The sequence below is a fragment of the Mesobacillus boroniphilus genome (assembly GCF_018424685.1).
In the GTDB taxonomy this organism is placed as follows: Bacteria; Bacillota; Bacilli; order Bacillales; family Cytobacillaceae; genus Mesobacillus; species Mesobacillus boroniphilus_A.
In genome coordinates, this window is sequence record NZ_QTKX01000001.1 from 1,557,133 (window position 1) to 1,613,972 (window position 56,840).

At 40.4% G+C, this 56,840-nt stretch carries 63 protein-coding genes, 1 pseudogene and 1 other annotated feature (2 of these 65 only partly in view); of the genes and pseudogenes, 14 read left to right on the forward strand and 50 right to left on the reverse strand.

From position 1 onward, the window contains the following. The 4 genes from DYI25_RS07885 to DYI25_RS07895 all read right to left on the reverse strand — a co-directional run. On the reverse strand, window positions 1–1,413 hold the 5' portion of the coding sequence (locus DYI25_RS07885; protein ID WP_213367849.1) for an ATP-dependent DNA helicase. It extends 873 nt beyond the left edge of the window; 1,413 of the gene's 2,286 nt are visible here — the first part of the coding sequence; it begins with the start codon at window positions 1,411–1,413; its stop codon lies beyond the left edge, outside the window. 115 nt (window positions 1,414–1,528) lie between these two features. Then, window positions 1,529–1,657, reverse strand: coding sequence for a hypothetical protein (locus DYI25_RS22585; protein WP_274609494.1), 129 nt, complete (start codon window positions 1,655–1,657; stop codon window positions 1,529–1,531). 275 nt (window positions 1,658–1,932) lie between these two features. After that, window positions 1,933–3,153 carry a helix-turn-helix domain-containing protein gene (locus DYI25_RS07890; protein WP_213367850.1) on the reverse strand — a complete coding sequence of 407 codons (1,221 nt, stop codon included), beginning with the start codon at window positions 3,151–3,153 and terminating at the stop codon, window positions 1,933–1,935. Window positions 3,154–3,332: 179 nt separating this feature from the next. Further along, window positions 3,333–4,613, reverse strand: a complete 1,281-nt coding sequence (locus DYI25_RS07895) for a S8 family peptidase (protein ID WP_213367851.1) — start codon at window positions 4,611–4,613, stop codon at window positions 3,333–3,335. A 786-nt stretch (window positions 4,614–5,399) separates the two neighbouring features. Here DYI25_RS07895 and DYI25_RS07900 point away from each other — a divergent pair. Then, complete coding sequence (locus DYI25_RS07900) at window positions 5,400–6,185, forward strand: GNAT family N-acetyltransferase (RefSeq protein WP_213367852.1); 786 nt, start codon at window positions 5,400–5,402, stop codon at window positions 6,183–6,185. Between the two features lie 37 nt (window positions 6,186–6,222). Here DYI25_RS07900 and ltaE read toward each other — a convergent pair whose 3' ends face one another. Then, a complete protein-coding gene (gene ltaE, locus DYI25_RS07905; RefSeq protein WP_213367853.1) occupies window positions 6,223–7,248 on the reverse strand; it encodes a low-specificity L-threonine aldolase in 1,026 nt (341 codons plus the stop codon). A gap of 133 nt (window positions 7,249–7,381) precedes the next feature. Between ltaE and DYI25_RS07910 the strand changes: the two genes are divergently transcribed. Continuing rightward, window positions 7,382–7,807, forward strand: a complete 426-nt coding sequence (locus DYI25_RS07910; protein WP_213367854.1) for a CBS domain-containing protein — start codon at window positions 7,382–7,384, stop codon at window positions 7,805–7,807. Window positions 7,808–7,850: 43 nt separating this feature from the next. Here the strand turns inward: DYI25_RS07910 and DYI25_RS07915 are convergent, their stop codons facing one another. From DYI25_RS07915 to DYI25_RS07930, 4 genes are all read right to left on the reverse strand, one after another. Further along, window positions 7,851–8,315 carry an STAS domain-containing protein gene (locus DYI25_RS07915; RefSeq protein WP_213367856.1) on the reverse strand — a complete coding sequence of 155 codons (465 nt, stop codon included), beginning with the start codon at window positions 8,313–8,315 and terminating at the stop codon, window positions 7,851–7,853. A 130-nt stretch (window positions 8,316–8,445) separates the two neighbouring features. Further along, window positions 8,446–8,583 carry a hypothetical protein gene (locus tag DYI25_RS07920; protein WP_023614008.1) on the reverse strand — a complete coding sequence of 46 codons (138 nt, stop codon included), beginning with the start codon at window positions 8,581–8,583 and terminating at the stop codon, window positions 8,446–8,448. 704 nt (window positions 8,584–9,287) lie between these two features. After that, complete coding sequence (locus DYI25_RS07925; RefSeq protein WP_213367857.1) at window positions 9,288–9,896, reverse strand: hypothetical protein; 609 nt, start codon at window positions 9,894–9,896, stop codon at window positions 9,288–9,290. A 143-nt stretch (window positions 9,897–10,039) separates the two neighbouring features. Continuing rightward, on the reverse strand, window positions 10,040–10,189 hold the full coding sequence (locus tag DYI25_RS07930) for a hypothetical protein (RefSeq protein WP_213367859.1): 150 nt from the start codon (window positions 10,187–10,189) through the stop codon (window positions 10,040–10,042). A gap of 292 nt (window positions 10,190–10,481) precedes the next feature. Here DYI25_RS07930 and DYI25_RS07935 point away from each other — a divergent pair, with 292 nt between their 5' ends. Beyond that, entirely contained in the window at window positions 10,482–10,619 is a 138-nt protein-coding gene (locus DYI25_RS07935) for a BA3454 family stress response protein (protein ID WP_249745283.1), read from the forward strand. Window positions 10,620–10,685: 66 nt separating this feature from the next. On the opposite strand, the gene gloA2 is transcribed toward DYI25_RS07935, so the two are convergent. The 9 genes from gloA2 to DYI25_RS07980 form a co-directional block, all read right to left on the reverse strand. Then, window positions 10,686–11,072: an SMU1112c/YaeR family gloxylase I-like metalloprotein gene (gene gloA2, locus DYI25_RS07940; protein ID WP_213367861.1), complete on the reverse strand. Its 387-nt coding sequence runs from the start codon at window positions 11,070–11,072 to the stop codon at window positions 10,686–10,688. Between the two features lie 12 nt (window positions 11,073–11,084). Then, window positions 11,085–11,486: an anti-sigma regulatory factor gene (locus DYI25_RS07945; protein ID WP_213367863.1), complete on the reverse strand. Its 402-nt coding sequence runs from the start codon at window positions 11,484–11,486 to the stop codon at window positions 11,085–11,087. 4 nt (window positions 11,487–11,490) lie between these two features. Then, window positions 11,491–11,847, reverse strand: coding sequence for an STAS domain-containing protein (locus DYI25_RS07950; RefSeq protein WP_102263056.1), 357 nt, complete (start codon window positions 11,845–11,847; stop codon window positions 11,491–11,493). Between the two features lie 253 nt (window positions 11,848–12,100). Then, window positions 12,101–13,117, reverse strand: coding sequence for a LysM peptidoglycan-binding domain-containing protein (locus tag DYI25_RS07955; RefSeq protein WP_213367867.1), 1,017 nt, complete (start codon window positions 13,115–13,117; stop codon window positions 12,101–12,103). 395 nt (window positions 13,118–13,512) lie between these two features. Beyond that, window positions 13,513–13,944 carry a hypothetical protein gene (locus DYI25_RS07960; RefSeq protein ID WP_213367868.1) on the reverse strand — a complete coding sequence of 144 codons (432 nt, stop codon included), beginning with the start codon at window positions 13,942–13,944 and terminating at the stop codon, window positions 13,513–13,515. Window positions 13,945–14,053: 109 nt separating this feature from the next. After that, window positions 14,054–14,914, reverse strand: a complete 861-nt coding sequence (locus DYI25_RS07965) for a DUF421 domain-containing protein (RefSeq protein WP_213367869.1) — start codon at window positions 14,912–14,914, stop codon at window positions 14,054–14,056. Between the two features lie 10 nt (window positions 14,915–14,924). Beyond that, complete coding sequence (locus DYI25_RS07970; protein ID WP_213367870.1) at window positions 14,925–15,128, reverse strand: DUF1657 domain-containing protein; 204 nt, start codon at window positions 15,126–15,128, stop codon at window positions 14,925–14,927. A 211-nt stretch (window positions 15,129–15,339) separates the two neighbouring features. Further along, window positions 15,340–15,543 carry a DUF1657 domain-containing protein gene (locus DYI25_RS07975; protein ID WP_023614288.1) on the reverse strand — a complete coding sequence of 68 codons (204 nt, stop codon included), beginning with the start codon at window positions 15,541–15,543 and terminating at the stop codon, window positions 15,340–15,342. A 129-nt stretch (window positions 15,544–15,672) separates the two neighbouring features. Further along, complete coding sequence (locus DYI25_RS07980; RefSeq protein WP_213367871.1) at window positions 15,673–16,143, reverse strand: hypothetical protein; 471 nt, start codon at window positions 16,141–16,143, stop codon at window positions 15,673–15,675. A 271-nt stretch (window positions 16,144–16,414) separates the two neighbouring features. On the opposite strand from DYI25_RS07980, the gene DYI25_RS07985 reads away from it, so the two are divergent. Continuing rightward, on the forward strand, window positions 16,415–17,578 hold the full coding sequence (locus DYI25_RS07985; protein ID WP_213367872.1) for a TIGR04053 family radical SAM/SPASM domain-containing protein: 1,164 nt from the start codon (window positions 16,415–16,417) through the stop codon (window positions 17,576–17,578). 105 nt (window positions 17,579–17,683) lie between these two features. Here the strand turns inward: DYI25_RS07985 and DYI25_RS07990 are convergent, their stop codons facing one another. Then, on the reverse strand, window positions 17,684–17,869 hold the full coding sequence (locus tag DYI25_RS07990) for a hypothetical protein (protein WP_213367873.1): 186 nt from the start codon (window positions 17,867–17,869) through the stop codon (window positions 17,684–17,686). A 155-nt stretch (window positions 17,870–18,024) separates the two neighbouring features. On the opposite strand from DYI25_RS07990, the gene DYI25_RS07995 reads away from it, so the two are divergent. After that, window positions 18,025–18,321 carry a HesB/YadR/YfhF family protein gene (locus DYI25_RS07995; protein WP_213367874.1) on the forward strand — a complete coding sequence of 99 codons (297 nt, stop codon included), beginning with the start codon at window positions 18,025–18,027 and terminating at the stop codon, window positions 18,319–18,321. 38 nt (window positions 18,322–18,359) lie between these two features. Here DYI25_RS07995 and argS read toward each other — a convergent pair whose 3' ends face one another. The 6 genes from argS to DYI25_RS08025 form a co-directional block, all read right to left on the reverse strand. Then, window positions 18,360–20,057: an arginine--tRNA ligase gene (gene argS, locus DYI25_RS08000; RefSeq protein WP_213367875.1), complete on the reverse strand. Its 1,698-nt coding sequence runs from the start codon at window positions 20,055–20,057 to the stop codon at window positions 18,360–18,362. A 39-nt stretch (window positions 20,058–20,096) separates the two neighbouring features. Continuing rightward, window positions 20,097–20,307: a binding site (T-box leader), on the reverse strand. Between the two features lie 89 nt (window positions 20,308–20,396). After that, window positions 20,397–20,870: a GNAT family N-acetyltransferase gene (locus DYI25_RS08005; RefSeq protein ID WP_213367876.1), complete on the reverse strand. Its 474-nt coding sequence runs from the start codon at window positions 20,868–20,870 to the stop codon at window positions 20,397–20,399. A gap of 293 nt (window positions 20,871–21,163) precedes the next feature. Further along, window positions 21,164–22,003 carry a hypothetical protein gene (locus DYI25_RS08010; protein ID WP_213367877.1) on the reverse strand — a complete coding sequence of 280 codons (840 nt, stop codon included), beginning with the start codon at window positions 22,001–22,003 and terminating at the stop codon, window positions 21,164–21,166. 55 nt (window positions 22,004–22,058) lie between these two features. Next, complete coding sequence (locus DYI25_RS08015; protein WP_249745284.1) at window positions 22,059–22,676, reverse strand: RNA polymerase sigma factor; 618 nt, start codon at window positions 22,674–22,676, stop codon at window positions 22,059–22,061. Window positions 22,677–22,724: 48 nt separating this feature from the next. Further along, window positions 22,725–22,994 carry an OsmC family protein gene (locus tag DYI25_RS08020; protein ID WP_213369486.1) on the reverse strand — a complete coding sequence of 90 codons (270 nt, stop codon included), beginning with the start codon at window positions 22,992–22,994 and terminating at the stop codon, window positions 22,725–22,727. Continuing rightward, window positions 22,995–23,195 carry a hypothetical protein gene (locus DYI25_RS08025; RefSeq protein ID WP_213367878.1) on the reverse strand — a complete coding sequence of 67 codons (201 nt, stop codon included), beginning with the start codon at window positions 23,193–23,195 and terminating at the stop codon, window positions 22,995–22,997. A 203-nt stretch (window positions 23,196–23,398) separates the two neighbouring features. Here DYI25_RS08025 and DYI25_RS08030 point away from each other — a divergent pair, with 203 nt between their 5' ends. Beyond that, window positions 23,399–23,536: a hypothetical protein gene (locus DYI25_RS08030; protein WP_213367879.1), complete on the forward strand. Its 138-nt coding sequence runs from the start codon at window positions 23,399–23,401 to the stop codon at window positions 23,534–23,536. 100 nt (window positions 23,537–23,636) lie between these two features. Then, a complete protein-coding gene (locus tag DYI25_RS08035) occupies window positions 23,637–24,074 on the forward strand; it encodes a hypothetical protein (protein ID WP_213367880.1) in 438 nt (145 codons plus the stop codon). A gap of 128 nt (window positions 24,075–24,202) precedes the next feature. Here the strand turns inward: DYI25_RS08035 and DYI25_RS08040 are convergent, their stop codons facing one another. Beyond that, window positions 24,203–24,808 (reverse strand): LysE/ArgO family amino acid transporter, encoded by a 606-nt coding sequence (locus DYI25_RS08040; RefSeq protein WP_213367881.1) that lies wholly within the window; start codon window positions 24,806–24,808, stop codon window positions 24,203–24,205. 179 nt (window positions 24,809–24,987) lie between these two features. On the opposite strand from DYI25_RS08040, the gene DYI25_RS08045 reads away from it, so the two are divergent. Continuing rightward, the gene (locus tag DYI25_RS08045) at window positions 24,988–25,728 is read left to right on the forward strand and encodes a class I SAM-dependent methyltransferase (protein WP_213367882.1); all 741 of its coding nucleotides are present in this window, start codon (window positions 24,988–24,990) and stop codon (window positions 25,726–25,728) included. A gap of 38 nt (window positions 25,729–25,766) precedes the next feature. Here the strand turns inward: DYI25_RS08045 and DYI25_RS08050 are convergent, their stop codons facing one another. From DYI25_RS08050 to DYI25_RS08075, 6 genes are all read right to left on the reverse strand, one after another. After that, window positions 25,767–25,940 (reverse strand): hypothetical protein, encoded by a 174-nt coding sequence (locus DYI25_RS08050; protein WP_213367883.1) that lies wholly within the window; start codon window positions 25,938–25,940, stop codon window positions 25,767–25,769. A 2-nt stretch (window positions 25,941–25,942) separates the two neighbouring features. Further along, a complete protein-coding gene (locus tag DYI25_RS08055) occupies window positions 25,943–26,377 on the reverse strand; it encodes an NUDIX hydrolase (RefSeq protein WP_213367884.1) in 435 nt (144 codons plus the stop codon). Continuing rightward, window positions 26,358–26,738 carry an HIT family protein gene (locus tag DYI25_RS08060; RefSeq protein WP_213367885.1) on the reverse strand — a complete coding sequence of 127 codons (381 nt, stop codon included), beginning with the start codon at window positions 26,736–26,738 and terminating at the stop codon, window positions 26,358–26,360. Before DYI25_RS08060 ends, DYI25_RS08055 begins: the two co-directional genes overlap by 20 nt. A gap of 113 nt (window positions 26,739–26,851) precedes the next feature. Further along, a complete protein-coding gene (locus tag DYI25_RS08065; RefSeq protein WP_249745285.1) occupies window positions 26,852–27,310 on the reverse strand; it encodes an NUDIX hydrolase in 459 nt (152 codons plus the stop codon). 5 nt (window positions 27,311–27,315) lie between these two features. Further along, window positions 27,316–28,032, reverse strand: a complete 717-nt coding sequence (locus tag DYI25_RS08070; protein WP_213367886.1) for a class I SAM-dependent methyltransferase — start codon at window positions 28,030–28,032, stop codon at window positions 27,316–27,318. 189 nt (window positions 28,033–28,221) lie between these two features. Then, complete coding sequence (locus tag DYI25_RS08075) at window positions 28,222–28,818, reverse strand: class I SAM-dependent methyltransferase (RefSeq protein ID WP_213367887.1); 597 nt, start codon at window positions 28,816–28,818, stop codon at window positions 28,222–28,224. A 228-nt stretch (window positions 28,819–29,046) separates the two neighbouring features. On the opposite strand from DYI25_RS08075, the gene DYI25_RS08080 reads away from it, so the two are divergent. Beyond that, entirely contained in the window at window positions 29,047–29,250 is a 204-nt protein-coding gene (locus DYI25_RS08080) for a thioredoxin (protein WP_213367888.1), read from the forward strand. A gap of 127 nt (window positions 29,251–29,377) precedes the next feature. Then, window positions 29,378–29,515, forward strand: a pseudogene (locus DYI25_RS22435) (DUF3231 family protein); the annotation flags it as partial. A 159-nt stretch (window positions 29,516–29,674) separates the two neighbouring features. Here the strand turns inward: DYI25_RS22435 and selB are convergent. From selB to DYI25_RS08115, 7 genes are all read right to left on the reverse strand, one after another. Continuing rightward, window positions 29,675–31,558: a selenocysteine-specific translation elongation factor gene (selB, locus tag DYI25_RS08085; RefSeq protein ID WP_213367889.1), complete on the reverse strand. Its 1,884-nt coding sequence runs from the start codon at window positions 31,556–31,558 to the stop codon at window positions 29,675–29,677. Window positions 31,559–31,750: 192 nt separating this feature from the next. Continuing rightward, window positions 31,751–32,692 carry a formimidoylglutamase gene (hutG, locus tag DYI25_RS08090; protein WP_213367890.1) on the reverse strand — a complete coding sequence of 314 codons (942 nt, stop codon included), beginning with the start codon at window positions 32,690–32,692 and terminating at the stop codon, window positions 31,751–31,753. Then, entirely contained in the window at window positions 32,661–33,965 is a 1,305-nt protein-coding gene (hutI, locus tag DYI25_RS08095; protein ID WP_213369488.1) for an imidazolonepropionase, read from the reverse strand. Before hutI ends, hutG begins: the two co-directional genes overlap by 32 nt. Before the next feature lie 66 nt (window positions 33,966–34,031). After that, on the reverse strand, window positions 34,032–35,693 hold the full coding sequence (gene hutU, locus DYI25_RS08100) for a urocanate hydratase (RefSeq protein ID WP_213367891.1): 1,662 nt from the start codon (window positions 35,691–35,693) through the stop codon (window positions 34,032–34,034). 28 nt (window positions 35,694–35,721) lie between these two features. Further along, window positions 35,722–37,242 carry a histidine ammonia-lyase gene (gene hutH / locus DYI25_RS08105; protein WP_213367892.1) on the reverse strand — a complete coding sequence of 507 codons (1,521 nt, stop codon included), beginning with the start codon at window positions 37,240–37,242 and terminating at the stop codon, window positions 35,722–35,724. A 261-nt stretch (window positions 37,243–37,503) separates the two neighbouring features. Beyond that, complete coding sequence (hutP, locus tag DYI25_RS08110; protein ID WP_213367893.1) at window positions 37,504–37,938, reverse strand: hut operon transcriptional regulator HutP; 435 nt, start codon at window positions 37,936–37,938, stop codon at window positions 37,504–37,506. 160 nt (window positions 37,939–38,098) lie between these two features. Continuing rightward, window positions 38,099–38,683, reverse strand: a complete 585-nt coding sequence (locus DYI25_RS08115) for a branched-chain amino acid aminotransferase (RefSeq protein ID WP_213367894.1) — start codon at window positions 38,681–38,683, stop codon at window positions 38,099–38,101. A 194-nt stretch (window positions 38,684–38,877) separates the two neighbouring features. Between DYI25_RS08115 and DYI25_RS08120 the strand changes: the two genes are divergently transcribed. Both DYI25_RS08120 and DYI25_RS08125 read left to right on the forward strand, forming a co-directional pair. Beyond that, entirely contained in the window at window positions 38,878–39,663 is a 786-nt protein-coding gene (locus tag DYI25_RS08120) for a CotY/CotZ family spore coat protein (RefSeq protein WP_213367895.1), read from the forward strand. A gap of 258 nt (window positions 39,664–39,921) precedes the next feature. Then, a complete protein-coding gene (locus DYI25_RS08125; RefSeq protein WP_213367896.1) occupies window positions 39,922–40,752 on the forward strand; it encodes a CsxC family protein in 831 nt (276 codons plus the stop codon). A 42-nt stretch (window positions 40,753–40,794) separates the two neighbouring features. On the opposite strand, the gene DYI25_RS08130 is transcribed toward DYI25_RS08125, so the two are convergent. The 3 genes from DYI25_RS08130 to DYI25_RS08140 all read right to left on the reverse strand — a co-directional run bounded on the left by DYI25_RS08130 (window position 40,795) and on the right by DYI25_RS08140 (window position 43,980). Next, window positions 40,795–41,904, reverse strand: coding sequence for a hypothetical protein (locus tag DYI25_RS08130; protein WP_213367897.1), 1,110 nt, complete (start codon window positions 41,902–41,904; stop codon window positions 40,795–40,797). Between the two features lie 117 nt (window positions 41,905–42,021). Beyond that, entirely contained in the window at window positions 42,022–42,801 is a 780-nt protein-coding gene (locus tag DYI25_RS08135; protein WP_041965805.1) for a CsxC family protein, read from the reverse strand. 441 nt (window positions 42,802–43,242) lie between these two features. Then, complete coding sequence (locus DYI25_RS08140; RefSeq protein WP_213367898.1) at window positions 43,243–43,980, reverse strand: CsxC family protein; 738 nt, start codon at window positions 43,978–43,980, stop codon at window positions 43,243–43,245. A 203-nt stretch (window positions 43,981–44,183) separates the two neighbouring features. Here DYI25_RS08140 and DYI25_RS08145 point away from each other — a divergent pair, with 203 nt between their 5' ends. Then, entirely contained in the window at window positions 44,184–45,374 is a 1,191-nt protein-coding gene (locus DYI25_RS08145) for a ParM/StbA family protein (RefSeq protein WP_213367899.1), read from the forward strand. A 5-nt stretch (window positions 45,375–45,379) separates the two neighbouring features. After that, window positions 45,380–45,754: a hypothetical protein gene (locus DYI25_RS08150; RefSeq protein ID WP_249745286.1), complete on the forward strand. Its 375-nt coding sequence runs from the start codon at window positions 45,380–45,382 to the stop codon at window positions 45,752–45,754. Between the two features lie 100 nt (window positions 45,755–45,854). On the opposite strand, the gene DYI25_RS08155 is transcribed toward DYI25_RS08150, so the two are convergent. The 8 genes from DYI25_RS08155 to ppdK all read right to left on the reverse strand — a co-directional run. After that, the gene (locus DYI25_RS08155; protein ID WP_213367901.1) at window positions 45,855–46,511 is read right to left on the reverse strand and encodes a hypothetical protein; all 657 of its coding nucleotides are present in this window, start codon (window positions 46,509–46,511) and stop codon (window positions 45,855–45,857) included. Window positions 46,512–46,614: 103 nt separating this feature from the next. Further along, window positions 46,615–47,541, reverse strand: coding sequence for a glutaminase A (gene glsA, locus DYI25_RS08160; RefSeq protein ID WP_213367902.1), 927 nt, complete (start codon window positions 47,539–47,541; stop codon window positions 46,615–46,617). A 253-nt stretch (window positions 47,542–47,794) separates the two neighbouring features. Then, on the reverse strand, window positions 47,795–49,471 hold the full coding sequence (locus DYI25_RS08165) for an ABC1 kinase family protein (RefSeq protein ID WP_213367903.1): 1,677 nt from the start codon (window positions 49,469–49,471) through the stop codon (window positions 47,795–47,797). A gap of 14 nt (window positions 49,472–49,485) precedes the next feature. Next, window positions 49,486–49,869 carry a phasin family protein gene (locus tag DYI25_RS08170; protein ID WP_213367904.1) on the reverse strand — a complete coding sequence of 128 codons (384 nt, stop codon included), beginning with the start codon at window positions 49,867–49,869 and terminating at the stop codon, window positions 49,486–49,488. A 200-nt stretch (window positions 49,870–50,069) separates the two neighbouring features. After that, complete coding sequence (locus DYI25_RS08175) at window positions 50,070–51,335, reverse strand: LysM peptidoglycan-binding domain-containing protein (protein ID WP_213367905.1); 1,266 nt, start codon at window positions 51,333–51,335, stop codon at window positions 50,070–50,072. A 112-nt stretch (window positions 51,336–51,447) separates the two neighbouring features. Then, the gene (locus DYI25_RS08180; protein WP_213367906.1) at window positions 51,448–54,024 is read right to left on the reverse strand and encodes a helicase-related protein; all 2,577 of its coding nucleotides are present in this window, start codon (window positions 54,022–54,024) and stop codon (window positions 51,448–51,450) included. A gap of 168 nt (window positions 54,025–54,192) precedes the next feature. Continuing rightward, window positions 54,193–54,573 (reverse strand): hypothetical protein, encoded by a 381-nt coding sequence (locus DYI25_RS08185; protein WP_023614000.1) that lies wholly within the window; start codon window positions 54,571–54,573, stop codon window positions 54,193–54,195. 177 nt (window positions 54,574–54,750) lie between these two features. After that, window positions 54,751–56,840 carry the 3' portion of a pyruvate, phosphate dikinase gene (ppdK, locus tag DYI25_RS08190; protein WP_213367907.1) on the reverse strand. The gene runs 583 nt beyond the window's last position, so the window shows 2,090 of its 2,673 coding nt (coding positions 584–2,673); the start codon falls outside the window, past its right edge; the stop codon is at window positions 54,751–54,753.

Below are 56,840 nucleotides of genomic sequence, written 5' to 3' on the forward strand. Positions count from 1 at the left end.
CAACTCAGAATCCCCTGGACTCTCTCTTAGCAGTTCTTTTTCAGCATGGTTAATAAATTCCAAGACTAACTGATTGAATTCCTCAAGTGGTTCCTTGAACTCAATCGTTTTAGACGGTTCAGCTTGCTTCCTCAGTTTAATAAAGAAGTCATTTAGCTGCCTGCAAATTCCATGAATATCCTCGTTTCTTCCTTTAAACTCTCTTTTAAGCTGCAAGAATGATGCCTTTTCCAAAGTGGATGAAAACATATCCCTGCCTCTGTCAACCAGGTTGTGGGCTTCGTCAACGAGAAGGACCGTTTCCTTTTTACGATCGTCAAATAAACGCTTTAAAGAAACTTTTGGGTCAAAAATATAATTATAGTCACAAATGACTGTGTCAGCCGCATAAGCAAGGTCCAGTGAGAATTCAAATGGGCAAATTCTGTGTTTGAGAGCGTATTTTTCTATACAAAGCCTGTCTAAAGAGTTTTCATTATGCAAAATATCGAGTACTGCTTCGTTTATTCTGTCATAATAGCCGTCCGCAAACTCACAATGGTCCTTGTTGCAAATCCCTTGTTCTGTAAAACAAACTTTGTCCTTTGCCGTTATGGTCACTACATTCATATGAAGGCCATTTGCAAACAGTTGACTGAAAGCTTCCTCCGCTGTTTGTCTGGTCGTTGTCTTGGCAGTCAAGTAAAAAAGCTTTTGCAGATGGTTTTCGCCAATTGCTTTCACAGACGGAAAAATTGTAGAAATGGTCTTCCCAATACCAGTTGGTGCACTCGCGAAAATAGTCTTATTTTCCTGAATTGTTTTATATACTGAACCAGCAAGCTGCCGTTGCCCTTTACGGTATTGGGCAAAAGGGAATACCAACTCTTTTATACTCTGGTTCCTTTTCATTTCATGCACTACACGCAATTTTGCATAAGGAGCAAATACAGAAACCATGTTCAATATGGCTTCCTTAAGCTCTTCATATGTCCGAGTTCTGCTGAATCTTTTCATTTCACCGGAAGCCTTCTCCACATAAGTAAGCTGGATATCGATACAATCAAGTTCATGGTCCTGCATGTACATATAGCCATAGCATTCAGCCTGCGCCCAGTGTGCAGGATTACTGTCCTCATTGATCATGTCAAGATTTAAAGAGGTTGACTTAATTTCGTCTATGGTAGTGCGTCCATCACTTACAAGAAGCCCATCACAACGTCCTTCAATCATAAAATAAAGACCTTCATACTCTATTTCAGTCTTCAAAAAAACTTCACTTTGATCGTGTTCGTTGTATGTCTTCTGGACTTCCCGATGGATTCGAGAGCCTTCGGTAAAAGATGAAGCTGAGCTGAACCCAGAGACGATACTCCCACTTTTATGTACATACTCAGCCAAAGTTCTCACTGGTATCTTAATTACATTCTTCATCCACTCACCTGGCCCAAAATAATAAATTCTTATATTCAATTATAGTACATACGTTCTATAACAATCAACGAAATAAAAAATCCATCCCAGTGAATCCTGGAATGGATTAATATTTTTACCAGTGGCGTGTATTATCAAGCAAACGATCAATTTCAATTGGGTTCAGTGTATAACTCAAATCATTTTCAGCAATATCTGTTGTCTCTTCCAACAGCTCGTCAATATCCATGCTAAATGTTCCCATACCGAACCTCCTCATTTATTTCAGCTGGACAGTGTATGTCTGGCTTCGTGAAAATAGTTCGTTTATTATATGAGGGCTCTGGGGGTAATTTAACGTGATGAAAATTTTCCCAACTTTTTCGGGTAAAAAAACAAAAAGGCCTTAGCATGGCCTTTTTGCTTCATTTTTTTATACTGGAGGTTGGATTGGCGGCATACCTGCTACTAATACTCCTAAAGCCAATGCACTTGTTGAAAGTAAAGCAATTAACTTCTTTTTCACGTTACATTCCTCCATTAATTAATTTTTTGAATATATTTTACTGCTTGATCGAATCGGCCTATTTTTTGATAGTGATTCGATAGCATTTTGTAAAATCCAATTAATTCCTCACTTTTCCCATCACTTTCTTCCAAATACGGGATTACTTTTGATTCAGAATATGCAAGTGATTTTTCAGGAGACTCAAGGTTCATAAGGTAATAATTTGATAGTATCTTATACTTGCGGTTATCCAACTTCTTGGAGACTTCCTGGACTTCTTCAAAAGCCTCTCTTGCCTTATCAATATTGCCAAGTTCCAAGTTAATTTCACCTATCGAGTACGAGGTGATTAAATAATGTAGATTAATCTGAGTTTGCATTGCTTTACTTTTTTCAAAGAATAGGATGGCATCCTGATAATTATTCAATTTCTTCTGCAAGTAACCCATATTATGATAAATATCAGGTAGCAGTTTGGTTTCTTTTAATAATTCTGCATTCCGGATTAAATGTTTAAAACAATCTTGAGCTTCTTCATAAATTTTAGAGTGTGTATAGTTGATCCCTAATAAGATCATTACGTGCAATATCCGTTTGAAGTTATGGTCCTCCATAAATTCCTCCATGGCTAGCTTGCCATAGTATATAGCATACCCAGTTTCTTCAAGTGAACTTTTAGCCAATGCGCGATGATATAGTAATTCCCCGCTAGAAATTTCGATTTTGGATGCTTTCCCTATTGCATCTAAAATCTCATCCGCTTTTTTACAATTCCCCTTCTTTAATAACCATACAGCACGCAGATAGGAAAATAAAGCCATTTGAGGTTGGGAAAAAATATTCTTTTGCTTATTCAACAGTTCAAATTGCTTACTTGCTTCAAATATCTTACCTTTAAAAATCAAATACCTATATTTAGCAAGCTCATATGTATGTAGATTAGTTGAGAATGGAATAATCCCCTCAAACTCTTTCAACCTTTCCATCACATCATCGGCTTCATCATTTAAATAATAATCGATTTTCTCATTCAACTCAGCCACTAGCAGTTTAATCTGATCTTCATTTTCAGTAATGGATGCAAGGTTAACGCCAAGTCTTTCAAGCAATAGTCCCATAGTTTCTTCATTGGCTTCCTTTGAATTGCTTTCGATCTTGCTTAAATGGGGAACTGAACATATGCCATTTGCCAGTTCCTTTTGTGTCAGACCTTGTTGAATCCTATAAAATTTAATGAGTGGTCCAAACTGCATACGTCACCCTCCGTTTTATTTTAATCTACCATCTTTTCTAACATTTTAAACAGTTCAAAAGAACTATTTTTTAAAAATTCTATATTTTATAAATTATTTCTTCATATATTACAATAAAAAATGAAATAAAGCCACCCGGATCAATCAACCCGGATGGCTGGCACAGATGTCTGTTTGTATTATTTTACACGCGGGAAACCGAAACCAGACGCGTAGTCATCGCCAGTAGCCGCTCCTGTTCCACCTTTGATGTCATATAGCTTCGCTCGTCTTTGGATTTCAGAACGAAGCTGTGAGTTGCTCCAAGACTTATTCGCTGACCATAGTTTAGCTGCAAGGCCGGAAATGTGTGGTGTTGCCATTGATGTGCCGCTCATAGTTGCATAGTTTCCATCTACAGCTGTTGAATAGATACCGCCACCTGGTGCTGAAACTTCAACATCCTTTTCCTGGATATAGTAGTCACCGTCAGTATATGGGTTTCCACGAGAAGAAAAGTCAGATACTTTATGTGTTCCATTTACGAAGGTATTATCCAGTGAAGCAACAGCGATTGCATTTGTTAAACCGCCAGGATATCCAATCGTGTTGGCACTTGGGCCACTGTTACCTGCAGCAGCGACAACTAGTGCCCCTTTGCTGTATGCATAATCGACAGCACTTGCAATCATTGAATCCTTACCGCTTGAACCTAGAGACATCGAGATGACAACTTTGGTTCCTGTACGAACGCCTTCATCTGCTGCATGGCGGATTGCACCTGCGATATCATCTGAATAACCAGAACCATTATCCCCTAATACCTTGTAGCCCCAAAGTTCTGCTTCCGGCGCTACTCCATACACTCCTGCTCCATCGTATCCACCGTTAGCAACCGCAGTTCCGGCAACGTGAGTACCATGTCCCTGGCGATCCGTACAAGAACCATTCACCATCGAAGAATAATATTGAGTAAAGTCCTTACATTGTTCAACATTGTCAGTCAAATCAATATGGTTTCGGTTGATTCCTGTATCGAGGACAGCTACCTTGATTCCATTACCGCCGCTTGTGGATTGGATGTAATTATCATTATAGATCGCTTGAATTCCCCAAGGAGTCTGGTCAGATGGATAAGATGCCTGGGCAGTGTAATCGCCCTTCCCTTTTCCATTGCCATTCCCTTCAACACGGGCATCAATTGAATGAATTCCAACCTGAGAGACTTCGATATTTTTGTTCTTTAACAATGCCTGATATTGCTTGCTGTTTACTTCTGCTGTAAATCCTTGCTTGCCAAAGTTCCATCTCTCGCCATATTGCTCTTTCACTTTTGCTTTTTCTGCACTCGGCCCCTTAATTAAAACTCGATAAGTATCCTGGCTTTCTTGCACTCCCGCTCCAAAAGCCCCTGTCGCAAACATCGAAAAACCCATTGCAATACTAAGTACCGCGGACCCGAGTATTCTCTTTTTCTTCATTCTTTTGCTCCTCTCACCTATTAAAATTTTACAGCTTACCGGCTGCAGAATTAAGTATATTTTAAATTTTCAGCCAATATCAACAGATAAATGAGCCTTTTTGATTGGGAAAAATGATATATAAAAACAAGGATTGGCACTGATTTGGAATCGTTTTACCATTTGCATTACCAATTTAAAAACCTGTCCCTTCCGGAACTTTTATTCTGTAAAACTGTTTTCTTCCTTATATACAATTCTTAATAATGGAGTGAAATCCATGTTGTCTAAATAAAAACTGGTAAATCACCATGCGAATATATTGGGAAACCACTTACTTACATAATACATTTTTGAAAAAAGAGACATTAGACACTGTTCCAATATACCTCTTTTATCGGCAGCAATTTAGAATGAACACTCCAATCATTTATCGAAGTGTTCATTTTAAATTGACTTGTTAAACGCGTTACTCAGATTATTTAAGTACGATACATTTGGGACAGTTTTCGAATTATTAAGATATAAGGCGTTATTCGGCTAAATCCTAATAATACATGGCTGAAGTCCCCTTAACTGTGATTCCTTCATTTGTTTCCCAACCATATTTTCTAAACAGCTGGGTAGCCATTTCAGACCAACTTAACACTGATCATTTTTAAACAAAGAAACATCGCTTTTTTCTCAATATCCATCCAAATTAACTCCTTTCACAGCAGAAATAGTAGTTCCCTTATGTAAAAAAGTCTTGTATTTTTTATGCTTTTAAAATAATATACTTAAAAGCTATGAAAGGGAGAAAATGGCATGATTAGAAAACTTGGAGAAAATGACAACGAAAGGGTCATGGATTTTTTAAAAGATGAAGCTGCCTTGAATTTGTTCATTATTGGTGATATTGAGGCGTTTGGCTACGATTCAGATTTCCAGGAGTTGTGGGGGTTCTATAGAGAAGATCATGATTTAACAGCGGTTTTGCTTCGGTTCCATAACTCTTTCATTCCCTATGCTAAAACCGGCAAGGTTCCCGTTAAAGAGTTTGCGGAAATTATTAAGTCATACGAAGAAAAGGTTTTTTTATCTGGAAAAAGTGATTTGGTTGAAAAATTCGAGAATATACCCGGGCTTGAACTTGGTAAAAAACAAGTGACATATTTCGCTGAGTGTAATACTGATGAGTACTTCGTACATACAGATTATGAAATTAAGACAGCAAATCCTGAAGATGTGGACCGAATCATCGAATTAAGATCTGGAATCGAAGAATTCTATCCAAATCCAAATGCGCGAGAAATCATATTGCAATCTTTAAAAACAGGTACCGGCAGAACCTATTACCTTGAGCAGGAAGGACAAATGGTTGCCTCTGCATCCACGGCTGCAGAAAACTCAATGTCAGCGATGATCGTTGGGGTATGTACACATAAAGACTATCGACGAAAAGGGCTTGCGACCACTGTGATGCAAAAACTCTTCAAAGATGTTATGGATGAAGGAAAGTTGTTATGCCTATTTTATGACAATCCGGAAGCAGGCCGGATATATAAGCGGCTGGGATTCGTAGATATTGGGAAGTGGACCATGTACAGGTAAAAAAATCAAGCTGGATGGTAGCCATCCAGCTTGATTTTTATTGTCTGGCTACCTTGGCAATTGCTTCGATTGCCTCCTGAATTTGATCTTCATTTACATCATAATGGGTTACAAATCTTACAAAAGTTGGGCCGAACGTACCGGAAATGACTCCTTCAGAGCGCAACCTCTCTACAAAAACATCAGAAGTGATGTTCAAGCCTGCTACATCTGCGACGACAATATTTGTTTCTGGCTGTCGGGCAAGCTTCATTCCTGGCACCGATTCGATTGCTTCAGCCAGAATCCTTGCATTCCATTGGTCTTCTCCAAGTCTATCCTTCATCTTGGTCAGACCGATTAAACCAGGTGCAGCAATGACACCTGCCTGCCTCATTCCTCCACCAAGGCGCTTCCTCCATTTTCGGGCTGTCGTGATAAATTCAGCATCACCAGCTATGATTGAGCCTACCGGAGCTCCGAGTCCCTTAGAAAGACATATTTGAACTGTATCTGTGTTTTTAGCGAATTCCTTCACATCGACACCTGCAGCTGCTGCCGCATTGAACAATCTGGCCCCATCGAGATGAACAGGTACATTATTCTTTTGTGCAATACTATAGATCGCTTTCATATTTTCAACCGGAATGACTGCTCCCCCTGCGCGGTTATGAGTATTTTCCAAACAAATCAGCCCTGTTTCCGGATAATGGATATCATCAGTACGAATTGCATTTAAAACATCCTGTGGATCCATTGCTCCCCTGTGCCCTGGAATGGTCCTGGTCTGGACTCCGGCAAGGGCAGCTACAGCACCTGATTCATAATAAAAAATATGAGATTCTTCCTCCAAAAGCAATTCCTGTCCTGGTCGGCAATGTGTGAGAACAGCAATTTGATTTCCCTGTGTCCCGCTCGTAACAAACAAGGCCTCTTCTTTGCCTAGTATTTCGGCTGCTGTTTCTTCCAACTCCCTGACTGTTGGATCCTCTCTATAAACATCATCACCCACATCGGCTGTGTACATTGCTTTTCGCATTTCCTCGGTAGGCTTTGTGACAGTATCGCTTCTTAAATCAATCATTTCTTCCCCCTCATTTCTATGTATAATCATATTTATTGTTATTTTACCAACACCACCTGCAAAAAACTAACAGTTTCTCTTTGAAAGCACTCGGGTATTTCTTTTATATACACTTAAAAAGGAGGAATACAGTATGGAAATTGATAAAGTAATGACTAGAGACGTAGAATATTGCAGTCCTGATACACCTATTCACGAGGTAGCAGCAAAAATGAGGGATCTCGATGTTGGAGTCATGCCAATTTGTGAGGATGCCCAACTAACAGGACTTGCTACGGACAGGGATATTATTCTGAAGGCGGTTGCTGATAACACTTCAATGGAATCCCCCATATCGGAGGTAATGACCACCGATCCAGTGAGAGGCACTGTCCATATGACTGCTGAGGAAGCTGCAAACTTGATGGCAGACGTACAAATTCGCAGGCTTCCAATTGTTGAAGACGGAAAGATGATTGGAATTGTATCATTGGGAGACCTTGCCGTAACTGAAAAGCTGGATGATGAAGCAGGACAAGCTTTAGAGGATATCTCAGTTCCTTCTGAACCTGAAAAATAAATCATTGTAAAACAACCCGCCAGAAAAGTTCTGGCGGGTTGTTTTACTCTGAAATTTTTCTGAACTCGATGCCCTTTTCCTTCATCAAATGTTTTAAAGCTGATTGAAAGGTTGAAAAAGATTGCGCTTCTATTTTTATACCATCAAGAACCATCCGCTTGACTAGTCCAGGATTCATCCCAACAAATAACGTTCTCACACCCATCAATGAGATAGAAGAAGCCAGTTCATGCAGCTCTCTGCCTATTTCTTCAAGACAGATGTTCTCAATTCTTTCTCCACTAATATCAGTTAAATCAATGATTGCCGTTTCTATATCTTTATTATGGATGAAATTAAGCAATTTTTCGCGAATTTTATCGAATCTCTCTGCACGAATTAATCCTGTAATCGGTACCAGTATTGTCTGAGGAACAATAGAAGGTATGATTGGCGCGGACATTTCAGAAATAATTGTCTCATACTCTTGAATTTTTCCCTCTAGCTCCTTGAGCCTATTTGTTTCCAAACCTTACAAAACCCCCTGATGATTCAGAAATTTAACGCTGCTTTTATTATAATACCTTTACAGGAATTTTTTGTATAGCAAAAACCTGCTTCCAGTACAGAAGCAGGAGATAAAAGTTAATTACTTTCTGTTAATTTATAACATTAATTAAATGCATAATATCTTCATAAATTTGCTCTTGATATTCATCATCACAACATCTTTTGTAATCATCAATCAAACGTCCAAGTTCTTTTAGAAAGATTAATTTTTCCTCTTCATTGATCATGGCAAAATTCTCCTTAACAGGACAAAAGTCATGTGTGTGGTTAAATTTATCATAATTATTTCCTTAAAACAACCATAATTTTTCCAGACTGTATTATTATATTTTGTAATTGTGGAGAAACTATTCACAGTGCAGTTCAATAGTTTTGTTTGTATCTGAGAAAGGAGCAACCATGTTACGTAATATATTCAGGCTGTGTATGATGCTAATATCATGGTCCACATTATTGTTGTATCCCAAACGTGCATTCAAACGTTTTCTTCCTGTCACGATCTTTGTTACAGGTTTAGTATCCATATTATTGGTGTTATCCCACCCATATAAACTATGGAAAGTATCCGGAGGTACCGGAACCCGAATTTTCAATGACCTTAGTTTCACTCTAGGTCCTTTTTTTGTGACAAACCTCTGGGTGTTCCGTCTAGCCTACGGGAGCCTTTGGCAGTACTTAGGAATAAATCTGGTGATTGATTACCTCTTAGCATTTCCTGTTACTAACCTTTTCAAGAAAATAAACATTTATCAGTTAGAGCGACTAAAACCACTATATTTTTTCAGTATTATTTATTCATATGCTATTTTCGCCTACGGCTTCCATTATTATTATCAAAAGACCAAACGTTAATTGCTAATAATTATTATTCGTCCATTTAGAATGACATCACATAAAAAACCCTTTCATCAACTGATGGAAGGGTTTTCGTCTATTCTTCATCTACTGTTATATTTTCCATAACCAGTTCGACCCCTTTTGCATTTTCGATATAATCGATTACAGGGTCTATTTCATTCCGAAGTTTTGGAGTTAAAGACAATTCGATTTTTTTATCTTCATAAGTGAAAATCACTTTATCAGGCGTTAGTGTACCGCCCTCTTTTTTGTTAATTTGTTTCATCTCAGTAATTTCATCCCATGAGTATTCCGTTTGTTCTAATTTCCAGAGCTCATCATAATACAAGCCATTCTTGTCCATATAATAATAATTATCAATGCTTAAGTAGCCGCCTGCAGCCATGATTAGCAATGTGAAAGTCGAGGCAATAAAAACATTGAAACTTCTCTTTCTGGATTCATCAGTTTTGAAAAGATAAATAGCTATGATGATCAATAACACAGGTATAATTAAAAACACCGCAACCATTGTAATATAGGATGACATCGGGCTGTCAAAAAACCAGTGCGAGCGGTCAAGGTAAAATGAATGGTGAATGAAAGTTACGATAAAAATCCCTATTGGTACGGATGCGAAGAGCAGGATAACAGCGATTGTTATCAGCAAGCTCCCGGCACGGTCAGCATTATGTGCACTCAAAATATTGTTCCCCTTTTCTAATTCTCTATATTTCCATAATATATATTCAACTAAAAGTAAAAAATCCCCTGCTTGAATTGGAAACTTTCTTCCTAAGATATGTAAAAAAAACAAGCCGGAATGACCTCCAGCTTGTTTTGTCCTTATTTTCTTAAGTTTTCCTGATCTTCCAATCTATTTTGCTGGTCGGGAACTCTCCCTTGATCCTTGAATTCATCTACCTTTTTATCTTCGCCTAATTTCTCTCGTTCGTATTCAACAAGACTTTGTGAGTTTTTTTTCGAATTTCCCATGATGCGTTTCCCTCCTTAGCATTAGTATTCATGCTATTCCCTATAAGAAATATGGCAAAACCCCTAGCCTTGAGGAGTTTGATGTTTGAGGTACCTTTTCCTGCAGCACCATCCATTAAAGCGAGCTTTATCCCCACTTGATTGACTTATCCTTTAACCACTCAAGACCCTTACCTGCAAAACTAAATAAGATTCTAGCAGTCCATGATGTTTACATTTACCGGTAAGATGGTAATTAGATTAACATGGGAGTTTTAACAACAACATGTAAAACAAGAAGAAAGGAAAATGTATGATGAGAGAAATTACAGTAACAGTAGACTTAAAGGGAAAAAATTATTTAACCAATGTCATTGCTGACCGTGAAACTTCTGAGGAAGAAATCTTGAAGATGGCACGAAAGCAAGTTCAGGAGCAATGGCTCTTTTAAATAGTGAAAAGGATGTTCAGCTATTGTCGCTGAACATCCTTTTTTATTTTACTTGTTGTATCTTAGTTACTCTTCATACAATTCAATTGGCAAGCCATCGGGATCGGAGAAGAATGTAAATTGCTTGTGAGTCAGTGGGTCGATTCTGATTTGCTCCACTTCCACTCCTTGTGTTTCAAGATAATTTGCATAAGAGGAAATATTTTTTACAGTGAAAGCGAGATGCCTGAGACCAGCTGCCTCAGGGTAACTAGGGCGTGAGGGAACGTCTGGGAAAGAAAAAAGTTCAATTTGACAATGGCTTCCAACAGCTAAGTCCAATTTATATGAGCGTCGTTCTTCTCTATATACCTCTGAGATCACCTTCAAGCCGAGAACTTTTGTATAAAACTCTTTTGACTTTTTATAATCTGTACAGATAATGGCGACGTGATGTAATTTGGCTAACTCCATGCAAATCCCCTTTTATCTTGCCCATTTGGTAATCGTAATCTTTGTACCAGTTCCCGGCATTGAGTCAATATCAAAACTATCCATTAATCTTTTAACTCCTGGAAGTCCTGCACCAAGACCGCCTGAAGTAGAAAAACCATCCTGCAAGACCATCCTTATATCTTTTATGCCTGGACCATTGTCAGCAGCAGAAATTTGAATCCCTCTTCTTCCGTTATCTTCTAAGACGTCAATAGTAACCTGGCCGCTTCCGGCATATAAATAAATGTTTCTTGCGAGCTCAGAAATTGCTGTCGTTATCCTTGCCTGGTCAACGCCACCAAATTGGAGTTCTTTCGAAATTTCTCTCCCTTTCTGACGGGCAAGCACTATATCAAATTCATTATTAATATTAATAATAATCGGTTCTGTCATTTGGCTAACCCTCTAACAATTGGCTTAATATCGAAATTCCTTGTTCAAGATCCAGTGCAGTATGGACATTTTCCAATGTTATGCCAAGCTCTATTAAAGTAATGGCGACTGCAGGCTGGATACCTGTAAGTACGGCTTTCGTGCCCATTAGGCTTGTCATTACTATCACGTCGCCCAATACTTTCGCAATGAACGAATCAATCATATCGACAGAAGTCAAATCGATTACAACACCTTTTGCTCCAGTATCTTTAATTTTATTCAACAAGTCCTCTTGAAAAGTCAGTACCGTCTGGTCATCAAGTTCTACTTGAATTGAAACTAATAAATAATCCTTTAATTTTAATATAGGAATTCTCACTTTACATGCCTCCAAATCATTAAACTCACCAGAATTCACTATGTACAAATAATTTTTATTCATAATGGGCTACATTCAAAAACTTGCACGTTAGCAAATAAGATTTTAATTGGATTATACGCTATATATAAAGTGGTTTACAAATTAAAAGCTGCGCTTTACATATGTTAAGCTCAATAGTTACATAAAATAAAAAACCTCCTATAAGGAGGTTTTAGATCTTAAATAGCTGGGTATAGGTTTAAAAATAAGATTAAAATGTTGTTTTTGCTCCTAGGTAACGTGGCTTCCAATATGAGTTATTCATATCACTGATTTCTACTCCTCTAGAAGAACCAGCATGAATAAACTTGCCGCTACCTAGATAAATGCCTGCATGGGATGGACCTGGCTTATACGTTTCAAAGAACACTAGATCCCCTACACGTGGTGATGAAACAGGTTTTGTAGCATCCCAAATCGACGCGACCGTTCTCGGGATTGAAATTCCAACTTTGCTATAAACATAGTTTAAATATCCTGAGCAATCAAAGCCTGCTGGTGTGCTTCCAGCCCAAACATATGGTACACCAATATACTTCTTGGATTCAGCGATCAATGAGTTTACCTTTGAAGTAGAACTATACGTTGCCATCACTGGTGTGCTTGCTGTTGAAACATTAGTGGCTACGACTGTAGAAGCTGAACTGGATAGCGTTAATACCTGACCAGGGAAAATAAGATCCGACGAAAGATTATTAATAGATTTCAATTGTGATAGCGATAAATTATGGCGAGCAGCAATCGTTGACAAATTGTCACCGCTACGGACTGTGTAGGTGCTGGGTGAGCTGGATGTTGCTGTTGTTGCAGTTGTAGCAACAGTCCCAGATACTTTTAATCTTTGTCCTGGATAGATAACATCAGATTTAAGTCCGTTCAATGATTTAAGTCCGCTAATGGACATCCCATATGATTTTGAAATTCCCCATAAAGTATCGCCTGACTTCACAACATAAGTAGCAGAAGATGTGCTGACGCTTGCATTCGCAGCTGTCGTGTGACTGTGAGGTGCAAGAACTGATAGTTTCTGATTTACATAGATGGTTGTGCTTGATAGATTATTCCACTTTTGAATATCGTTTATAGCAACATTATATATATTTGAAAGTTTCCATAAAGAATCTCCAGATTGAACTGAGTGTAATTTATCATGAGCACTTGCTGATCCATTGAATGATGTAAATAAAATCCCGGCTGTTGCAGCCACCGTCAAAAGCTGTTTTTTCATGTTAGAGCAACTCCTTTGATTTCGATTACAAGATTAATAGTAGAGTTTCCCAAACTAGTTTTGAATCTATAAATATTGGTTTGTGAGGAATTGTTTTCCTCTGGAAAAAATACCGTTTACATGCCAGTTGATCGCTAAAAGCTATATTTACAGGGATTGCAGGCTCTTTTTTCCTTTTTTAGAGGACATTTTGTTACACGACTGAAATATAAGCTTAATCTTGTTGTAATTTTAATAGTCTATGTCCGTTTACCCAGGTATTTTTGATAGCAAGGGAAAAAGGAACTAATTAATTGAACAAACAATGATTTTTAAAGTTTTCTAAGGTAAAATTAATTTCTACAAAAACAAAAAATCCCGCTGAATCACAGCGGGATTTTTTGTTTTGCACATTATTAAAGGTTCCGTTTAATTAATTGATTAGCTAAATTATCTACCTGTTGGCTATTTCCTGTTTCTTTGGCAGCTGAAGCAATTTGGTTGATCATCTGGTTGCTTTCTGGGTTTGTCGAGGTAGTCGATTGGATACCTGTTGTTTTGTTTGTCTTATTTGTATCTAATCCAGATGTGATTTCTTTTGCAAATTCTGTAATCCCTGCAGCAACTGGCTTATTAAAAGCTGTTCCAGCATTAGAATTTTGGAAAAGCTGCCTCATCCCATCTCCCATTCGATTTCGAAACATGAACGCTGCTGCAGCACTTGCCACAACTCCCATAATCGAATACGTCATGGAACGGTTTCTTTTACGTCTGTATCCGAACATTTTCATCATGTTTTGAGGAATATTCGATCTCATCAACGAAGAAATCCATGCAGATCTATTCATTCGGCAGCACCCCTTTTTGAATTGGAGGAATTCTGAAAAACCTCCTCCATCAATTAGTATTTGATTTCTGCTAATCGATATTCCGGAAAAAGATTACATAAGCAGCTATTTACTCTCTCAAAAATGGCTGCACTTTATTGATGGCTTCTTTCAATTTTTTAGCGTTTTTATTATACATTTCCTTAGTACTCGAAGACTCTGTCGCTAGAGCGAACAATTCAAGGTCTGCCTGGCATTTATTAAGCATTGCCAACAATAGTTTCCTCGGTTTAGGTGTCGGGACTTGAATTTGGTCATCGTATGTATCAATAAATAACTTTCCATAAGAATCTACTTGGCCTATAAAAACATTATCAAGCGTCACACCGAGATTGGCCAGTTCAATATCCAGCCATCCTTTGTTTTTACCAGCAGATGATAATTGGTCATGCAATACATTTCCATCCATTATGACAGTATAGGTTTCCTTTTCAGCAGCTACCGGCAAGTTTATATCCTTCGCAGTTAGAGGGAGTAATTCTTTTTTCAGCAATACACTCAAATCACCTTTTGGCTCTAGAACAGCAAACTCGACATCTGCTGTTTTGAAAACATTTTTCTGTCTTAACAAAGAATTCAATTCATCGATTGTATATTTTTCCTTTTTTAAGTTATCTTCCATCACTTTTCCATCTTTTATAATTACTGTTGCCTTTCCTTCAAAAAAATCTCGGAACTTCTTGCTTTTAATTCCTAAGAGGTCATGCAAATATGTAAAGGTCCCGAATATTCCAATGGCCAATACTCCATGAAAAAAATTTCCATCAAGGCCCATTATTACTTCACCAGCAATACTTCCTATGGTAATACCCGATACATATTCAAAAAAAGATAGCTCCGCCAATTGCTTCTTTCCGCCAATTTTCGTGATTGTAAATAATGTCACTGCAAACAACACAGATGATATAATAATGTGCGTCCAATCGTTCATTTTTTCACCTCTAGCTTTTATATTGTGGCTCTTCTATTTCAAGCTGAGTTTTCCTATTTTGCAGGTCAGTTTTAATTTCTCCAACGACCAGCATCGTTTCATGAAAAATTTTGCTTGCTTCAGGGATATTGGTATTCAATGCCATAGAAGATAACTGTGCTTCAATTCCTTTAATTGTTGATAGAACCTGATTAACGTCTGATGCTATTGTCAATTTGTTTCACCCCTATAAAAGAAAAGCGCAAGCGCTTTGTCAGCCCCGACAAGCGTTGGAGGTTCGCCCAGTGAAGTCGTTCTTTGACTTCAATGGGCGGACCGAAACGTTTCGAGGGACTAGGCGCTGGAGCTGGACAATTCTCAAATTTGAATTTTATACTTTCTTATCCTTAAAGGAAAAGGGCGGGTTCCCCCTGCCCTCTCATTTTTTACTGTTTGTATTGTGGTTCTTCTTGTTCAATTTCCTGTAAACGTGGTTGAATGCTATCTATAACTGCCTGAGTTTGTTGAGCAGCTGTCTGATAAAGTTGCTTAGCTTGTTGATTATCAGTTCCAAGTGCAAAAGTTTCCAAACTTGCCTGAGCACTTTTTAGACCAGCGATTGTTTGTTTTACTTGCGCCCCTACTGTCATCATAGTCCCTTCTTTCTCAGAATTTTTGGTACTGTATTAGTATGACTAGGCTGAAAAAGAATATGCCAGGCTAAAAAAATATCCAAAATAAAAAGCCATTAGCATGCTTTTCTGCAAGCCAATGGCTGGTTATTGCGAATCATCGTGTACCATAATTCTTGTGTTATATAATACGTAGCCGTTTTCCCATCTTGCGCGGATTTCCAGTGCATAATCACCAGAAGCTACATTCAGATCTTCAAGGTTTAAAGGGTATCCTTTTAGTCCTTTATAAGCGAGCCTTCCCGTATCCATCTCCCATAAATAACATTTCACAGAATCAGGTAATTGTTCAAATAAAAACTTAATGTTGTCACCAGTTTCAACAAAAATCGGAGGAGTCTCTCTGACAAGTACATCAGGATCGGTATTAGTATCTGCCGCAGCAGTCCTTCCCCATTTCCTTAAGGAATAAGTTACAGGCTTAACCTCCACAGTATGTTTGGCTACAACCACTTCTAAATCAGGAGGGTTAGGTTTATAACGGCTATAAGTGCTCCAGCTGATCATACACAATAAAATCAAGAATGACATGGTTATCCATAGAACAGACTTCTTCACTGATATCCCCCATTCCCGAACACTAATTGCTCCCCAAAAATTAGACGGTGGGACCAGTGATAAGTTTCAAATTTTTCAGTTAATTTTATTAGAAGCGGAATGTTTTTGGCTTAATTCAACACATCGTGTTCCGAGATTAAAATTTTATCTTTACTTGTTAAAGTTTTTCCTGCTTACATACCATTTTTGATTTTATGTAACATTCATTACATGCGTATAAAACCTCTTATTTTATAATGAATAAATAAATGATAAAAAGTTGGTGATGAATATGCATGGAGTTGGAGATACTCATCCTGCAGGTGGCCATCCTGCTGTGATTGATTTTAATGAAAATCCTTATATCGTTATCTGGGAAGTTACAAGGGCTTGCCAGCTTAAATGTTTGCATTGCAGGGCAGATGCGCAGAATATGCCTGACCCAATGGAATTGAAACCTGAAGAAGGTAAAAAACTGATTGACCAAATTTATGATATGGGTAATCCCATGCTTGTATTTACTGGTGGAGACTGCATGATGCGAAAGGATCTTTTTGACCTTGCTGACTATGCGGTTAAAAAAGGTATGAGGGTTTCTATGACTCCAAGCGCCACAGAAAATGTGACTAAAGAAAAAATGCAAAGGGCTAAGGAAGTCGGACTTTCAAGATGGGCTTTCAGCCTTGATGGGCCTACTCCAGAAATCCATGACCATTTTCGGGGCACCACTGGATCATTTGACCTTACAATTGAAAAAGTGAAATACCTGAATGATTTAAACATGCCTTTGCAGCTTAATACTGTTATTTCCCGCTACAATTACGACCATCTTGAACAAATGGCAGAATTAATGAAAGAACTCAAGGTGGTGATGTGGTACATCTTCTTACTGGTACCTACAGGTCGAGGACAGTTGGATGCCTGCCTTACTCCAGCTGAGCATGAAAAGGTGTTCAGGTGGCTTTATGAGTTAAGCAAATCCGCACCGTACGATATTAAAACTACTGCCGCTCAGCATTACAGACGTGTAGTATTTCAACAAAAGGCTCGAGAAAATAGGGTTAATAAAGAAGAAGGGATCCGTTATGAGGATACCTTGACTAAAGATATGGCTTCTATGATTGATGGCTTAAAACGAGCACCTAAAGGAGTAAATGACGGAAACGGATTTTTATTCATTTCCCATACTGGTGATGTCATGCCTTCAGGACTGCTGCCACTTGTTGGCGGGAATGTTCGGGAAAAGCCTTTGGCTGAAATATATCGAAACTCCCCTATTTTCAAAGACTTGCGAAATCCTGACAAATATAAGGGTAAGTGCGGAGTATGCGAATTCCGTTTTGTCTGCGGGGGTTCACGCTCCAGAACCTACGCAGTGACGGGAGATTATATGGGTAGTGAACCATTCTGTGTCTATATTCCAGAAGCAATACGGAAAAAGGGTATAACAGTTTAAAATTCTTCAGCTCCCGTTTTGGGAGCTGTTTTTTATTTTATAAGAAGGTTTTTTTGCACTAAGATCATTGTCTAGCTCCAGCGCCTAGCCCTTCGAGGTGCTTGTCTAGCTGCGGCTCCTAACTCCTCGAGACGCTTGTCTAGGGTCGCCTCCTAGAAACTCCGAAATTTCAACTCCACTGGCAGAAGCAAAAAGCGTTTCTTTGTCGGAGTCTCCAGTTTCTGCGTTTCTGGGCAGTCGGCTATACATTTCAGTTGAGGTCCGCCCAGTGAAGTCAAAGAGCGACTTCACTGGGCGGACCTCCATCGCTTGTCGCGGCTGAACGAGGCGCTTGCGCTTTTTGTTTTTTTTGACACTTTCATGACATCTCCAAAACTGTGACATAAAGCACGGCAACCAGTACCTTTCAGGTTTTACAATAAAACTAACGAAAGGATGGTGCTAAGATGACAATTAAGATTGATCAAAACGCATACAAATGGTTTGAAAAGGAATTTGATTCACCAAAACCGTTTCACATCCGCCTTTACCCTCTATATGCCGGGTTTGGCGACAAGAATAAGGGCTATAGCCTGGCATTCTCGCTTGAAGCACCCGATATTGCCGCCGAACAGCAAGAGATTGATGGAATTACCTTTTATGTCGAAGCAAACGATACATGGTTTTTTGATGAAACAGATGTAGAATTAAAGTACAGCGACTCCGCTGGTGAAATATTCGCCAATTATATAGAACACAATTGAAACTAATTAGAGTCCCTGATATAATCCAGGGACTCTTTCTACATTTCTTTTGGAGCTTTGATGCCAAGCATTCTAAGTCCTTCTTCAAGGACAATACTAACAGCATGGACCAATTGGAGTCGTGCATTCTTTTCTGTATCATCTCCAAGAATCCGGACTTCTCCGTAGTATTTATTAAAGGCCTTGGACAGATTAAGGACATATTTAGCAATTTGTGATGGATCATTTCTCTCGATCGCTCTCTCGATTATATACGGGAATGATTGAAGCTCAGTTATTACTGGCCATTCAGCAACAGCTGCCAGATTGTCGTCCCCATTCGTATCTTCAAATCCCCCCTTTTTCAACAACGATTGTGCCCGGGCATTTGTATATTGAACATAAGGTCCTGTTTCGCCTTCGACCTTTAACATCTCTTCCAGGACGAATTCGATATCGTTCATACGGAAATTCTTAAGATCATGAAAAACAATTGCTCCGGTACCGACCATTTTCGCAATATCAGTTTTATTAGCCAAAGAAGGATTTTTTTCTTCTATATTCTTTTCCGCCAACTGAATGGAATCTTTTAGAACACCTTCAAGCAGAACTACCTTGCCTTTTCTTGTGGACATTTTCTTGCCGTCCTTTAACATCATGCCAAACGGAACATGAGTAATACCATCCGCCCAAGGTAAGTCCATTTTTGTAAGCACTGCTTTTAACTGTTTAAAGTGAAGGGTTTGCTCATTACCAACTACATATATAGATTTCACAAAAGAATACTCTTCGAACCTGTACAATGCTGCAGCTAAATCTCGTGTAGCGTACAAGGTTGCGCCATCCGACTTTTTTATAAGACATGGTGGAAGTTCTGTGTCATCCAATTTAACTACTTGTGCACCATCAGAATCTTCAAGCAGCCCCCTTTCTCTTAGCATTTCAACGATTGGTTCCATTTTGTCATTATAAAAAGCTTCTCCAGCATATGAATCAAATTCAATCCCCATAAGGTCATATATCTTCTTAAACTCCTTCAATGATTCATCCTTGAACCATTTCCAAAGCTTAAGTGCTTCAGCATCCCCATTTTCCAGACGCCTGAACCAGTCGCGACCCTCTTGTTCAAGCTCTAGTTGACTTTCTGCGGCTTCATGAAATGTTATATAGAGCGCAAGCAGCTCCTGTATCGGGTTCTCCTTCACTTTTTCCTCTTTGCCCCAAAGTTTATACGCCGTGATGAGTTTGCCAAACTGAGTTCCCCAGTCTCCTAGATGGTTGATTTTCACTGTCTTGTATCCGCATTTTTCATATAAAAGGGATAGTGAATTCCCTATAACAGTTGACCGCAGATGGCCCATGGAAAAGGGTTTCGCGATATTGGGAGATGAAAGATCAATTGTCACAGTCTGATTTTCACCAATATCAAGGTCACCATAATGATTCTTCTTTTGCCGAATTTCATATAAAAGGTCTTTGGCAACTTCTGTCTTATTTAAAAACGCATTTATATACGCGCCGACTGGTTCGAAACGTTCTATTGATCCAACAGCTCGGCTTTGCAATCGTGCACTTATCTCTTTGGCAATTTCAACTGGTGGCTTTCTCATGGTTTTTGCCAGTTGGAAGCACGGAAAAGCTAAGTCTCCCTGGTGCAAGAATTTCGGCTTCTCGATTAACCGCTCTATTTCATAAGAAGAAAGAACCCCATCTATCTCAGCGGCAAGCAATTCTGAATACAGTTTTACATAATCCATTAAATAACCCCCTAAAAAATAAAAAACTCCCGTCTCTATATAAGAGACGAGAGTTTTCCCGCGGTACCACTCCAATTGTTCCAAAGTTCGGAACCTTCTTTCATTGATAACGGGTAAATCCCGGCCAGCCATACTCCATTCAGGCAGGCATCTCAAAAGTGCGCTTCATTATTCTCCTGCACCAGGCTTCCACCGTCCCTGGCTCGCTGTAGCAAGCTAGAATAATTACTCTCTTCATCATCGATTAGATATTTTTACCATTATAAACAACGACCAAGTTATTTTGCAATCATTAATTTTGGGAATCTATCGATATTACAAAGATAAGTTTTCAAAAATCTACTTAACGTTTAATCCTGTGACGAATTCTTGGATTGAACGATTGTGATCATCAAACATTTCAATATAATTACCGCCAGTATAATCGCCAATCACTTTCCGCCAAAAGTTTCTCGCCGGCTCATTTTTCTCTACCTGGGTAATACTCCATTTTCCAGGGAATTGGTCGAACAGCTTGATGGCCGCAATCTTGCCAAATCCCCTACGGTAGAATTTCCTCATGATAAAAAACTCAAGAATGACATTGGGATTTCCGCTTTCGACCATAGCAAAACCTGCAAGTTCCCCATCATGAATTATAAAAAAAGCATGTAAATCAGCTTCATTCAAATACGGCTTCAAATCAAACGGAGCAAAGCTGCCATTCTCTTCAAGCTTGATATCCTGAAAAACGGTAAACTCATAAATATAAAATTGAATTAAATTTTGAAGAATTACTTCATCCTCTTGTTTCACTCGCACTAAATCAATCACATGGATTCTCCTTCTATACAACAAGGTTTTATAATTAGGCTCTTTTCTCAAACTTTGTTGCTATTGACTACAAAATAGGAGTGAATGAACTATTTTTCTTCTCAAAGCAGCCCTTTTTATGAGAAAAGAGCATGCAAACAAAATACCGAACCGCAAAATAGCATTATATTGCGTTAAAATCGGCATTAGGATTTTAACAACAATCCTACGAAAACAGCCTATAATTAATAATTCTTTCCTTTATAAAGAAAACCCTTTTTATATCAAAAAAGAGAAGTTAATTATAGAATCCTTTATTCCTCTCTGTTTGGATAAGAATATATATAAATAATTTCTTGTCCAATGATTGAGATATTAACGATTTCCAATCCATCATTCGATTCAAAAGTATGTGACGAACCGCCATCGTTAATTTGCTTCCATCCTCCTGTCGATTTAATCTTATCCAAATAATCGCTATAGTTTTGGGAATGGCTCCCTTGTTCCCATACGTATTTTTCTGTGTTCCCGGTAAGTTCTACTGGTTTTAAGCCAACTGGATAAGGAAGATTTCCGTAACCATGGGTAACATAAAGCTGCTGATCATGACGATATGGTTTCGGTTTAAAGAAATCTAAAGATGAAATGATCTGGAAGATTTCCGCGTATTCAAGCTTTGGATAGTCAAAACTGAAATGAATGGTCTCCTGGCCTGCCTCCACGAAGAAATGGTATCGGAGGCTCACATCCATCATTTTAACGTGTTCGATATACAAAGTTGTTGGATATGGAAAGTTGTCCATTTCCTTTGCCATATTCATAGCCCTGGTATTGATGATTTTATCTTTCTCTCCATCAGTGACAAACCCAGCCATTCCGACTTGTTCAGGGTTGCCTTCTTCAAAAAAAGCAAAATCCCCCTCTTTCTTTTCGCTATATACACTTTCTAAATCCCATTTAAAGCTCAAATCATTTATCGTATGTGACTGACCTATCCGTTCGGTATATTGATAATGCTTTTGCAACTGGATCAGCAAACCTGCGGAAATGAATAAAAAGAGTGCGGTAAGCACAATGTTTTTCCACTCAATAATTCTATATTTCTCTTTTTGTCCAGCTTGTGTACCGATCGATGACTTGATTTTATTTCTCATCCTATTTTTTTCCTCTTCTCCCGGAGTGACTGACCTAAGGAGATCCCAATTTTTATCAGAGTCTCTTCTCAAAATATCCGCCCCCTTCCTCATCATTCTTTTTTTTCAATGCAGCTAACCCTCTAGATAATGTTTTTCTGATTTTTGATTCAGACCATCCCAGGATTTCAGCAATTTCCTTTGTAGAACACTCTTCAATTTTTTTCAAAGTAATCACAAGTCTGTAGTTTGGTTTAAGCTGCTGGATTGCTTCCAATGTTCTCTCTATCGTATCTTTGTTTTCAATATACTGTTCAATGTTAAAAGGTGACTGGATCTCTGGGTCTTTGGAAAATAATGAAAAAACCCTCTTTCTTCTTCTCTTGCGTATTTCATCTATTACGAGATACTTTGCTATACTAAAAAGCCAGGTATTCACGTTCGTTCTATTTTCGAATTTCTCAAAGGATTTAAAGGCACGCAAAAAAGTGTCATGTACCAAGTCCTCGCAGCATTGACGGTCTCCCATCATGTAAAAAATAAACCGGTAAATATCTTTATAATATATCTCATACCATTCCATTACCTGTTGTTCTTTAATATTATCCTTAATTTCCCCCACCTCATTTCCGCTATCTATACGATTAGTCGAAGCAGTTTGAAAAGTGTGACACATATTTTCTCCTTTTTCCATTATAAGTAAAAATGAGCCCACATCTTTTTAAGATGTGGGCTCATTTCACTAGTATTCTTCAATCTCCCAAGTATGTGTGAACTGGATACAGCCTTTTAATGTTTGTGCAACTGGACATCCTTGTTCGAAAACATTTAATGCTCTTTCGGCAGCTTCACTTTTACCGGCCGGGACCTTAAGTTCATAGTGGCAGCTGATTTTCGTTATTTTCAATACTCCTTCTGGTGCTTCAATTGTACCTTGCACCTTTGCCAGAACTTTATCGGGGGAAGTTGGTATTTTACGCGCCTCCAGCGCGCCAGATAGGGTTCCTACCAGTCAGCCGCCTGCTGCGGAAACAATATGGTCAAGCGTTGATGGATATTCTACTTCTGGATTCACACCATAGAACTGCTTTACACCACCATGGACGCCAAAAAGCAATGGCTCACTAAACCCATCAATATAAGCCTCTCTGATTTTGTTTGGAGTATCTTTTTGGAACACTGTTATCTTCGTTAAGGCGATTGGCTCAGACAATTAAACGATCCCTCCTTGGTTTTCTAACTCCACCATATAAGAAACCGTATTATTTTTCAAACAATTTCCTATTGTTTTGATAAAAGGGCAGCCCGTCTTTATTCTTCTATGATATACAAGCTGATGCTCGTCCGACTTTTTTACATAATATGTTGTTGTAAGGTTCGGATCTTACCTATCTTCTTTAAGGAAGGGGTGAAGAGATGTTAATCACTTCGATTGTTGTTCTTTTGTTGGCGCTTGCTTTAGTCGTTGCGATTTTGTTGGGTCAGGATGCTTTAGCTGATGTCCTATACACTTGCATCGGCGAAGTAATTGCTGTAGAAAACGGAGCTGCTTAATCTCTTTGAAAGATTTGTGACCTGAAGTTCCTTACAGTCTCCCTGGCTATACCGGTAATAGCCGGGGAGATCTTAATAAATGATAGAAAGGGTGTATTTTATGAATGATAAGGAAATAAAGCCGCATATTGACCGCTTAAAAAAAGATCCCTCATTGAGTGAAATACTTAATTTTACCGAGGCAATTATTAAGAAATTACCAGAAGATACAAAGGAGAATGTAACAGAGAATAATATCCCAGCTGTGAAAAATCAATTAAATGCAGATACCCTTAACTCCCTGGTGAAGTCTGCACAAAGTTTTGTAAATCCAACTACTTTATCATTACTCTCCAGGGCCCTAAATCAGTCAGAGATTAAAGATGAAAATCCTGAATCCCCCAACTTAAGACTTGAGATCGAACATCTTTCAGCTGAACTGAGCGAAGTAAAAGAGGAATTGAATCAAATAAAAATCCAGTTAGCAGAACAGAGTCAGCGTTTTGAAGATCTGGAGACAAATGTACAAATCTTAAACGCCGGAGGAGACGGTGAGTAAAAATAGAGTCCTTCATTTTCAACTTTGGAGGACTCTATTTTTCAAGGTAAATGTACGGAGTGGAACGCCCTTAAAAGGAATTCTCTATCAGGAACCTGCAGCAGCTCATTGGATAACACCTTTCTCTTTTAAAAAGTCAATGCCAGATAGATGGCGGTACCCCACATAATCGTAGCGGAAACTTTATTTAAGATACTGTGAAGACCATTCGATTTCCCTAACCTCCCCATCTGATGGCCAACGAAGGCAAGAGCAAAAAACCAAATCCAGGATGTTAAAATACAGGCCAGCGCAAAAGTGATTTTCGCCAAACCTGCATAGTTAAGCGAACTCGTTCCTATCACTCCGATTGTATCCATGATCGCATGGGGATTAAGTAAGGAAACCGAAGCTGCGAATGTTATTTGTTTTTTACGGGAAAAGGCCTCCTGTACTGCCGATACTTCAGAAGGCTTACTCTTCCAAGTTAAATAACCCATGTAGATTAAAAATACGATCCCGGCTGATATAAGCAATGTGTTTAGCCAGGCAAGCTGAAGGACGATAACCGATATTCCCAGAACAGCCAAAGTGATTAAGAGTGTATCACTTATCGAAGCTGTCAGAATAACAGGCAATGCTTTCCTATATTGCTTGTGTATTGATCCTTGATTGAAGACAAATACGTTTTGGACTCCTAACGGAAGGATCAGCCCGAAAGCGATGATGAATCCATGAATAACTGCAGCCAGCATAAACTTTCTACCCTTTCATCTAACCCATCTTGTTTTTCAAAAATACCATTAATCAAATTCTTCTAAAAAGCTTTCAAGTGCTTTTTCAATTCATTAATAATCCCAAACCACAAATTTTATTAAAGGAAAATTCTAGATGATAGAGAAATATATCTTATTATGTTTTGGAGGTATTAAGTTTGAACAATGATACTATATTGATCAATAAAAAGAGCTGGGACGAGGTCGCTCCCCGGTTTTATGGAAGAACAGCATTGCCAGAGTATGGTCCCTTCGCTCCTGAAGAAACAGAGCTTAAACTGTTTGGGAGCGTAAGAGGCAAAAAAGTTCTCGATATCGGCTGCGGAAGCGGCCACTCTTTGAAGTACATGAACGATAATGGGGCTGCAGAATTGTGGGGGTTAGATCTTTCCCACTCACAAATTTCAGCGGCAGGGGAATTGTTAAAAGATACAAATGTGAAGTTATTCCAATCACCTATGGAATTAAATCCTGGTTTGCCTCAAACCTACTTTGATGTTGTATATTCGATTTTCTCCCTTGGTTGGACAACAAACCTAGAACAAACGCTTAAGAATGTTCATGAATATTTGAAGCCTGGAGGAGTTTTTATATTTAGCTGGGAGCATCCACTCTTCAGCCGGATTCAAAACACAGATGATGGCCTGTTGTTTAATAAATCGTATCATGAGGAAGGCCCTTATGATCATCAGGCATGGAACCACCCCGCCATCATGCAGCAGTATAAAGTGAGTACATACATCAATTCACTAGTCGATACAGGTTTTAAGATTATAAAAATGGTGGAAGAAGCGAGAATCACTGACGAATTAATAAGCAGGGATCATAACAGATGGTATAACTGGTCAAAAGTACAGTCAGTACCAACTACTATTATTTTCAAATGCGAAAAACATTAGCAGAATAAAAAAGGACTTAGTAATAAGTCCTTTTTCAATTAATCTTTGATCACTTTCTGTGCGATAAAAGATACTGCTATCGTAATAATAAAAGCAAAAATCCCTAAGTAAATCCCATTTTCCCAATCGAACATATTCCTTGCGAACGTTATGAGTGTAGCGACAAAAAAGCCTATGAATAGTGCCTGGCGAAAGTTGAATTTATTTTTCAACTTTAATCCCTCAACTTTAATAAACTTACATATTCTAATATTGCCAAATCGACCTGGTCAATGTGTATAATATCCTTTAAATCCCAAAGTCTTATCGCAATCGTTTCCTCATTTTGTTGGAATGGGTGTAATGTACAAACTGTCGCGTAAAATATCGGATTGAACTTCTCAATATTCTTAAGAAGATTCCTCACCCTCGCCAATCCAATAAATATAAGATTCTCAACGAACTGTCCCGTTTCTTCATGCAGTTCTCTTTGCGCGCAATCCCGAGGTGTTTCACCCTTCTCCCTCATGCTATTGTATCCAAGGAGGTAACTCCCATTTTTCTCAACTATTGCATAAGAGCCTGCCAGTGGGTGATACTGGTCGATTTCCATTTCATTCATTTCGATCAACTCTATTAATTCAAAGCCATTATTTTGCTTGGTGATCATGAAGCAATCGCCCTTGTTCGTCACGTACCTTCGCACCGAAATGGACATGCCAGTGCATATGCTTGTTGCTCTGATAGTTTCCAATGTTAGTAGAGATCGTACATGCTCCATAATCCTTTTCGAGCTTAGAGGCAACCTGCTTCACTACCTGAAGAACATCGCTCAAAATCTCCGCTTCCTCATTAGATACTGTTAGAAATGATAAAATATGTTTTTTGGGAATGACAATAAAATGTACCTCATAATATGGACGGGTGTGATAAAAAGCGAGGCAATGCTCAGTTTCCACCACTATTTCAACTTGCGTCTTGCCTGACAAAACTTCATCACAATAAAAATCTTCCCATTTTTGTTCAGTCATAAGAACACTCCTGTAAAGCAACTTTTGTTATCTGTTTTCACCTCGGGCGGATTCCTAATGAAGCTTTTTCAATTCTGTACTCATTTGAGATAATAAAGCTTTTCTCTTCTTATCTAGGAATCTAAGCCCTTTTTATGAAGATAAGGTTTTATATATTTCATATAACTTGGCTGCAGATTTTTAGGCAATAGTTCTAAACTAAAAAATTTCAAATCAAGTGACTCACACTCATCAACTTCAAGGCTTCCCTGATAATCATTTGTTGAAAAAACGGTGGTTACGGAATAAAGTTCATCCCCGTTCGCCACTTTTAAATAGTATTCAGCACCCGAAAATACACCTTCAAGTGTTAATTCTCCTACAGTAAGTCCGGTTTCTTCTTTAACTTCTCTTCTGGCGGTTTCTTCAAGGCTTTCTCCCAATTCCATCAATCCCCCTGGAAGGCCCCAGCCTCCATCGCTCCTAAGCTGCAGAAGCAATTCATCTTTTCTGTTAAAAATCATGACAACCGCACCAGGCAAGATAAGCGGCCTGTGACCGACCAGTTTTCTCAGTTCTGTAATATATCCCAAGGTTTTCACTCCATCGCGTCTTTTTTAAATAAAGCAGCCAGTAGGGCGGATGATCCAAATAGTGAATCTTCAGGAGAATTGTCCCTCATTGTCCGGATGTCTACAGCATTAAATTCATGAAATATATCCATTAGTTTTTCTTTCGTATACCCCAAACCGCCTTTCATGCTTTTTCCTCTGTAGACTTCCCAATCCGATATATCTGATCCTCCAAGCTCCCCTCCCTCGACAAAGCAGGTAAGTGCAAAATTGCCTCCGGGTTTTAAAGCTCTCTTAACAAGGTCAATGTAATTCATTCTTCTGTGCGGGGGAATATGATGAAAGCATCCGGAATCATAGACAAGATCGTATGTACCTTCTTCAATTTCCAAATCAAAAATATTGCTTTTAATAAAATTCACTTGTACCCTGTGTTCTTTTGCCCTTTCTTCAGCCCATACCAGCCCTTCTTCTGACTGGTCGACTACATCAACATGAAAGCTGTTCCTGGACAAATAGATTGCATTCCTACCAGGTCCGCAGCCTAATTCCAACGCTTTTCCCGCGTTAAGTCTCTTCTTTTCGATATATTCCACTAAATTCTCATCGGGATGATTTTCAAAAAAAGGAACTTTTCTTTCTCGATCAGAATAAAAATTATCCCAACTAAATTCACTTTCTTCTTTCAAAAGATGATCTAACATTCTTAATAAATCCTCGTAGCTATTTATTGTTTCTTTCATAAAACCCCCTCCTAAAAAACCTCTATCGTTTAGCCTCTCACCGGTGATATCAGATGCATTTGGCGTTTGTTGCCGTTTTGCTTGATCCTTTATTTCACTGTGTAAATAATTCGGCAAATCATTGGAAAATCCTTGTAAAAATAGAAAAAAGCGACCTTCTTTTCAGAAGATTCGCTATTATAAAAAGCTTTATTTTTTCAAAATAACCTGAATCACATGACCAACCCCGGTATGCAATTGACCTTCAATTCTTTCCTGTTCCCCATAGAAGAAGTGGATTATTTTAAATCCTTTCAGCCATTGTAATAGGTCTGCCGGATCGTATAGCATATCAACTGTTTTGGGCCCGCCTGTTCCATATCTGACCTGATTCTCTGAATATACTTCCATCATAACTATGCCACCAGGTTTTACTGCCGATACTAATTTATCAAATACAGTTTTTTGATCTTGTTTAGCAAAATGACCGAAAACCATGATCGCTGCGTCGAATTCCGCAACTGGTACTGGATCATGGATTAAATCCTTTTGTTTTGTCCTGATGTCCACACCATACCGTTCAGCAAGTGCTTCAGTTTTTTTCAAACCATTCAGTGCATAGTCATAGGCTGTAACCTCATGACCTTGTCTAGCAAGGTATACAGCATTCCTGCCTTCTCCTTCAGCGAAACATACAACCTTCTTCCCCTTTTCCAGCCTGATTGCCTGATTTTTTATAAAAAGGTTTGGTTCCTCACCATATACATACTGGTCAGTACCAAAACGTTCATGCCAAGGATTTCCCATTCAATCACTCCTCCATATTATTATACCCATTACCCTTTTTTGGTATGATTAAAGAACATAAGGCTATTCTATTTTTAAATGGGGATAAGGAGGTATATTTAAATGAAAGAATTAACGACAATGGAGGAAGTTAAAAGCTTGATCAGTGACAATGAATTAAGCTTTATTTATGTATTAACCGATAGTTGAAGCGTCTGCCATGGTCTGCTCCCTCAGGTTGAGGAAGTGATGAAAGATTTCCCTAAAATCGAAACCGGTTTAGTCAATGCTGGAAAGGTTGAAGAAATCGCTGGATTCCTGATGGCATTCACTGTTCCCGTTCTTGTCCTCTACGCAGATGGGCGTGAATATTTAAGGGAGGCCAGGATTGTGCAGGTTGAAAAGTTAAGGGATGATCTCAACAAAATTTACGAAGGTTTTTTCGGGGAATGATGAAGAGCTTGGAATTACCTAGCTCTTTGTCATTCCGGCAAGCTTAAGCAATTTTCATATATCAATTTCCCGTCAGATGAATGTTACAGAAGGCTCAGTAGATGCCAGCACCATGATTGGACAAGCCATCAGATAAGATATAGGCGTAATGTATGGCCAGTTCCATATGGCTAAAGCACAATTCGGAGCTAAGATGCTGAAATTGAATAAAACAAAGGGATGGCTCGTTCCTCCTCCATTGCAAGTTAAACACACAGAGGGTTAAATAATATTGTTATGTAAACTTAATCAAAATAAAAACAGCAGGTCCGAGGATCTGCTGTTTTTTGAATGAAACATTTTTTGCTTTATATCCTACTTAACCCACCTCTAAAATGCTTCAAGAACATGTTCAGAGCAATAATCAAGGCGAGAACATTTAAGACTATTTCCTCCATACCCTCTTGTTCTCGACTCTTCTTGTATATCCTAGTGAATCAAGACGCTCGAGGAAAGGAATCATGTATTTCCGCGATAACTCCACCGCTTCCTTGGCCTGAGGCACTTCGAACTCATCTCCTGTATGCTTTCTTAGCCTCTCTACAGCATCAGCAAAATGAGCGCCATACCAGGCATATTGATCATCAAGAAGAACGATTTTCCCCTGATCTTCGAGGAAGCGTTTCAACTCAACCGCAATGGAGTCCGGAATGCCCGCATTTTTTAAATAATCATTCAGATAAGCAACCTTCAAGCCATCTTCTTTAAGTTCGTTAAGCATATTTTCTGTCCGCTTCACCCAGTTTTTCGGAACATGAGGAACAAAGCTGGCCAGGGAAATATACTGTTCTTTCCTGGAAAATAAGCCATTGTTGATGCCGTTATCGATAATAAATTCAAGCAGGGTTTTAGAGAACGTTTTTTGCAGTGATTGAAGCAGTTCGGCTTTATTCTTGCCAGTTCGCATAGAGTTTTCTTGATGGTAATCCTCTAACCGGTCCTTGATATCTTCTTCAATGACTTCGACTACTGATACAAGAGCGTATTCCTTATTCGAAATCTTGACGAATTGTTCATCATTCAAGTTGGTCAAAATCGATCCTTCATCAAGAGCAGTTCGTTTTATAAGTTCTTCGACAGATAAACTTTTTGCTTCATATAAAGCGGCATTGATTCGTTCAATTGGTGTCCCTGCCTTCTTTTTCTCAAGCTCTTGGATTGTCTGCTGTCCAAATCGATATTTATTTCCACGCGGATCTATTACCCATCCGCCGCCAATCGTTTCCTGCGGACTTGGCCGGCGGACGATAAACCGGTCCCCACGCTTCGTGACGATTTTTTCATCAAGACGGAGCTGACAAAGTATTTCCCCGTTGTCCTCTTTTAGTTCATTCCTGTCAAAAAAGACAATCCGGCCCATTACTTCTGCGGTACCGATATGGCACTTAATTGGCGTTCTTTGTTTTACCAAATGCTCAAGGTCCTCAACAACCCTGATAGCGACATCAATCGTATTCGTTACGATAAAATGTTCAGAAGAGACAAGGACTTCCCCTCTTTCAAGATCATCTTTTGAGACACCCGATAGATTGATGGCTGCTCTCTGCCCTGCGTAAGCCGACTTTGCTGGCTGATGATGCACCTGCAGCTGACGTGCTCTCACTTCAACTCCGGACGGCAAGACTTTTAAAAGCTGGCCCTCTTCAACTGTCCCTTCATAGACGGTACCTCTGACTACGGTACCTTGTCCTTTAACCGTAAATACCTGGTCAATCGGCAGCCGGAAAGCCCCCTTAGCATCACGCATTTCTTGCTCTTTCAGCGTTTCAATGATCAATTCTTTTAATTCATGGATGCCTTTTTTAGATAGACTATCGACCATCATAAAAGGGGCATTCTCAAAGACTGACCCTTCAAGCTCACTTAAAATATCGTCCTTCACAAGTTCTATGAATTCCTCTTCCACCCTGTCGATCTTTGTGATCGCAATAATACCAGAACGGATTCCGAGGAACCCTAGTATATCCAGATGTTCCCTTGTTTGTGGCATGACACCTTCATCCGCAGCAACTACCAGTACTACAAGGTCAATTCCAGCAACGCCGGCAATCATCTGGCGGATGAACCGCTCATGTCCAGGCACATCCACGACGGAAATTTGCAGCTCTTCATCCTCATATAATGGCGCAAAGCCAAGTTCAATTGAAATTTGCCGTTCTTTTTCTTCTTTCAGGCGATCAGTATCCACGTTCGTCAACGCCCTGGTCAGCGATGTTTTCCCGTGGTCAATATGACCTGCCATCCCAATGGTAAAATACCTTTTGCTCAAATGCTTACACCTTCTTTTGATATGTATAAAATAACTCTAACTTTAAAAGCTAAATAGTTCAAGCAACGAAAATTAGACAATTACATTTCTGCAAATTCTTGCTAAAAGCAGTAAATATTTTGGCCACTCTTGCCTTAATAAAAATCAGCCTGCAGACAAATAGAACGGTCTGCAGGCTGTTTAATTTGAGTATCAGTTGTACATAAAACGAAGCATGGAGGCAGCTGCCAGCCTGCTTGTCAAATCCCGGAAGTCTTTCGAAGGATCTATTTCTACGATATCCATCGCCTTAACTTTTTCATGGGAAGCGGCAGCAGAGATACTTGCAAGTAATTCCCTGCTGGTAATCCCACCGGGGCCAATTGCCGGGCACCCGGGCGCGAAAGCCTGATCAACGACGTCCATATCAACAGATAAGTAAATTACATCTACTAATTCAGATAGTCTTTCCAGTTCCTTTTTAATGATAGGAATGATCCCTGTATTCTCTATATCTTCCATTGTATAGACAGAAATCCCTTTTTCTTTTGTATAATCGTGATATTCCTTCGCATTCGCATAATCACGAATCCCAACCTGTACAAGATTTCCACCCTTTAAGTGACCACCCTCAATAAGACTTCGGAATGGTGTGCCATTTGTCCGTCCTCCATCATAAAGATTCCTTACATCATGGTGTGCATCCCATTGAATAACCCCTACTTCTCCGTAATGCTCCTTGAAAGCGCGTATGGAAGGAAAGCTGACACCATGGTCTCCGCCAAGCATGATATACCTTTGACAAGCGTTATTTTCGAGCATTTCCCTAACACTAACATGGAGTCTCTCAATGGATTCCTCTAAATCAGTTGGATGTGTTTGCACATCACCGAAGTCAATGATGCTAATATTCTTGTAATCTTTCTCTTTTTCTCCAGAAAAAGTTGAAAATGAGCTCAAGTTTGCCCTTATTGTCTTCGGCGCATCTGAAGCCTGTGATAAAGAAATGGAGGTTTTAGAAAACGGAAGGCCGATTAAGCCGATATCGCCTTTCGCTCCTTCTGAATAAGGTATCAGACATTCATTGACCTTTGTGACGAATCGATCCTTGAAAACCGCTTGTTTACCTGGCTGAAGATAACTGAATTTCACCATAAGCGGTCCTTTCCCAAAGCTTTTCACCTGAATGGTAAACACTTTGTGCGTGATTCACACCAAAGTGGTATGGGATGTATTTATAGTTAGGCACATCCCAGATGACGAAATCAGCTGAACGTCCTTCTTCTAATATCCCTGCCTGAGATGCTTTTCCGATTGCATGGGCGGCATTGACCGTGACTGCATTCCAGATTTCTTCCGCAGACATTTTCAGCTTCAATGCAGCCAGTGACATAATCATCTGCAGGTTTTCAGTAACACAGCTTCCCGGGTTGAAATCTGTCGCCAGAGCGACTGCCGCCCCATCATCAATCATCTTTCTCGCACGGGCGAAATGGTCCTTCCCCAGGTAAAATGTCGTTCCCGGCAGTAGAACAGCTACTGTATTTCCTTCGCAAAGCTGTCTTATTCCTTCATCAGAGGCGGCAACCAGATGGTCTGCACTTGCTGCCCCTAATGACACAGCAAGTTCTGTACCGCCAAGCGGATCAATTTCATCCGCATGAATCTTTAAGCCAAATCCCTTTTCCTTTGCTTGCTGCAAAAACTTCCTTGACTGTTCAATTGTAAAAACACCTGTTTCACAAAAAATATCCACGTATTCAGCAAGTTCTGCTTCCTTGATATCATCAAACAGCCGGGCCATTTCTTCCAGGAACTCATCCTCTTTCCCTTTAAAGTCGGGTGGAACAGCGTGGGCCCCAAGAAATGTCGATACGACAGAAACGGGGTACTTTTCCTTTAATTTTTTGATTACCCTTAGCTGCTTGAGCTCTGTTTCAGCATCCAGGCCATATCCACTTTTAGCTTCCAAGGTCGTAACTCCGTAAGAAATCATTCTTTCAAGATGGAATGAAGCTTTTTGTAACAATTGTTCCTCTGTTGCTTTTTTAGTGGACCCTACCGTCGATAAAATTCCTCCTCCCTGAGCCAGGATTTCTAAATACGGTACTCCAGCTTGCTTCAATAATAGTTCATGTTCACGAGATCCCCCAAAAACCAGATGAGTATGAGGATCAACGAGGCCAGGAGAAACAACCTTTCCCTGGGCGTCAATTCTTTCTGTAGCCTTATGTGATCCAGCTTCAGCATTAGAACCCAGCCAGGCAATTTTCCCATCCAAGATTCCTATTGCTGCGTTTTCACTTATGTTCAGTTCTTTCATTTCCTGCCCTTTCAGTGGCTTATCCGAGCTTTTGGGCAAAATAAGCTGGCCAATATTGTGAACAATTAAATCGTATGTCAATCTTCTCCACCCTTTCTTTTTCATCGAATAAGTTGTTACAGAACGGGCAATGTTTGGTTTCGACCACTCCAAACACTGCCTCTTTACTATTTAGGGTAGCATAGGGATATCGACGCCTTTTTCTTTCGCTGTTTCAATCGCTTTGTCATAACCTGCATCTGCGTGTCGGGCTACACCCATTCCTGGATCTGTAGTCAGTACTCTTCTAAGTCTTTCTTCAGCAAGGTCTGTGCCATCAGCCACTACGACCATTCCAGCGTGAAGGGAATATCCCATGCCTACGCCGCCGCCATGGTGGACAGAGATCCAAGAGCCACCAGCTGCGACGTTGACTAGTGCATTGAGGATCGCCCAGTCACCGACTGCGTCGCTGCCGTCTTTCATTGCTTCTGTTTCACGATTTGGAGAAGCAACGGACCCACTATCTAAATGATCGCGTCCAATTACGATCGGCGCTTTCAATTCACCTTTTCGAACGAGTTCATTGATTGCCAATCCCATTTTCACTCGCTCACCATAGCCAAGCCAGCAAATCCGTGAAGGCAGACCCTGGAATTCCACCTTTTCCTGGGCCAGGTCAATCCAGCGCTGAAGGGCTTCATTTTCCGGGAATAGCTCCTTAATCAGTTCATCTGTCCGGTGGATATCAGCCGGGTCCCCTGACAAAGCAGCCCAGCGGAAAGGTCCTTTTCCTTCACAGAACAGAGGACGAATATAGGCAGGTACAAATCCCGGAAAGTCGAAAGCATGCTCCTCTCCATGATCCTTAGCCACCTGGCGGATGTTGTTTCCATAATCAAAAGTGACGGCTCCTCTCCGCTGGAATTCAAGCATGGATGCGACATGCTTAGCCATTGAGAAAGAAGATTGTTTCACATATTCTTCAGGGTTTTCTACACGCAGTTTCGAAGCTTCATCCAAAGTTAACCCAAAAGGGATATAGCCATTCAATGGGTCATGTGCAGAAGTCTGGTCCGTGACAATATCCACTTTGAAGTTTCTGGACAGCAATTCGAGGTGGACTTCTGCTGCATTGCCTACAAGTCCGATTGAAAGTGCTGTGCCTTTGTGTTTAGCTTCCTTTGCCCACTCGATTGCCTCTTCGATTGAATGGGTCATCTTGTCGCAATAACGGGTATCAAGACGCTTTTGGATACGTTCAGGGTCCACTTCAACCGCAATACACACTCCGCCGTTCATCGTGACAGCCAATGGCTGTGCCCCTCCCATTCCTCCAAGACCTGCAGTCAAAGTAATTGTGTTTTTCAGAGTACCGCCAAAATGCTGTCTCGCAACCTCCGCGAATGTTTCGTATGTGCCCTGGAGAATTCCCTGAGAACCAATGTAAATCCAGCTTCCAGCAGTCATTTGGCCGTACATCATCAAGCCTTTTTTATCAAGTTCATGAAAATGGTCCCAATTCGCCCATTTAGGAACTAATACGGAGTTGGAGATTAATACTCTTGGTGCAGCCTTGTGAGTTTTAAATACAGCGACAGGCTTACCAGATTGGACCAGCATCGTCTCATCATTTTCCAGCCTGCGCAGCGTTTCAACAATTGCGTCGAATGCTTCCCAATTTCGTGCCGCCTTCCCTATTCCGCCGTATACAACCAGTTCCTCCGGCTTTTCAGCGACCTCTGGATCAAGATTGTTATAAAGCATCCTTAGTGCCGCTTCTTGCTCCCAGCCTTTACATTCAAGTTCAAGACCTTTTTTTGCTTTAATATTGCGTTTTGCTTCAATTGCCATCGTTTCCACACTCCTCAATTTTTAATTTTCAAACCAGGCTCTCTTGCTTTTTTATAGCTGTCCATTGCCGATTATTTTTTTTTAGCCAATCTGAAAGTCTTTCAATATCTTCTGAAAAAATTCGATCTTCAGTGATGGAAGGTACTATTTTTCTGGCATCCTCGTAGAAAGCCCTCGTTTTAGGGGACATTTTTTCAACACCACGATATTGGACTGCCTGTAGGGCACAAATACACTCAATCGCTAGTACACGTCTGACATTTTGAATGATATTGTGAGCATGCCGAGCAGCGATCGTTCCCATGCTCACATGATCCTCCTGATTGGCAGAGGATGGGATGGAATCTACGCTTGCAGGATGAGCGAGAGTCTTGTTTTCAGAAACTAGTGAAGCAGCACTATACTGCATGATCATCGCACCAGACTGAAGTCCCGGTTGCGGACTTAAGAATGGGGGCAGGTCATTTAATTGCGGATTTACCAGTCTTTCAATCCTTCTTTCAGAGATACTGGCAAATTCAGCAACAGCTATTTTCATAAAGTCCATCGCAATCGCAATCGGCTGGCCGTGGAAATTACCACCCGAAATGACGGTGTCTCCCCCGTCAAAAATGAGCGGATTATCTGTTGCTGCATTCATTTCGATCTCCAGCTTTTCTTTTACATAATCGAGCGCCTGCCATGAGGCACCGTGTACCTGAGGAATACATCTTAATGAATAAGCGTCCTGCACCCTTTTCTCGCCTTGTCGAGTCGTCAGCTTGCTGCCAGCCAGTAAACCCCTCATTCGCTCCGCTACATCCATTTGCTGCTGGTAGCCGCGAGCTTGATGAATCGCTGGGTGGAATGCGTCAATGACCCCTTCCAATCCTTCCATTGTAAGGGCAGCAATCCATTCTGATTGATGTGCCAGATCGTTTGCTTCAATCCAGTTGACCACACCCATTGCCGTCATTGCCTGGGTTCCATTAATAAGGGCAAGACCTTCTTTTGCCTGCAATACAATTGGCTCAAGACCTTCTTTTTTATATGCCTCTTCTGTTACACAAACCCTTCCCTCATAAAACACTTTGCCCTCACCCAACAGTACTAGTGCCAGATGGGATAGTGGCGCTAAATCACCCGAAGCACCAAGTGAGCCTTGCTGCGGGACAACCGGGTGGATCCGCAGGTTGAGCAATTCCTTCAATCTTTCAGCGATTACTGGCCTGATTCCCGAGAACCCTTTAATCAACGCATTAAGTCTTAGTAAGATCATCGCCCGTGAAACGACCTCCGGAAACGGTTCTCCTACACCACATGCATGTGACCTGATCAGGTTTAACTGTAATGCATTGACATCCTGTTCATTAATAATGACATCACTGAATTTGCCGAATCCTGTATTGATTCCATAAATTGTACGCTTGTCGGCAACGATTTTCTCTACTGCTTCCCTGCTTTCAGCAACCTTCTTCATACTATCGGGACTGATAGCGACTACCTCGTCTAGGTAGCAAACCTGCCTGATTTGCTCCAAAGTTAACGTTTCTCCTGTTAAAACAACCATTCTCCTAACCTCCTGATCGCTCGATATAAGAAATGCGCAAGCGCCTTGGTAAGCACCGACTAGCGCTGGAGGGCCGACCAGTGAAGTCGTTTTTTGACTTCATTGGGCGGACCGAAGCGACTCGAGGGGCTAGGCGCTGAAGCTGGACATTTCTCGAAGTGAAATTTAAACTTTTTCATCTCAAAATAAAAAGGAGGCGACAATGGCATACTTAAACCATCATCGCCTCCTACTGACTAGTGGACTATAGGCAATGCAACTTTATATGTGATTGATTCCTAAACCGACCGTTTCGTGTTCAGACCCTTTTACAGGAGCGCCAATCGTTCCATAAAAAGCGACGGCAATCCATTCTCCTTCTTCTTCATCGGAAAAGGGTGTTCCACGGACGACGGCAAAACGAAGGCCGACAGTGCGGCTCATCTCGCCGATGGACAGATGACCTCGTGTGACCCCTTCCATACCTTCCATGATCGCATGGTATAGTGCATGAGTTTCACGGTACAAATTTGGATGGATGAGACCATGGCGTTTGGCAGCAGTTTCCACTGCTGAAATAACTTTTTGCATGTTCATTGATCCTACTTTGCCAAGGCAATAGCTTACATCTTTTAAAGTATCTTGAAAAAAAGCCATTTCTTCTTCCGTAAAAGATGCCAGCAGGATCGCTGTTTTACCAATCGCAACTTTACTCATGATTGACCCCGTTTTCTGAATTTTAACTATTGACTAATAACTTATATTAATTTTATGTTTCCTTGGTGGCAATGTCAACCGATATGGCAAATTTTAGTATTCTAATATAGTAGTATGATACCATGCTAAAGCATTGAAAAAGCGCCCAAAAGGCGCTTGATTATTGCTTATTTTCAACTGACTCAGCCAGCCCGAACAGAAACCCGTAGATTAGAGAATAAGCCTCTCCAATAGATAAATCTTCCTTGTATCCATCCAGTACATTCAATGCGAAATTCAGGCTCCATATACCTTCATTGGCATCGAACATCAAATCATATCTTGCCCCTTCACCATGGAGGTTTTCCTGAAGGTACTTCTTGATGCCAGATTCAAATTTCTTTTGAAGCTTTAATCCCAGCATAACATCATAAGTTCCAAACACATCATCTTTTTCAAGACTGACCGCATCAACTCCGATCAGGTCAAACCACCTGGATTCCAAATACATGAATTCATTTTTCCGATCTTTAAAATAACCTATTGGCTGATTCAGAAACTCGGATGATTCTTCATCGAGGAACTCTTCAGTTTCCTTGTTGCCTCTTTCAATATAAGCTTCCGCAAAACGAGCATTAGGCTCTAATTCTTTTGTTTGGACTCCATGAAGCAGCCCTTGACGTTCTGCATATTGCTTTTCTTCAGTATGTAATTCAACAGTATCCTTTTGTGATGTTATATACTTCTCCATCTGGTTTTTCAACATATTTATGGCCTCCATATTTATTTAACTGCTATTTATATTGAATGGTAAATTTGTAAATAGCAAATATCTTTATCAGTTTTCCCAAAACTTTATTAAGAATTTCGCCAGTATAGTCACATCCCCATACAAATCACTGCTTTTCCCCATATCCTGTTAGTACATCACCACTCTATAAGAAAGGAGAGGCGCGTTTTATGAATTATTATTACAAAGATGATCATCGACCAGACGATGATTACGCTCATAAGAAGGAAAAATCTAAGCACCGGGATAGAGATAAGCACAAAGATTGGGATGATCACAAAGATTGGGACGATCACAAAGATTGGGACGATCGCAAAGATCGGGACCATCGCAAAGATCGGGACCATCGCAAAGATCGGGACCATCGCAAAGATTGGGACGATCGCAAAGATTGGGATGACCACAAGGATTGGAAAAAGCATAAAGACTGGGACGATGATTTTCATGACTGCGGCTGTAAAAAAGGGCACCATGATGACAAACATTCCGACAAGTGTATATGCAAAAAGGTCAGGGACATAAATGAAGCACAGCACAAGGTAAATCAAAGAAAAGATGGATGTGATGTAAGCTGCGACCGGTCGATCAAAGAGCTGCTTAATCCATGCAATAAATCAAAGTTAGATACAATACCGTTCAAATTATTATGCGGCTGCAGCAAAGGAGACTGCGAAACATTTGTTGGTACAGGTGTTGTAAAAATCGATGGCTGCTTTTTTGATATCAAGTCTAGTTTTTTCCGGGTAGTTGACTTTGTGAAAGGATCTGACTGCTGCGCAATTCTTGAGCTGCTCTGTCCGGAACGATGTGAAGGAAAGCATCACGGTATCGAGGGATTCACAAGGACTGGAGCTTGTTTCGAAGTTGATTTAAAGGATTTTGTTGGCATTACTTGCTTCCCTCCTGTAAAAGCGAAGAAGATGGATCCTAAGAAGATGTTATGCTCTCGACGCTAAAGCGAGGATATACTAGTGGATTTTCAATATTGTTCTTCAACCCCACATCAAGTGGGGTTCCTTTATTTGTCTATTAATCACATTTATCCCTAATTCTCTCAACATTTTCACTACTAATAAAAAAATATGTGATTGCCCTGTATCATTCGTCTATTCCTTTGCCGTTGTACTGGCATATATAAATAGTAAGTCAAAAGAAAGAAACAAAACAATCTGTTTCTTACTGCTTTTGATTATAATAAAAAAGGAGTGAAAAAAATGAAGAGAAATACAGGTTGCAACTCGAACCATGGCTGCCCGCCACAGCTTTCTTGTGATAAAGCAAAAACGATTCGGGTAGATTGCGATAGTGATTCCTTCCATCCATATGGCAACAAACTCAAATTCCCAGTCGCCGACATCGATGTAGCTCTGGCCGAAGTAGAACTACAAGTTGAAGTTGAATCTGACATCGAGCTCCCAACTGCAGCACGTGAAATCAAGCATATGCGCAGAAACGTTTCCTTGACTCAATGCAAGGCGATCCGCTCTGCAATGGATTACAAAAAGGTAAAACTCTATATATCTGGTGTGGTTCATAAAAATATCCAGTATGTAGAACAATGCAGTGGCTTGCTGAAGGACCACAGTGTAGATGTACCATTTACTTGCAGTGAAGCAGTCCATGTCTTCAACTATCCTGATTACGAACATCTAAGCCAGAAGAACACGGTCTATGAAAGAAGATTCATTGATAAAAAAGGCCACGGAGCTGACGAGTGCACCTCTGGAGCATTTACGTATGAATACTATAATGAGCCAATTGAATGCAAACTTCTTGCTTCTTTCGTCAACGACCTAGACCTTTTCAAGGATTTTGACAACTGGGGCAGATTCAGCCGCATCACTGAAAAGATGGAGGTTGGTTTATTCTTCAAATTGCTTCAGAAGCAGCAGGTTGACTTAGACCATTCCCATAGACACAAAGATAAAGAAGAGTCATCTTCATCATCGTCATCATCCTCTTGGGAAGAGGACTATAAAATGGAGCACGAGCCAAAAAACATGAAGCACAGAATGGATGCATTAATGAAACGCCATGAAGGCTAACACCAAAGCAAGGGTGTCTCACCTGAGGCACCCTGTTTTCCTTTATAGCGAAAGCAGCTTTTGTAAATCCAGGCATTGTTTTTGAAATAGCTCTATTTTCATCCTTGCTGTACCCTGGATCATTACTCTGTCGTTTCGGATGAATTGTTCATTCCACACACAATGCAAACTCGATAGACTGAAATTCACTTTTTCTACTAAACTCTCACTATATTCACGGGTATATCCTTCTTCCATACCAAGATTTGAAGTGAATAAATATTCCTTGCTGTCTTTGGCAGAAAGTTCGGGCTGATGAATCCATTTTACCGGGATGATTTTTTTCCATGGGATGTGTAACTTAAGTGAATGCATCGTCCCTGTATCGTCAGTACTTACATAATCAATATTTAGTAGAAGTGTTCCTTTGGTGAATAAGTTGGCTGATGGCAGCAATACCTCAGCATCAATCGAATGAAGCGAGCACTCTACATTAGAAACCGTGGAAATTGGCCTTGAGAGACTGAATGTATCAAAGATGTCAATTTCGAGATCAACATCTGCCAGATGTAAAGGAAGCCTCACCTTCGTCATTTCTATCTTAGTTTTTTTTCCACTGTATGCGGCTGTAGCTAATTTCATAGGTACCGAGGAAGATTCAGATGATTCATATTGATAATCCACTGATTCATCATGGTTTTCATCATAATGAAGCTCATCACCGTATTCGTCTATGGCTAATAATTGGTTGACAGATTCCTCTTCATCATGGAAACTGCTGGACTCCTCAAACATTATTTCACTAGACGATTCCTCGTAGCCTTCTTGAATTTCCTCCTCTACATGATCCTCTATGCCACCTACGACTTCAATCAGCTCACTTGATTCTTCCTCAACCTCATCTGTTGTAAATTGTCTTCTTGAAGCAGAAGACTTTTCTTCGACACTTTTAATAACAGGAGGCGCGAGGATCAATGGCTTGCCTGAACTCTTTCCTTTTGGCCGGAACCTGCTTTCATTGAAATTTCCGCCTAGATCTTTATCGATTTCCTCAAAAACTTTTTCCATTTCTGAGTCACGTTCGGATACTCTTCGATCTACAGAATTATTTCTCCAATTCCCCTGGAATAGATGCATTTCATGAAACGTTCTATTTGTGTTTTCCATCTTCAATGGAATGGTCTGCTTTTATTGCAACCTATTCCTACCCTCCTTTCTTTATAGGGGTAAAAACATAAAGGGGCATATACTATTGGTGCCTAGTATAATACCCCGCCTTTTATCTAATATTTATTCTGATTCGTCATAGCAATCTGGATCATTTGTTGCTGATGAAACGCGGATTTGTTGATTTTGAAGTACGCGGACTGTGAAATCAATGACCATTTTTTCTTCGATTGTCTGGAAATATCCTTCATCGATCGGTGAAGATGTAGGAAGCGGCTGTCGGTCAATCGCTTCATCCCATTCAATGATTTGGCTAGATACTAATTCACAGAAAGGCAGCTCGTTATAGTGCTGTGAGCTTTCCTGATGAAATTGGCTCAAGTCGCTTGTCAGCAATTCATCTTTCTCCGGAAATCCTGTTGACAATGGTTTTGACACGAAAAAGTCAAATTCCTTTCGGTTGTTTACTTGAGGCAATACAGGCTTTGAAAGGAAGTCCTTCACTTCTGTTACTACCTGGAACGGAATGTCAACTGTATATGAGTGAAGATCAGAAGCTACGGATGATGAAGATGAAGCTTCAATTTCCTGACTCGGACTTGCATATTGGATATTCTTCCTTACAAACCCTTTGATAAACAATTTATTTGTCGGCAAAAGCAGTCTGCATTGAGTCAATTTTATTCTCTTTTTGATATCCTTAATTTCTAGTACTGGTTCTGGAAAATTGATCATCGTATCCAGATTCACGTGCAAGGTCAGTTCCGCAAGAACGACAGGAACTTTGGTAACCAACTTCCCCAGACTTACATGTGGATGGTGGTGCCGAGGTGAGCATTCAAAATGATCAGTTGAAGGCTTACACTCAAAATCAGGCTTTTTATTTTTATCTAATTCAAACATACATGGCTCCTCCTTATAACTCCTTAGAGTGAAGATGCTTTATCCTATGCACTTTGATTAGATGGGTCTAGGCATATGCCCTTATGCATTTGCAAAAATCAAGGCAAGTACCCAATATGAACCCTTGATTTTCTATGAGATGTACTGGCCAAAAGCAACACAAAAAAATTTTTTCCGTTTTATTTGCTTCTATTGTGATGACAACATGACTGTGACTTGAATATGTATGGAGGAAGAACAAAAAGCACAAGGGTCTCGAGGGAATTGGTGTTGGAGCTGGTTTAAGAATACTACAAGTAGTTATTCATAACTAAATCATTTTATATTTTCCTGGTTAACAAAAATAAAATGGCGAAGACACTGTCTTCGCCATAAGTTTATCCTCGAGAACCTCCATAGCATCTTGAGGAATTGGCCGCTTAAATGCAGTCGCTAAAACCATTAAATTGTAACTTGTTGATTCTGATAAACTCTTACACGGAATTGCAAGAAAGTTTTTTCAACGATATTATGGAATGTTCCTTCTTCGAATGGCCCGTGGTTAGGTAATGGATAACGGTCAATTGCTTCATCCCACTGTACAATACTGCTGGATACTAGTTCACAGAAAGGTATCTGATTATAGAATTGGGTGCTTACTTGATGGAACTGGGAAAGGTCGCTTGATAGCAATTGATCTTTTTCAGGGAATCCGTGACCCAAGTCCTGCGCTCTGAAGAAGTCAAATTCTTCACGGGTATTAGGAGTCGGAAGTACTGGATCGGTTAGAAAATCAGTAACAATAGTTACACATTCGAATGGAACATCTACAGTAAGCGAACGCATTTCAGATGCTACACAGTCGCTTTTAGCATGCGGGCAAGGTGTTGCATATTGGATATTCTTCCGGATGAATCCCTTGATAAATAAAGGAATTCCTGTATCGGGATTTGAGCTAGGACCTAATAGCAATCTGCATTGGACGATTTTCACCCGTTTTTTAATATCCTTGATTTCCAGCACTGGATCAGGGAAATGGATATCCGCTACAAGATGGTCCGTAACTGTAATATCAGCCAGAGTAACAGGAAGGTTTGCTGAAGGTGCTAATCCTGGTGTAGGCACATTCATGCATTCATTACTGGATGCAGACTTATTTACATTTACGCATCCGCGTTTACCTTTATGGTCATTAGTCATTCTATTTCCTCCTTTTTAATTTCTTGTACAATTTATCCTATTCCTGCTAGATTTTTTGGACTAGATGAATGAATCAGCACAAATGCGGATTTTTTCAGTTTTTTAAGATTTCCACGTCTTTTTAATTCCTTACTTCCATTGAAATTAGGTACTTGCACAATTGAACATGCCTTTTGCATAGGATTCAAAAGGAGGAGGATAAAATGAACAATTATAATTATTTTGCAGTCGACATAGGCAACAGCTGGTATAAAGTTCTAGCCTCTGATCATGGAGAGCTAAGGGAATACCAAATGCCAAACGCCATCGCATTGTATGATGATGAGTTTTACGAAAAGCCCTATGACGAGGAAGATATTGACCTTGAGGAGAATTTGATTGTAGAGATAAAAAGCCCGGCGATCACAAACAAAAGAGAAATTTTTTATGCTGGAAAAGCGGCTGCAAAGCAAAGAAATGTCAGCCTGACAGCAAGCAATAATCAAAAAGCTGACGAAGACCGCACATATATCCTTCTATTTGCCGCAGCTGCCTACCATGCTTCTATAATAAATCCAAATGACATCGAATTAACCTATTGTATAGACCAATTAGCTGTATCTCTTCCAACCACGCAATATAAGGAGAGGAAAGAATTACTCAAGCAGCGCTTGATTGGTAACCATACCATTACACTCCATAAGGTACCGGGAATTCTGGAGCCGAAAGAACTGATTGTCAAGCTTGAAATCAAGGATGTGATTGTAGGCGCGGAAGGAGCCTGTGCCTATTTAGGATTGATTCGGGATGTTGATACACTGACAATTAAAGACCATAACCTAGTGAAGGATTCCAAGAAAGGAATCATCATTGGCGACCTGGGCGGTGATTCAGTAGATTTCGTTGGAATCAAGAACAGTAAGCCTGTAGCCTCAGTTGAAGGCGACCATTTTGGAATCAATTTGTTCTTGGATACTATCATAAAAAAAGTCAGCAAGAATGAATTATACACTTTCGACTCAAGGTCAGAGCTTGAAGAAAAACTTTTTGCAGGCCAATCAGAGTGGTATGTCGAACCTTTTGCCGGTGTCAGGAAAGATATTAGCAAGTATGTGATCCCTCAATTGAGGATCATGGCTATAAAATATCTTGAGCACTTTGACCGTGCCAGGAGCAGTTCCAGCGAAATTAAGGGGGCGTCCCGCTACATCGCAGTTGGTGGTGCAGCAAAACTTGCCCAGAATCAAATCCAGGAAGCTGCCGTAAGATGGGCTGATAAAGGGCGCCCAATTGAGCTGACTTTTCCAGAAAACCTGGAAAAACTGAACGTCTTCGGACTCATGATTTTAGCCAAAATGAATCAACTAAAAAAACAACATGAGAATACCGAGGAACTAATTTCCATTGAAGGATGATCGGTATGTCAAACACCTATACGGATTATGTAAATAAGATCGCGATAACTGTCCCTGAACGATATATTGATGTTAAGACTGGAGAGTCGTACTCGGTTTCACCAAAAATAGTGGACCAAATCGAATATCATGCCGATAACAGTTCACTGAGCCATCTTGTTCTATCCGCTCTTCATCATTACCTAAATCCCAAGCCCGTATTGAGTGGAGGCTCTGCTGAAATCCTTCAGCAGCTTGCTGACATTCGAGCGATGCTTGAAAATGGAACCTTCCATATCCAGCCACTAGTAAAGGAAAAAACCATTAAAGAACAAACAGATGCCGCAAAATTACTCAATATGAAGGAAGTCGAAGATATCCTTGAAGCGTTCGGGGGCTAGTCATATGAACAAAATTAAGGACGGTACTAATGTACACGTCCTTCACTTTTGTATTTTGGTCTTTTGAATCAATCTATCTTCATAGGTAAAATCAGTTTCTTTATTTAAGTACGTCTGAAATAATTGAGAGTAGTTTTGGGTAGTGACGGATGAAGAATTCATGGTCTGTGGTTACGGCTTTATTATAGAAATCAATCATTTGAAAGGCCGCTTGTTTTTTGTAGAGAGCCGGGATGTGGAAAAAATCTATGATTGGGGAATAGGTCCCATCCCCTGCAGGAAGAAGATATCCTAAAAGCAAATCGCTTTCCTCGGGCTGATGGTACATTTCATTATATACTCCGACTAACCTCAGCTTCATGCGAATGACATCATTAACAACTAGCACTCTTTCTCCAAGGATTTCATCAATGTAATAAACACCTGGCACTGCATTTTTCCATTCACTGATTAGAGTGTGCAATTTGGGTTTCATTCTGCTCTTATATCGGGGCGACTCCAGATATAACTCAAAAATAGTCTTGTTTTCATGGCTCACGCTGAAGCGGTGGGAAAACACAGCCCAGGAAATAAAGTGAGGAACCAGTACGGAGGCAATTTCTTCAGGAATCTGTTCTGTTTCTATAAAGTCACCAACTAACCCAAGCAAATATTCACCATAATAATCACTACTGAAATTGAATATTTCTCCAATTTCATCAAATGCAAGATCTTTTATTTTTTCCTGAATTGAGACTATTTTATGATCTACGGTCATTTTTCTCTCCTTTCGGTTTTGATGGGATCACCTCCTTATCATATCAAGAATACATATACACACACGGGTAATATTTGTCTGGAATTTACAAATTTAAACTTCATTAAAACATGCTCATATTATACTTTGCAGACATTCTTTCAAGTAGCTTAATCCCACCAATGCTGTTCCCTTTCTCATCAAGGGCTGGCCCTAAAATGCCAATTCCAAATCTGTTTGGAACTGACCCCATGATCCCGCCTGATACACCACTCTTCGCAGGAATTCCGACCCTGACAGCGAACTCTCCCGACGCATTGTACATTCCACAGGTAACCATGAAGGTTTTACATAGACGAGCCACATGGGCAGGAATCAATCGGCGGTTCGTGACCGGCTCCAAACCATCCATTGCGAACACACAACCAATGCGCGCAAGATCCAGGCAATCCATTTCAATCGCACATTGCTTCGTATACACCTTTAACAACTCTTCTACATCCTCATCAATAACCCCATGCTGCCTCAAAAAATAGCATAATGCCCTGTTCAAATCAGAAGTTTCATATTCAGACTTAGCAACTTCCTGTGAATACCCAATTGAAGAATTGCCTGCCAGTTCCTGGATGAATGAGAGAATTCGGTCAAATCGTTCATCCGAATCATTCCCTTTGATCATATGAGTAACTGCTAGGGCGCCTGCGTTAATCATTGGATTCAACGGTTTCGAAGGACTGAATTCCAGCTTAACAATTGAATTGAACGGATCACCTGTTGGCTCATAACCCACTTTGTCAAAAACAGCTTCTTCCCCGTAGTCTATCAGGGCGAGTGCAAGTGTCAGTACTTTTGAAACGCTTTGCAAAGTCAGCTTCTGCTGAATGTCTCCTGCCGAAACACAACTTCCATCATCATGAAAAATAGCGACGGACAACTCTTCAGGATTCGCTTTAGCCAATGCAGGAATGTAGTCTGCAACCTTTCCTCCATCAGTGTACTTTTTTGCTTCATGTACCAGTTCATTCAATTCATCAGTAGTTCTGCAAGGCATAATAAAACTCCTCCGAATAAATAATATCTTAACAATTTCCAACTCACATACATCATAGCCATCTTTTCCATAGAAAAAGGGCAATGATTTGAACATTGCCTAATTTTATTGAAATGCTGTTTTCGCATGATTGCGCTTATCGAACATGTCTAGCATCTGAATTTTTAAAGGCATCGTGGATCTTTTCGATGAGACTTTTGAAAAGGAAACGCATTAAGCTGTGAAAGAAACAAAGTTTACGTAAAGAGACTAATTAAAAGCGTCCTGACTTTAATATAGAATAAATAATCCATAAAAACATCCCGAATGCAATGATAAACCCTACTTCAATTGCAGGTACGCTTGTCAGTATAGTATTATTTCCAAATGTTGCGCCGACAATCAGACCCAGTACAACAATACTGAAGGCAAGCAGTGTTAAACTGAAGGAAACCTGATTGCTGATCCGGTCGAATTTATGAAGGATTCGGTTGATTTCCGATAAACTGATCTCAAATTTCAAATCCCCTTTGGAAGCTTGATTTAAAACCTTATCAACCTGATTCGGAATATTGGTAAACGTATCTGATAAGTCCTCCGCTTTATTCCAAAGCCTTTTTCCCATTTTAATCGGATCGTACCGCTCCCTCATAACCTGTTCCCCATAAGGCTTAGCAAACTCAATCATATCAAAGCTTGAATCAATACCAGAAATGATGCCTTCAATCGTAATCAACGCTTTCCCCATCATCGTCATTTCCTTAGGCAGGATGATTCGATGTTCCTGTGCAGCGGTAAATAACTCCTTAACCGTCAAGCCTAAACTCAATCCATCTTTTGATGAACTTTCAACCGTTTTCCTGATTCCATCTACTCGATCATAAAAATGCTGTTCATCAATATCTGAAGGAACATTGGCCATACTGAAGATAGACCGGACGATTCGCTGGGTATCCTTCTGCATGATTCCCATCATCATTGAAGCAGAATCATATCTTAGGCTAGCTGAAAGCCGCCCTACTTGACCAAAATCTATGAATATAAGCTGTTGCGCTTCTGGATTATAAAGAATGTTGCCGGGGTGCGGATCACCATGAAAAAAACCTTCTTTTAGAATTTGGGTTATAAATGCACTTACTAATAGATCAGCAATCCTTCGTTTTTCCTCATTTTCAATAACAATAGTATTCAATTCGTTGAGCTTGATACCCTCAACCTTTTCCATGGTTAGAATCTGGGGAGTCGAGTATTCATGAAAGACAACCGGAACCTTTATGGATTCACAATCTTCAAACTGCATTTGAACCATATCCGTATTACGGGCTTCTTCAGTATAATCCAATTCCCTTCTGATTGATTCAGACAGTTCTTCAACCATATCAGTGATATTGTAATATTGTGCCCAGTCATAACGCTGTTCGATTAGTCTCGCAATATCTCTTAAAATTTCAAGGTCTGTATGGACTGTCTGCTTGATACCCGGCCGCTGGACCTTCACCATTACAGATTCCCCTGTTGACAGTATTGCTTCATGGACCTGTCCAATCGACGCTGCTGCTACGTAATCTTCGTCAAAAAAGCGGAATACATCCTCAACAGGCCTGCCAAACTCATGGTGAAGCTTCTCCTTTATTTCATTTACAGGAACAGGAGGGACTTGATCTTGCAACAGTTCCAATTCCTTTACAATCTCTTCAGGAAGCATATCACTCCTAATACTGAGGAGCTGGCCAAGCTTTATAAAAGCTGGCCCCAATTCCTCCAGCATACACCTTATACGGTAACCCGCTTCCTTTGTGTTTCCACTTTTAACATCTGCAGTGATCCGATCCTTCAATGAAAGGACATGGAACAGCCCCACCTCTTCAAGCACATAACCAAATCCATATTTCACAAATAATGAAGCTATCTCTCTGTATCTATTTAAACGTCTCAATCGGTCTGTCAACATTCCATCACCCGCTGCTAGTCAATGTCTTTTGAAAATCCCGGCGGAACATTTTCCATTCCGTTTTCAACCTGGTCAATCTCTTGATTTAATCCGCCGTTTCGAAGCTGTGAAATTTCTTCCTTCAATAAAACAAGTTGCGCCTGGACAGTGTCTAACTCTTCCCTTTTAACGAAACCCAGGTCAGTCAGCTGGGTTCTCGCCATCTCCTTGAATTCCCTATTCCATTCCCCGGTCTTCGATTCACCCTTTTTGAAAAAATCGTCAAAGATGGTGTCTGCTTCAGCCTGGGTCATATTCCCTTTCTCAACCAACTTCATAATGGTTTCATCAACCTTCTCCTTACCGGCAATAGCAGCTCCAAGCCCAAGCAAAAAGCCGCTCTTTATAAAATTATTCATCTAACGAACCTCCTCTATATAAATCAAGTTACTTATTAGTACCCCAAAATAGTGTGCAATCACCTTATTAAATAAAAAAAGCACCTGTTTCTATTTAAAAACAGGTGCTTGTGCCTTACTGGATAATGTACCACAATCTCTTAAGGCCATTGCGCAACTCAAATAAAATCTTACTAGTTTTGGCCAATGAATGAATAAATTCAAAGTTTAATCACATCCACTTTATCCAAATAAGCCCAATTTTGAGGAGCTTTCAAACTAAGCTGCCAATAGGTTGCGCCATAAAGCTGATATAAATCGATCAATCTGTATTTTTCAATATAGCTCCGAATGTCTTCAAACCACACGATATGCTCTTCGGTGCCTTTCCAATACCTGAACCAGGGTGACCTGGCTGCTGAATCATACTGGATGACCGAACCAGCAGAAATAGCAAGATTTTGTGCGTCCAGGACGGAGAGCGCACGATACTGATTGGTCAAAACGACTTTATCATGACCATAAAGCGGGAGACCGATTTGCAATTTCCCACGAGGTATCAATGTCAATGAATACCTGACAACGAGTGCGATCCACCATAAAGGAGAAACAGGATCAGGCGGGCCTCCCGGATACCCGTAATCGATGGTCATAACGGCCACAATGTCAGCAATTTCCGCAATCGTTTTATAGTCATACGCTCCAATTATCGGATTTGTCGGGAGATCTTCTGTCTTTGCATGAACGTTCACATGTAATATGAGATACCCCATTGCCGCCTTCAGTTCACAGAGGAATGTGTTGAAATCTTCCCTTTGCGCCGGCGGAATAAATTCCAGGTCGACACTTATGCCGCCATAGCCTCTCTGGTTCGCTAAATTCACAAGACTGGCAACAAGGTTCCTGCGGTAGGTCGGAGATGCCAATACATTGCCTGCGAGTTCTTTACTAAAACCGGATGCAGCAGTGTTTTGGATCAATAATAATGGGATGACATTCAATTCTTTGCTTTTTCGGACGATAGGGGCATCATCCCCCCACACATAGGCATATCCTTCTTCTGTAAAAGAAAATGCCGCAACAGCAATAAAAGTAAGCTTAGGGGCCATTTTTTCTAAATCGGCCAGAATGGTTTGAGAGGCGCCTGGTACGATGAATCCAAGTGTTGAAAACTGCGGTCTAACAGATGAAGGAATATTGATGTTCTGACCAATATACAAACTGTTTGGATCAAGCCCCGGATTCGCATTTACGATGCTGCTGACACTCGTCCTGAACTGTAAAGAAATCCTCCATAGTGTATCGCCAGCCTTGATTTTATAATAACGCGTAATTGGCTGCTGATCTGGAATATAGAGTGCAAGCCCAGGAATGATTAAGCTCGTGGAAGGAAGTCCGTTGACATCAACAATACTTTGGATCGAGACACCATATGTCCTGGCGATTGCCCAAAGGTTCTCTCCTGACCTAACTACGTGGACAGCCATCTGATCACACCTTTTTATTTTTTCCTTCTATAATCATATGGCGATTCACTTGTTATATACTACTGTCATCCAAAAGAAGCAGGTCTTCTAATGAAGCCCTGCTTACAACTGACTATTTCCAACCATCCCTGTAGTCCGCCCGTTTCCTGTTTCTTGCTGAATAGCAGGAATCACAGATTTGATATGGGGAATCTACATGGATTCCCTTTCCACAATGCCTGCATTTCTTTTTATAATTTTTGACTTCCGATTTTAAAAACTCATGAACATCGTCACTTAATCCTGTACGAATCCTTTCCCAATAAACAGCCTCAGTTTTTCTGCCAAGCTTATATAAAAACAACAAATGCAGGCCAATTGCTTTATAAGAAAGCTCCAGTTCCTCCAGGGAGGCCGTTTTGACAGGCGGCTCCGGCAGTTCTGCATCTGCGACGATTGCTCTGATTGTTTCAAGCCATTGTTCAATAAGGGCAGGTTCTCTTGATGAAAAAGGCAGGTGAAGAAATCCATACAGCTCCATCATCGGCAGCCTCGCTTCAATTTCAGTATCCCTGATATATTCATAAAGCTCCCTTTCTTCTGACAGCGAAGCTTTATTCGTCCCTTTAGGGCTCTCGAACTTATCCCATAATTCAAAGAAAACAGCAAGTGAACGGTGATATTTTTGAAACCTTTCAAAAATACCAGAAGTTGGAGCAATGGAAAATGTCTCAACAGGGTTGTCCTCTTTTTCAAGAAGCTTTGTCATTAAACTAATATCTGAGGTGAATGCAACTCGACCGACGTTGTAAATCCCTTTTCTGCCGGCACGGCCCGCTATTTGCTTTATCTCCTGGGAAGTAAGCCTCCTTCTCCTTGTTCCATCGAATTTTTCATTTTCCAAAAAGACGATTCTCCTGATTGGCAAATTCAGACCCATGCCAATAGCGTCGGTAGCTACTACCACACTTGTTTCTCCTTTGATGAAACGGTCGATTTGTTTTTTCCTTGTTTCTGGAGGCATGCTTCCATAAATCATGCTTACCTGGCGACCGCTGTTCTGTAGTCTCGATGCATTCTCAAGCACTTGTTTTCGCGAGAAGCAAACAAGTGCATCGCCTTTCTTGGTATCTTTCAGGCTGAACTCTTTATTCTCTACCTGGAGAGGAATATCACGAGTGTATTCATATATTTCCGCCACCCCATCATCCAGCAGGTCCATCATCATTTCCTTGATATTCTTGCTGCCGATGATGTGGACTTCCTCTGCATTTGCTTTTGTAATGGCTTTAAACCAGGAAAACCCTCTATCCTTATCAGCAATCATCTGTGATTCATCTATGACGACCACTTCATAAAATTCCTTTTCGTGGAACATTTCTACTGTGCACGATATATGGTTTGCTCCTTCCACAGGCTTTTCTTCCTCGCCTGTTTTAAGCGAGCAAGGAACGCCCTCTGCATTTAGCTTTTCATAAACCTCAAGAGCCAGCAGACGAAGCGGAGCCAGATACAAACCAGTTCTTGCTTCCTTCATTCTTTCCAGAGAGTGGTGGGTTTTCCCTGTATTTGTTTCACCTATGTGCAGAATATATCTAACATTTCTTCTCAGTGAAGGATTGTATTCTCTGCCGAAAATGTCCTCAAGCATGCGAGCTTCTTCTTCCCTTTTCCGTTCAAGCTCGGCCAGCTCCTCTGCCTTTCTGCGTTCCCTCTCTGCAAGGTCTCTTTCATAGATTGCATGATGCGCCCGTTCTTCAAACTCTAATTCAGCTAGAGCCAATAGGTCTGTTACGTACTCTTCCTGAAGCTTGAAAAGAAAACCATCTAAATAAACATCAGCCAAGTCGTTAATGATTCTTTTTGTCTCGGCGACTGAAAGCTTGTCCTCGAAAACTTCCTCATATTCGCTGAGAATTTGCTGGTCAAGATGTTTCATTACCTCCTCAGCTGCTATTCGTGTAAAATACTTTAAAACACTGTTCTCAAAATGATACTGGTAGGTCTCATATTCAAAATAAAAACGACCCCAGCTAGCTGTTTGATGGATCTGTCCCGTCAATTCATCAAAAAAGTCAGCCATCGTCCTGTAATCATCAGGGTTGAAAGAGCCAATATTGGTCAATCTTTCTTCTAGCATGTATGTGTCGATATCCTTGTACTTCTGATTTCCATTTAAAATTTTCTTTAATTCCTTTGCCATCTCATGCCGGATTTTTAGATATGCTGACTCCTGGAAGTCACTTAAAACCGTGTGGCCAACCTGGTAAATCTTTTCCTTTATGCCTGCCTTCTTCTCCAGCAACCGTTCCTCTTCAGCTTTTTTGAGGAACATCTTTCTCGCACGAGTATACTGTGCTTCCCAGTTGTGCTCATCGATTACAGACTTGATCCACTCCATTGTATTGAAAGGTTTATAGTCTCTCATTTCATTCCTGAAAAGCTTATTAATTAACTTTCTATCGACACCTTCTACAACAAATCCCCGCTCACTCAAAAAAGCCTTTTTATCACGCTTTGAGAAATCATTAGTAGCCTTGGTCAGCCACACATTCAGCCAGATCTGGCTGATATAAGTACTTCTTTTATCTAGATACTCCTTGAAATCAGGAAGAGTTTCCAATTCACCAAGAAAATTCTCGATATCATCCATTATCTTAGTTTTTGTGTTCTCCACTGACTGCTGATGGATCAATTCAATTTGTTTCATATATGAACCCCTTAAAATCTGTATAATATAAGCTTTAAGACAAGCCCCAAATAGAATATTGGCTTAAAGCTGCTAAAGTTACAAAAAGAACCTAAATAAAAGGCCGCACAACGAGATGTGCGTGCCCTTCCATTTAGTATTCTTCATAAAATCAGTGGAACGGCTTGACTATGCGTTCTTCACCTTTAACTTTTTCATGACTTTGGTTAGAACCTTTTTGTCGTCCTTTGTTACACTTTTAGGTTTAATCGGTGATACTGGTTTAATTTTATCGATGTTATCGACACTTAGGATTTCAAGGTAAAACGGAGTAGTTTGCCGATTACCCTTCAGATATCCCTTTAAAATTTTCATTTTTTCAGAGGTACCTGTAAAAGCACCTTGATAATCCCATTCTATTTCATTTTTATATCTTGAATCCATTTTTTCTTTTAAAGCAAATGCTTCAGATAATGCATCCTCCGGCGTCATAAAATAGGATTGTGTTCTCCTTAACCCCTTTTTTTTGCTGCCATCGCCCGCTTTTGCCTGATAAAGTTTTACTAACATTTCCCTCATCCTCTCTGGTTTGGTCTCACGCCTTCTCATGGTAAGTGGAAACACCAGAAGACCCGAGGAATTACGTATATAGATAGTATACCCTTTTTTCCATCAGTTACCTATTAATAAGGAAATAAATGAAACAAAAACAAAGGAGCGTGTTTCTGTACACGCTCCTTTTCAGGATTATTTGGCAATAACAGCCTCTTTTTCATTGTTTCTCTCATGACGGATCGTTGCCTGTGCAGCAGCCAGCCTGGCAAGCGGCACACGGTATGGAGAACAACTTACGTAGTCAAGTCCCGCATTGTAGCAGAATTCGATCGAACTCTTTTCACCGCCGTGCTCTCCGCAAATACCAGTCTTTAGGCCAGGCTTAGTCTGGCGGCCAAGTTCCACACCTGTCTCAACCAACTTACCCACTCCCTCACGATCAAGGACTGCAAATGGATTTTCAGTAAGGACTTTTTGTTCGATATACGCCTGAAGGAACTTCCCTTCAGCATCGTCGCGGCTGTAACCGAATGTTGTCTGTGTCAGGTCATTCGTACCAAATGAGAAGAAGTCAGCTTCCTCGGCGATTTGGTCTGCAGTCAATGCAGCACGCGGTATTTCAATCATTGTTCCAACAGTATATTCAAAATCTTTTCCAGTTTCTTCTTTAATGCTTTGCGCAGCTGCGTTTACCAGCTCACGCATTTCCTTCAACTCATTGACATGACCGACTAGCGGAATCATGATTTCAGGCTGTGCATCGATACCCTTATCAGCCAAGTTCGCTACAGCATAGAAAATCGCTCTTGCCTGCATTTCATAGATTTCCGGATGAATCATACCAAGGCGGCAGCCACGGTGGCCAAGCATCGGATTGAATTCGTCCAATTGCCGTACCTTCTTAAGCAATGCTTCCTTTTCCTTAAGCTCTTTCGATTCTGGGTCCAGGATTTGCAATTTCGTAATCTCAACAATAAGTTCTTCTTTATCAGGCAAGAACTCATGTAAAGGCGGATCCAGCAAACGAATTGTTACAGGCAGGCCCTGCATCACTTCAAGGATTCCTTCAAAATCCCCCTGTTGCATCGGCAGTAGTTCATCAAGTGCTGCGTTTCGTTCATCGTATGTTTCAGCAAGGATCATTTTCTGGACAATAGGCACCCTTGCTGCGTCCATAAACATATGTTCAGTACGGCATAGACCAATACCGCCTGCACCAAATTCCAGTGCCTTGGCTGAATCCTCAGGATTATCTGCGTTGGCACGGACTCCAATTTTACGCTCTTCATCAGCCCATGCGAGCAATAGCTGGAACTCTTCTGAAAGCTCAGGTTCGATCATCGGGATTTCACCAAGCATGATTTCACCAGTTCCACCGTCAATTGTAATGATATCACTATGTTTTACTACCACTTCACCAACACGGAATTGTTTTTCATGCAAATCAATTTTCATTGCTTCGCAGCCACATATACATGCTTTCCCCATTCCCCGCGCTACTACAGCGGCGTGGCTTGTCATACCACCACGACTCGTAACGACAGCCTGTGCCGCAATGATTCCATGGATATCATCTGGAGTTGTTTCTGGTCGGACAAGAATGACCTTTTGGCCATCATTTGCAAGCTGTTCTGCCTCATCCGCATCAAACACTACTTTCCCGGTAGCGGCACCTGGTGAAGCAGGCAGTCCTTTTGCCAGCTGATTGCGCTCGAAATTCTCATCAATTCGGCGGTGCAGAAGCTGATCCAGTTGTTCTGGATCCACGCGAAGCAGAGCGGTCTTCTTATCAATGATCCCTTCCTTGACCAGTTCCGTGGCAATGCGGATTGCTGCTTGAGCAGTACGTTTCCCAGTTCGAGTTTGAAGGATGAACAACTCTCCGCGCTCTACTGTGAATTCAATATCCTGCATATCCTCGTAATGCTGTTCAAGACGATTGCAAGTATCAACGAATTGCTGATAAACGGCAGGCATTTCATCCTTTAATGTCTGGATTGGCTGTGGTGTCCGGATGCCTGCAACGACATCTTCTCCCTGGGCATTGATTAAGTATTCGCCGTACAATATACTCTCTCCAGTGGATGGGTCACGAGTAAATGCTACACCAGTACCGGAATCATTGCCCATATTCCCGAAAACCATGCTCTGGATATTGACAGCAGTTCCCAGGTGTGAAGGAATTTTATTCAAACGGCGGTAAACAATCGCACGCTGGTTATTCCAGGAATCAAATACAGCGTTGATGGAAAGGAATAACTGTTCCTTAGGATCCTGTGGGA

What these genes read in the sequence shown, in the direction of transcription:
- DYI25_RS22585 (WP_274609494.1), bottom strand. Translation starts at nt 1,657, where the DNA reads ATGGGAACATTTAGCATGGATATTGACGAGCTGTTGGAAGAGACAACA.
- DYI25_RS07890 (WP_213367850.1), bottom strand. Translation starts at nt 3,153, where the DNA reads ATGCAGTTTGGACCACTCATTAAATTTTATAGGATTCAACAAGGTCTG.
- DYI25_RS07895 (WP_213367851.1), bottom strand. Translation starts at nt 4,613, where the DNA reads ATGAAGAAAAAGAGAATACTCGGGTCCGCGGTACTTAGTATTGCAATG.
- DYI25_RS07900 (WP_213367852.1), top strand. Translation starts at nt 5,400, where the DNA reads ATGATTAGAAAACTTGGAGAAAATGACAACGAAAGGGTCATGGATTTT.
- ltaE (WP_213367853.1), bottom strand. Translation starts at nt 7,248, where the DNA reads ATGATTGATTTAAGAAGCGATACTGTCACAAAGCCTACCGAGGAAATG.
- DYI25_RS07910 (WP_213367854.1), top strand. Translation starts at nt 7,382, where the DNA reads ATGGAAATTGATAAAGTAATGACTAGAGACGTAGAATATTGCAGTCCT.
- DYI25_RS07920 (WP_023614008.1), bottom strand. Translation starts at nt 8,583, where the DNA reads ATGATCAATGAAGAGGAAAAATTAATCTTTCTAAAAGAACTTGGACGT.
- DYI25_RS07930 (WP_213367859.1), bottom strand. Translation starts at nt 10,189, where the DNA reads ATGGGAAATTCGAAAAAAAACTCACAAAGTCTTGTTGAATACGAACGA.
- DYI25_RS07935 (WP_249745283.1), top strand. Translation starts at nt 10,482, where the DNA reads ATGATGAGAGAAATTACAGTAACAGTAGACTTAAAGGGAAAAAATTAT.
- gloA2 (WP_213367861.1), bottom strand. Translation starts at nt 11,072, where the DNA reads ATGGAGTTAGCCAAATTACATCACGTCGCCATTATCTGTACAGATTAT.
- DYI25_RS07945 (WP_213367863.1), bottom strand. Translation starts at nt 11,486, where the DNA reads ATGACAGAACCGATTATTATTAATATTAATAATGAATTTGATATAGTG.
- DYI25_RS07955 (WP_213367867.1), bottom strand. Translation starts at nt 13,117, where the DNA reads ATGAAAAAACAGCTTTTGACGGTGGCTGCAACAGCCGGGATTTTATTT.
- DYI25_RS07960 (WP_213367868.1), bottom strand. Translation starts at nt 13,944, where the DNA reads ATGAATAGATCTGCATGGATTTCTTCGTTGATGAGATCGAATATTCCT.
- DYI25_RS07965 (WP_213367869.1), bottom strand. Translation starts at nt 14,914, where the DNA reads ATGAACGATTGGACGCACATTATTATATCATCTGTGTTGTTTGCAGTG.
- DYI25_RS07975 (WP_023614288.1), bottom strand. Translation starts at nt 15,543, where the DNA reads ATGACAGTAGGGGCGCAAGTAAAACAAACAATCGCTGGTCTAAAAAGT.
- DYI25_RS07985 (WP_213367872.1), top strand. Translation starts at nt 16,415, where the DNA reads ATGCATGGAGTTGGAGATACTCATCCTGCAGGTGGCCATCCTGCTGTG.
- DYI25_RS07995 (WP_213367874.1), top strand. Translation starts at nt 18,025, where the DNA reads ATGACAATTAAGATTGATCAAAACGCATACAAATGGTTTGAAAAGGAA.
- argS (WP_213367875.1), bottom strand. Translation starts at nt 20,057, where the DNA reads ATGGATTATGTAAAACTGTATTCAGAATTGCTTGCCGCTGAGATAGAT.
- DYI25_RS08010 (WP_213367877.1), bottom strand. Translation starts at nt 22,003, where the DNA reads ATGAGAAATAAAATCAAGTCATCGATCGGTACACAAGCTGGACAAAAA.
- DYI25_RS08015 (WP_249745284.1), bottom strand. Translation starts at nt 22,676, where the DNA reads ATGGAAAAAGGAGAAAATATGTGTCACACTTTTCAAACTGCTTCGACT.
- DYI25_RS08030 (WP_213367879.1), top strand. Translation starts at nt 23,399, where the DNA reads ATGTTAATCACTTCGATTGTTGTTCTTTTGTTGGCGCTTGCTTTAGTC.
- DYI25_RS08035 (WP_213367880.1), top strand. Translation starts at nt 23,637, where the DNA reads ATGAATGATAAGGAAATAAAGCCGCATATTGACCGCTTAAAAAAAGAT.
- DYI25_RS08040 (WP_213367881.1), bottom strand. Translation starts at nt 24,808, where the DNA reads ATGCTGGCTGCAGTTATTCATGGATTCATCATCGCTTTCGGGCTGATC.
- DYI25_RS08055 (WP_213367884.1), bottom strand. Translation starts at nt 26,377, where the DNA reads ATGATCACCAAGCAAAATAATGGCTTTGAATTAATAGAGTTGATCGAA.
- DYI25_RS08060 (WP_213367885.1), bottom strand. Translation starts at nt 26,738, where the DNA reads ATGACTGAACAAAAATGGGAAGATTTTTATTGTGATGAAGTTTTGTCA.
- DYI25_RS08070 (WP_213367886.1), bottom strand. Translation starts at nt 28,032, where the DNA reads ATGAAAGAAACAATAAATAGCTACGAGGATTTATTAAGAATGTTAGAT.
- DYI25_RS08075 (WP_213367887.1), bottom strand. Translation starts at nt 28,818, where the DNA reads ATGGGAAATCCTTGGCATGAACGTTTTGGTACTGACCAGTATGTATAT.
- DYI25_RS08080 (WP_213367888.1), top strand. Translation starts at nt 29,047, where the DNA reads ATGAAAGATTTCCCTAAAATCGAAACCGGTTTAGTCAATGCTGGAAAG.
- hutG (WP_213367890.1), bottom strand. Translation starts at nt 32,692, where the DNA reads ATGGTGAAATTCAGTTATCTTCAGCCAGGTAAACAAGCGGTTTTCAAG.
- hutI (WP_213369488.1), bottom strand. Translation starts at nt 33,965, where the DNA reads ATGAAAAAGAAAGGGTGGAGAAGATTGACATACGATTTAATTGTTCAC.
- hutU (WP_213367891.1), bottom strand. Translation starts at nt 35,693, where the DNA reads ATGGCAATTGAAGCAAAACGCAATATTAAAGCAAAAAAAGGTCTTGAA.
- hutH (WP_213367892.1), bottom strand. Translation starts at nt 37,242, where the DNA reads ATGGTTGTTTTAACAGGAGAAACGTTAACTTTGGAGCAAATCAGGCAG.
- hutP (WP_213367893.1), bottom strand. Translation starts at nt 37,938, where the DNA reads ATGAGTAAAGTTGCGATTGGTAAAACAGCGATCCTGCTGGCATCTTTT.
- DYI25_RS08115 (WP_213367894.1), bottom strand. Translation starts at nt 38,683, where the DNA reads ATGTTGAAAAACCAGATGGAGAAGTATATAACATCACAAAAGGATACT.
- DYI25_RS08120 (WP_213367895.1), top strand. Translation starts at nt 38,878, where the DNA reads ATGAATTATTATTACAAAGATGATCATCGACCAGACGATGATTACGCT.
- DYI25_RS08125 (WP_213367896.1), top strand. Translation starts at nt 39,922, where the DNA reads ATGAAGAGAAATACAGGTTGCAACTCGAACCATGGCTGCCCGCCACAG.
- DYI25_RS08135 (WP_041965805.1), bottom strand. Translation starts at nt 42,801, where the DNA reads ATGTTTGAATTAGATAAAAATAAAAAGCCTGATTTTGAGTGTAAGCCT.
- DYI25_RS08140 (WP_213367898.1), bottom strand. Translation starts at nt 43,980, where the DNA reads ATGACTAATGACCATAAAGGTAAACGCGGATGCGTAAATGTAAATAAG.
- DYI25_RS08145 (WP_213367899.1), top strand. Translation starts at nt 44,184, where the DNA reads ATGAACAATTATAATTATTTTGCAGTCGACATAGGCAACAGCTGGTAT.
- DYI25_RS08150 (WP_249745286.1), top strand. Translation starts at nt 45,380, where the DNA reads ATGTCAAACACCTATACGGATTATGTAAATAAGATCGCGATAACTGTC.
- DYI25_RS08155 (WP_213367901.1), bottom strand. Translation starts at nt 46,511, where the DNA reads ATGACCGTAGATCATAAAATAGTCTCAATTCAGGAAAAAATAAAAGAT.
- glsA (WP_213367902.1), bottom strand. Translation starts at nt 47,541, where the DNA reads ATGCCTTGCAGAACTACTGATGAATTGAATGAACTGGTACATGAAGCA.
- DYI25_RS08165 (WP_213367903.1), bottom strand. Translation starts at nt 49,471, where the DNA reads ATGTTGACAGACCGATTGAGACGTTTAAATAGATACAGAGAGATAGCT.
- DYI25_RS08170 (WP_213367904.1), bottom strand. Translation starts at nt 49,869, where the DNA reads ATGAATAATTTTATAAAGAGCGGCTTTTTGCTTGGGCTTGGAGCTGCT.
- DYI25_RS08175 (WP_213367905.1), bottom strand. Translation starts at nt 51,335, where the DNA reads ATGGCTGTCCACGTAGTTAGGTCAGGAGAGAACCTTTGGGCAATCGCC.
- DYI25_RS08180 (WP_213367906.1), bottom strand. Translation starts at nt 54,024, where the DNA reads ATGAAACAAATTGAATTGATCCATCAGCAGTCAGTGGAGAACACAAAA.
- DYI25_RS08185 (WP_023614000.1), bottom strand. Translation starts at nt 54,573, where the DNA reads ATGTTAGTAAAACTTTATCAGGCAAAAGCGGGCGATGGCAGCAAAAAA.